Here is a 57671-nt window from a genome sequence, read left to right as displayed (position 1 = left end):
TGCCGAGCGCATGGTCAAGTGCGCCGGCTACAAGCGTTTTGTCGACTTTTGTGCCGCCAAGCCCGCCACCGTGCTGGACCATGCGGGCGCCGTCGCCGGTGCCGCCCTGGTCGCGGACACGACCGAGACCCCGCTTTCGCTCATGCACGATGCCATGACGCTCATCGGCGAGCTGCGCCGCGCCCCCGAGCTCGCTTCGGCGCCGGTCGCCGCTCTCACCCGCGACGGCTTGCTGGCCCGCGCGCTCCACGCCGAGCCCGAGCGCTCGATCGCCGTCATGCCCAATAACGAGGAGGCGGCTCTTGAGGTTTGGCCCTCGCTCGACCACGCCGCCGCGGCATTCGAAGCTGCGACCAGCGCAGATGCCGAGGAGCAGACCGCAGATGCCCAAGGCGAAGCCGCCGACACCCTCATGCCCGAACCTACCGCCACGCTCGACCTGGGCGACGGCAAGCCGCTGCCCGTGCTCATCCCGGAGTCCGAGCAGTTCGCCAACCGCCTGCGCAAGAACGCCCGTCTGCGTCGAAAGTGGGCAAAGCGCGAGGGCGTGAGCTGCTACCGCGTCTACGATGCCGACCTGCCCGACTACTCCGCTGCCATCGACCTGTACGAGGGTTGCCCGCAGACGCCGGGCCGCTGGCTCGTCATCGCCGAATACGCCGCGCCCAAGACCATCGACCCCGCACTGGCCCAGGCCCGTATGCTCGACATCTTGGCCATCGCGCCGCGCATCCTGGATGTTCCGGCCGAGCATGTGCACGCCAAGGCCCGCATGCGTTCGCGCGGCGGCTCGCAGTACGGCAAGCAGGGCGCCGGCAAGGGCGCATCGGGCGAGCGTGCCAATATCACACGCCGTCGTCTGCCGCTCATCGAAGAGGGCGGCCTCACCTTTGCCGTCAACTTTGACGACTATCTGGATGTGGGCATCTTCCTGGATCACCGCGTCACCCGCAACCTAGTGCGCGAGCACGCCAAACAGGCGCGCCGCTTCCTCAACCTGTTCGCCTACACCGGCACTGCCACCTGCTACGCGGCCGATGGCGGCGTCGAGGAGACCGTGACGGTCGACCTCTCCAACACCTATCTGGACTGGGCCGAGCGCAACATGCGCCAGAACGGCTTTGTGGGGCCGCAGCATCATTTTGTGCGCGACGACGTGCTTGCCTGGATTCGCGACCAGCGCCAGACGCGCAACCGCTGGGACCTGATCTTTGTCGACCCGCCCACGTTCTCGAACTCGTCAAAGATGGGCCGCCGTACCTGGGATGTCCAGCGCGACCATGTTGAGCTTTTGGCCGGCGTATCTCGCCTGCTCGCGCAGGGCGGCCATGCCATCTTCAGCTGCAACCTGCGCGGCTTCCGCCCCGAAACGCGCAAGCTCGCGCGCGCGGGCGTCGTGCTGGAGGACATTACGGCGCAGACCATTCCCGAGGACTTCGCACGTAACCAGAAGGTGCACCACTGCTATATCGTGCGCCGCCTGCCCATTGAGGACGCCATGGCCGAGGTCGGCTTTAGCGCCGAGGAGATTGCCGAGCGAACCGAGGAGCTGCGCAACCCCAAGGCCCGTATGCCTCGCGCGGCAGTGCCCGCGCACGCGCAGGCCGGCAACGGCAAGCCCAAAAAGAAGAAGTTCTACGCCAGCAAGCCCAAGGGCAAATAGACAAAGTTGCGGTGGAATACGGACTGTTTTGCCTGGAATTAGGCAAATTTAGACCGTATTTCACCGCAACTCATAGTGGGATGGCGGACGCCGTCCTACCCTTGGGTGACCAGGCGATAGCCGATACCCACGTGCGTCTGGATATAGCGCGGATGCGCGGGGTCGGACTCAATCTTCTTACGCAGCGTGCCCATAAAGACGCGCAGGCTCGCCAGGTCGCTCTTAGTTGCCGTGCCCCAGATCTCATGCAGGATAAACTGGTGCGTCAGCACCTTGTCGGCGTTGTGTGCCAGCAGGCACAGGAGCTTATACTCGATCGGCGTCAGATGCAGTTCCTCGCCATCCATCGTGGCGATGCCGGCATCAAAATCGATATGCAGCTCACCGGTATCGAACGAGCCCTCGGAGGCAACACCGCCCGTTTGCGCATACGAAAGGCGCCTGAGCGTCGTGCGAATACGCGCGAGCAGCTCCTCGACCGAAAACGGCTTGGTCAGATAGTCGTCGGCACCGGCATCGAGCGCGCGGATTTTGTCCGCATCCTCGCTGCGCGCCGAGACCACGATAATCGGCATGCCCGACCATGCGCGCACCGACTCCACCACCTTGACGCCGTCCATATCGGGCAGGCCCAGATCGAGCAGCACAATGCTCGGCGTCTGCGACGAGGCGGCGGCGATGGCGGCATGGGCGGTCTCCACGGCCATATGGCGCAAGCCGTGCGCCTCGAGCGCGGCAACAATAAGATTGCGAACGGCAGGGTCGTCCTCAACGACCAAGATGAGCGGTTTTACGGCAGAGTTCGGCACGGCGCTACTCCTTATCAAACGAAACGTCGGCGGCAGGAAGCTCAATCGTAAAGACCGAGCCGTGCGGGTCCGCCGCGGCAACCTCTATGCTACCGCCATGCGCCAGCGCAATGGAGCGGCAGAGCGAAAGACCCAGGCCCACGCTGCGGTGACTGTCAGCCAGACCGTGGTTGGCGGTGTAGAACGACTCAAAGATCCGCTCGCGGTCCTCGGGTGCGATGCCCGGACCATCATCGACCACCGAGCACGCCACGCGTCCATCGTCGACGCTAATCGAAATCATGATATGCGAGCCCGCGGGCGTATAGGCGATGGCGTTGTTCACCAGATTGACCACCAGCTGCACCATCAGGCGCGCATCGACGTTGACGAGCGCCGGCTCATCGCACGCCACCACCTTAAGATCGTGCTCGCGCACGGCAGGGTTCACGTGGCGCAGCGCCTCCTCGACGATATCGTCCATGAGCTCGAGCGTGGTCGACAGGCGCATGCCGCCGCCCTCGAGCTTGGTGATGGCGAGCAGGTTCTCGACGGTGGCGTTGAGCCATTGCGCATCCGAGCGAATGGAAAGGAGCAGGCCGCGGCGCGTCTGGGCATCGAGCACCGCGGTGCCGGTCGAGCCCTGATCGAGCAGGACATCGGCATTGCCCGAAATACTGGTGAGCGGCGTACGCAGATCGTGCGAGATGGAGCGCAGCAGGTTGGCGCGCAGCTGTTCGTTTTTGGCGAGCACCGCCGCCTCCTCGCGGGCCTCCATGGCGCGGGCGCGGTCGAGCGCCAGCTCACCTTCGCTCACGATGGCATCGGCAAGCGTCCGCTCCTCATGCGTCAGCACGTCGGGCTCGGCAACGATAGCCAGCACGCCCACCACCGAGGCGGGGTCGCCCGAGCGGACGAAGCCGTCGCCCGTGCGAACCGTCAGGTAGATGCCATAAAACGCCGAGCCGCCATAGGTGGCATCGAGCGGCGTTCCCACATAGGCGGACGCCGAGAGCCGCGGCGGCATCTGCGGCGCCAGTTCATGCACCGGCGCGGCATCGCCCACGGCCGTGTATGTCGCACGCGGCAGCAGGTCATCGCCCTCGGCGTCGGCGCTGTACCACACGACCGGACAGCCCGAAAGACGCGCCAGCTGCGTTGCCATGGCATGAACGATCTGCTGCTGATCGGCGCACCGCTGCAGCATGCGGTTGGTCTCGAGCACCATATGCGTGCGGCGGTCGCTGGCGGCAGCCTGTGCCAAGGCGCGGCGCAGGGCTAACGCAATCGAGCTCGACACAAGCGAGACCACGAACATGATGAAGAACATGCCGGGATAGCCGCGGTCGATAAGCGACAGCGAGTAGCATGGGTCGACAAACAAGAAGTTGTAGAGCGCCACGGCGGCAGCCGAGCTCAGCAAGCAATACAGGCGACTCCAGGTAAAGAATGCGCACAGCTGAACGGCGAACACATAGACGATCATGATGCTCGGCGCGAGACCCGGATGGTCGAGCAGCGCGCCCACAATCGTCGCCGCGACCAGCAGCCCCACCGATACGCAAGCGTCATACAGAGGAGTGCGGCGCGTCAGCGTTGTGCGCCGCCACCAAAAGTTATCGGCAATATCGCCGTCCGTACGGACGTCCATCAGCGCCCCGCCCCTCTCTCGAAAACAAAAACCACCACAAAGGGACAGGCACCTTTGTGGTGGTTTCCCTTGTGGTGGTTCCAAGTGTATAGCCTTTGCAACCGGCGGTCGTTAGACAAACAGCACGTGCGCGAGCAGGGCACACACGCACACCGCTCCAAATACCAGTGCCACGATCGAGATCACGCGGTCGGCCATGTCCATGTTGGCACGATTCGTAAAGAACCGATCTTCGGCGGCGTCGACGCGCGCCTCACGCACCATTTCGACCACCGCCTCGCGGCCATCGAGCGCCTTTGTATCCATGTTTACCTCCCCGGCCTCATGCTTATCCATCAAAAACCAACTCCGTGTAGCCGCCGACGTCTACGGCCGCTCGTTGGGGGCCAGGCGCTGCATCTTGTTCACGGCCTTGAACTTGGTGAACAGCGGCACGTACTCAAAGCTCACGTTGGAGTTCTCCAGGCCGTACCAGCGTGCAGGCGTGCCGGCGGCGCGGCGGATGATGTACTTGAGCGTGATGGCCGTACGCTCGCTCGGCTCCACATCGCTTTCGGGCGCCAGAAGCTTACGGATCAGGACGAACTTGAACGTACCGATGTTGCCCGGATCCTTGTAGACCGAGTAGTCATGCGTCTGCGCCGGCAGCTCGCCGGTGGCAGCCAGGTCCTGAACGACCTGACGCAGATAGGCATTGACGCGCTGGTTGATCTTGTAGCCCAGGTACAGATGCACGCGGAACACGTAGTCGGTGCCGAACGTCTCGACCGAATAGGCAAAGGTATGCGGCTCGTCCATGGTCTCGACATTCACGAACCACCAGGCGCGAGCGCGCTTGGGATGCTTGTCCAAAATCGAGTAGACGATGTCGCGGTCGATGTAGTCGGTATGGGTGTCCTTGGTCAGGTACACGACGTTGTCGCTCATGCGCTCGTAACGGTCGTCGTCGCGCAGGCGCTTGAGCTGCGGCAGGTAGCTGCGCAGCGGCAGCAGCGTAAACTGGCGCTGCTCAACAGCCGTACCGTTGTACCAGCACACCATGATGCCCATGATGAGCGCGGCCATGAGGATGGTGAAGTAGCCGCCGTGGAAGAACTTGGTAAGTGAGCTCACGAAGAAGAAGCCTTCGAGCAAAAGGAAGAAGGCCGCGAAGATCCACGGAGCAACCTTGAGCTTGCGCTCCTCGTGCAGGTAGAAGAAGAGCAGCAGCGTGGTGCACATCATAGTCAGCGTAATGGCAAGGCCGTAGGCGGCTTCCATATGCGCCGAGTTCTGGAACAGCAGCACCACGATGACGCAGCCGACAAGCATGACGTTGTTGACCATGGGGATGTAGAGCTGGCCCTTGGTCTCGGCAGGGTAGAAGACCTGCATGTGCGGCATGAGGTCCAGACGGCTGGCCTCGGACACCAGCGAGAATGCGCCGGTGATGAGCGCCTGCGAGGCAATGATGGCCGCGACGGTGGAAAGGCCGACGGCAAACGGGCGCAGGCCCGGGGCGAGCATCTGGTAGAACGGGTTGAGGTCGGCAATGCCCATGAGCTCGGGGTTGGCAGCGTTGTTCATAAGCCAAGCGCCCTGGCCCATATAGGAAAGCAGCAGGCAGCACTTAACGAACGGCCAGGTAGCGTAGATGTTGCCGCGGCCGACGTGGCCCATGTCGGAGTAGAGCGCCTCGGCACCGGTGGTGGCGAGGAAGCAGCTGCCCAGAATCATGATGCCCGCGTGGTTGTTGGGGCTCAGCAAAAAGGCGATGCCGCGCACCGGGTTGAGGCACAGCAGCACGGCGGGGTGCTGGAAGACAAAGAACAGACCCGTGCCGCCCAGGAACAGGAACCACAGCGTCATGATGGGGCCAAAGGCGTGACCGATCTTGGCCGTACCGATGCGCTGAACCAAGAAGAGCACGATGATGATGGCGAGCGTAATGGCGACGACACGGCCCTGGTCATCGCCCAGCACGGCATGGACCGCCGGGATGGTGCGCAGGCCCTCGATGGCCGTGGTAACGGTAACGGCCGGCGTCAGGATGCCGTCGGCGAGCAGCGCGGCGCCACCCAGCATGGCGGGGACGATAAGCCACTTGCCGCAGCGCTTGACCAGGCTGTACAGGGCAAAGATGCCGCCCTCACCATGGTTATCGGCGCGCAGCGAGATGAGCACATACTTGATGGTGGTCAGCAGCGTGACCGTCCACACGACAAGGGAGAGCGCGCCGAGCACGAACTCCTCCGTGACGCTTCCGATGCCGCCGTTGCCGGCAACGAGCGCCTTGGTTACATACATAGGGCTGGTGCCGATATCGCCGTACACCACGCCCAGCGTGACGAGCATCGCCGAGATGCTCACAGGAATCGCAGCGTGCGAAGCTGCCTCCTTGGCCTTTTGTTCCATAAGCCGGTTTCCTCCCAACTTTAATGTTCGAAGGAATTATAGGTAATCGGCCCATGTTTGAATGGCACTGTTTTCCCAGCTAGATAAACATTTATACGGCCTTTAAGCCACCTCGGCGATATGGAATGTGACAAAGGGACTGTCTCTTTGTCGCATCCGTCATTTTCCGAGCCAATTTTTGAACCACCACTCCATGGAGCGGCTCATCTCGGCCATAAAGGGACTCGTGTGCTTGCGGGTATAGATGTCCACGACGCGCTCCCCCACCACGCGGGCATGCGGACGGAACATCGCGTCCATCTCGGCTACCTGCGCGTCCATAGTCGCAGCATCGGCGCGGCAGTAGCGCTCCTCGTGCACCAGGTTCACCACGGGATGCGCAATGGCCGGACGCTCCTTACGGGGCGTGCCGATGATGAGCATCGACAGCGGCATGGTATACGGAGGCAGATCGAGCAGCTCGGCCACTTCCTCGGCATTCTCGACGATATCACCGATGTAGCAGCTCCCCAGGCCCAGGGCCTCGGCGGCGACCACGGCGTTTTGCGCAGCGATCACGGCGTCCTGGGCCGCGATGGCAAAGTCACCCAAACCCGGTGCACGGCGGGGCGCCTTGCCCGTGCGCTCGACAAACTCGGGCTCAAAGCAGCCCACGTGCTCAAACAGATCGATCCACTTGGCATAGTCGACCACAAATATAAGTGCCCAGGGCGCCTTGGCGATCATGGGCTGGTGGTCGCACAGGTCGGCCAGACGATCCAGCGTAGCCTGCTCGCGAATGCTCACGATGGAATACATCATCATGGCGCCCGCCGACGGCGCGCGACTCGCCGCATGCAAAATTGCCGCCCGCTGCTCGTCGGTCACCGCCACGGGACGGTCGTCGTCATCACGCGCGAAGGCACGCGTGGAGGAACGGTGCTCCAACGTGTCCAGCACCGCATTGCCCGTCGTCTCGACCGGATAGCCGCCCGCGTCCATGCCAGCGTCCACGTCACCCGCACTCGTCATACAAGCCCGTTCGTTCATCGCCTCATCCTCGCCAATTCTTTAAGAAGCCTTTACGTTTCCGTGTAATTCCCGTCCATTATCGCGCAGGTCGCCACTACATTGCGCCACACCGTCACACGTGCGCGTTAATATGGCTGGTTGTTGTGCGCAGACACCAATTGCAGCGCATATCTTGGTAACAATCGGGTAAACCCCCGCTTTCGTACGTTTTAGTTTGTGAGGAGTCTCAGCATGTTCGCTGCCGCCATCTCGCTCGTCGGTCTTGCGGCGACCGTCTACCTTGTCTTGCGCGAGGCCAAGGCCATTCGCGCTCAGTCGGGCACCGTTGCCAAGGGCGCCTTCGCCTGGAGCGTCGCCTTTGGCCTGTTCCAGCTCTTTTTGACCGTCTGGGGCGCTATTGGCCTCGTCGCGCAGAACGAGCCGCTCGCCTTCGTGATGCTCATCCTGACCAACGCCATCCTCACCGGCTGCGCTTGGGCCAGCATCGCCCGCGACCGCATCGCCCCGCGCGTCTTTGCGTTCGCCGGGCCCGACGCCCCCGCCCCCACCGGCAAGCTCGCCCGCCTGCGCGGAGCCTTTGTGGGTAAACCGCTCGTCGCCGCCGTCCTGTGCCTGCTGCTCGCCGGCGTCTTTGCGCTGCTGGGCATGGAGGTCTCGTCCAACCACGACTTTACCTGGGTCTACCCCCTGTGCATCCTGCTCGAGTGGGCCATCATCACCACGCTCATGGTCGGCCTGTTCTTCCTGTTCCAGCGCCACGGCGCAGCCCCCGCGGTCTTGGCCTTTGCCCTCTTTGTCCTGGGCATTGCCGAGTTCTTCGTCATCACGTTTAAATCCATGCCCATCCAGCCGGGCGACCTTTCGGCCATCTCCACCGCCGCCGCGGTCGCCGGCACCGGCTACACCTTCTCGATCTCGCTGTTCTGCGTGCTGTCCATGGGCTTTACCGCCATCGCCATGCTGCTGTGCGAGTACGCCGGCCTGGTGGCACCGCACCGTCAGAAGGGCGCCGCCAACGCCAAGCGCATGCTGCTCACCAACCTGCTCGTCGCCGTGCTGTGCCTGGGCGGTGTGACCGCACACGTCACGCTCATCGACTACTACAACACCCTCGGCATCACCGTCTACACCTGGCGCCCGCTCGAGAGCTACTGGCGCGAGGGCTACCTGCCCGCTTTCATTAGCGCAGCGCAGTCCATCAAGCCGCCCAAACCCGCCGACTACTCCGTCGACGATGCCAAGGCCACGCTCAAAAAGTACGCCAAGGCCTATGACAAATCCGACGCGGCTAAGAGCGATGAGCGCGCCGCCGCAAAGGAGCAGTTCGACAGCGAGAAGCCCACGGTCATCGCCATCATGAACGAGACCTTCTCGGATCTGTCGATCTACCAGAACATGCGCGCCGGCTACGAGGGCCCGCAGTACTTTAAGAACCTGTCCAACTGCCTCAGCCGCGGCAAGCTCTACGTGAGCGCCTACGGCGGCGGTACCGCCAATACCGAGTTTGAGTTTATGACCGGCAACTCCATGGCCAACCTGGGCTCGGGCGTGTACCCCTACACCATCTACAACATGGAAACGACCGGGAACCTGGCAGAGCAGTTCAAGTCGCTCGGATATTCCACCACGGCCATGCACCCCAACCACGCCACCAACTGGAACCGCGAGAACGTGTACAAGGACTTTGGCTTTGACCGGTTCCTGTCCATCAACGACTTCCAGGGAGCCGACACTCTGCGCGGTATGGTGACCGACCAGGCGACCTATGACAAGATTCTTGAGCTGCTCGACCAGAACGCCGATCCGCAGTTCATCTTCGACGTGACCATGCAGAACCACTCGGGCTACGACACGGGCCTGCTGCCGGTCGACAAGCAGATGCACCTGAACATCGACACGACCGATCTGGACGCCAAGACCGTCGAGGACGGCACGCTCTCCGATGTCGACGAGTACGTCTCGTGCATCGAGCAGTCCGACCAGGCGCTGCGCTACTTCCTTAACGCCCTGAGCAAGCTCGACCGCAAGGTGGTCGTGGTGTTCTGGGGCGATCACCAGCCGTTCTTCCCGTCCAAGTTCAACGACAAGTGGTTTACCGGTGAGGACGACGCCACGCATCAGGAGCGTCTGTGGCAGACCGACTACATCATCTGGGCCAACTACGACGTTGCCGGCTGCGACCAGACGAGCGAGGTCGACGACCTGTCCACCAACTACCTGTCCACGCAGCTTATGCAGCTGATCGGCGCACCCCTCTCCGACTACCAGAAGGCGCACATGACGCTGCGTGAGTCGCTGCCCGCCATCAACTCGGTGGGCTACGAGGACGCCAGCCTGCGCTGGGCGCTCTCCTCCAACGTCACCGGCGACGACGACGCCGCAGCAGCCGCCACCAAGGCGCGCGAAGATTACGCCAAGATGCAGTACTATGAGATGTTCCGCGACGGCAAGAACGTGTACACCGAGCACTTCCAGACCGAGGCCAACGAAACCGACCCCAACCTGGCGCCGGGCACGACCAAGATCAAGTAGCAGCGCGTCTTAACTGGTTCGTCTGCCCGGCGACGCGGAACGTAAGGTTCCCTGCTCGGACAGTCCTGCGCAAGACGGAGGCCACATTAAGTGGCCTCCTTTGCGTGCGGAACTCGCGATGAACCTTACATACCTCCGCCCGGACAGACGCCCTGTTGTTGGAGCGTGGCTTGTCTTGGGTGTATCGCCGAACATATATAAGTTGAAGGCCACACCATGTGGCCTTTTTGCATCCGGAAACCGTGTCCCAGAATTCACGTCCGGAATGGGATGCAGTTTCCGCTTGTGGCTCCGTTGGGAAACTGCATCCCACTCCAGAGGCAAATTCTGGGACGCACTTTCCGAAACCCCATCCATCCGGAAAGCCCGTCCCACTCTGAATACATCCAGCGAACATATGCGAGCGTGTTGTCCAGAACGGCCTCGTCATCGGGGTGATGGAAAATATCGTCCCAGACGCTTGCCATCGTTGCGCCCACGAGTGTCAAGAAAAAAGCCTCGAGGATTTCGAGGCTTTCACCATTTGTATTGTTTTGCACGAAGGACCGCGAACGGCGAAGCTACTCCCCCAGCACGGCCTTTTTGGCGGCTGCAGCCATGTTGTCCAGATCTTCCTTGGTGGGATGGTCCTTCGCGGCAACCCAGTTGTCGAGCAGCATCTTAAATCGGGCGTTGTCGGGATCTTGCTCGAGCATGGCCTCGTAGCGCTGCTTGACCGCGGGGCCCATCTTGCCCTGGCACATCGCCCAGCCCGCAAGCTCGGCATCCCCAGCCAAATTGGAAGTTACGCGGTCGATAATCTGCTGATAGTAGCTCTGGTCGGCGCCAAAACCGCAGGTGCCAAACAGGAAGACGCGCTTGCCGTGCAAAGCGGAGAGCAACGCCGCGACCGAAGGCGTGCACGCGCCCTTGTCGCACCAAAAACCGACGAGCACCGTGTCGGCCGCGCAGGCGCCCTGCGCCTCGAGCGCAACCTGATCTGCATCCGCATCGTCGCTCAACGCCGCGGCATGGACAAACTCAACGCCCGCAGCCTGCAGTGTGCGCTTGATCGCGCCCGAAACCATCCTGGTATTACCGCTCTTGCTGTTAACCACCAAAGAGCACGTCATAGTCACGTTGCCTCGTTTCCCCCAAAACTAAAGCCACTAATGCAATTTATTAGATGAATATCTTAGTACTAACGTGACAGATGTAAACCACCGTCTGTCGATTGATTAATTTGCCCCACGGGCTTGCTCACTGGGCGAATTGGCTGCGATAGAGTTCGGCGTAGAAGCCGCCTGCCGCTAGCAGCTCGTCGTGCGTGCCGCGCTCGATAATCTGCCCGTCGCGCATCACCAGAATGCAGTCGGCGTTGCGGACGGTGCTCAGGCGGTGCGCCACGACAAAGCTTGTGCGACCGGCCATGAGCTCGTCGAATGCCGCCTGCACCTGCAGCTCGGTGCGGGTATCGATACTCGAGGTCGCCTCGTCCAGCAGCAAGATAGCCGGGTCGGTGAGCATGACGCGCGCGATGCACAGCAGCTGTTTTTGACCCTGGCTAAACGTGCCGCCGTCCTCGCCGATGACCGTATCGTAGCCGCCTGGCAACTGCACGATAAACTTGTGCGCGTGCGCGCGCTTGGCGGCTTCGACAACCTGCTCGCGCGTGGCTCCTGGGCAACCGTAAGCGATGTTGTCCGCCACCGTGCCCTCGAACAGCCAAGTGTCCTGCAGCACCATGCCAAAGGCACGGCGAAGGCTTGCGCGCGTGTAGTCACGCGAAGACCGGCCATCGACCATGATGCGTCCGGCATCGATATCGTAAAAGCGCAGCAGCAGGTTGATGAGCGTCGTCTTGCCGCAGCCCGTGGGGCCGACCAGGGCAAAGCGTATGCCGGGCTTAGCCTCGATGCAGATATCCTGCAGCAGTTTGCGGTCGGGCACGTAGCTAAAGTCCACATGCTCAAAGGTCACCTCGCCCTGCGGGACGGCAAGTTCCACGGCATCCTCCGCATCGGGCTCCTGCTCGCGCGCATCGAGCAGCGCAAACATACGGCGCGCCGAGACGTACGCGGTCTGGATCTGCGTAATGACGTTGGTGACCTCGTTGAACGGCTTGGTGTACTGGTTGGCGTAGGACAGGAAGATCTGCACGCCGCCCACCGTAAGCGCCGCGGGCACGCCCGTGATCACGCCCACGCAGCCGATCACAGCGACCACGGCATAGATGATGTTATTGATAAAACGCGTACCGGGGTTGGAGAGCGAACCCATAAACTGCGCGCACTCGCCCGCGGTGTAGAGCTCGGCATTGAGGGCATCGAAGCGCTGCTGAGCGTTGGGGCCATAGGCAAAGGCGTCGACAAGCTTTTGCTCGCCCACATACTCCTCGATATGACCACCGAGCTGCCCTTGAATGCGCTGCTGAGCCGTAAAGCTCTTGTTGGAGAGCTTGGCAATAGCACCGGCAGCAAAGATGGAAAGCGGCGTGACGAGCACCACCACGAGCGTCATGGTCAGGTTAATGGAGAGCATAAACGCGAGCGTGCCCACGATGGTGATAACGCCGGTGAAAAGCTGGGTAAAACCCTGCAGCAGGCCGTCGCCCACCTGATCCACGTCGTTGACCACGCGGCTCATAAGGTCGCCGTGGGCATGGCTGTCGATAAAGCTGAGCGGCATACGGCTGAGCTTGTCGCTCGCCTCCACGCGCATGTCGCGCACCGTCTCGTAGGACAGGCGGTTGACGCAGTAGCCCTGTAGCCACTGGAAGGCCGCAGCACCTACGACGACAATCGCGAGCTTGGTAACGAGCGGCAGCAGTGCGTCAAAGTCCACCTGCCCGGCGGCAACGATCAGGTCGATGCCCTCGCCGATGAGGATGGGCGTGTAGAGCTGCAGAATCACGGAGATGGCGGCGCTCACAAACGACGCAACAAACGAAATGCGATGCGGACGAACGTAGCCCAGCAAGCGGCGGGTCACCGCACCCACGGGATAGCGCTCGGGATCGCCGGGCTGGCGCGGACCGTCACCCAGGTCGTTGAGGTTATCGTTGCCGGACACGTTGGCCGTCATCGTGGCGACCGAACCGGAGGAAGTGTACGGATTCATTTAGCAGCCCTCCTTTGCGCAGACGGATGCGGGGGCGGTCGGAGCGGACGCGGGCGTCGTGCTCCCCTGCTGGCCCTCGAGCTCCTCGCGGCGAAGCTGCGACTGGCAAATCTCGCGGTAGAGCTGGCAGGTCGTGTAGAGCTCATCGTGCGCGCCCAGGCCCGCGACCGAGCCGTGGTCGAGTACGCAGATCATGTCGGCGTCGCGCACGGTCGAAACGCGCTGGCTTACGATCACCGTAGTCAGCGGCAGCCCGCCCTCAGCAGCGCCACACACGCTGCGCTCGCGGATGGCATGGCGAAGCGCCGCGTCGGTCTTAAAGTCGAGCGCCGAGGCGGAGTCGTCCATGATCAATATCTGAGGCGAGCCCACCAGGGCGCGCGCGATGGTCAGGCGCTGGCGTTGGCCACCGCTGAAGTTCTTGCCGCCCGCCTCGACCGGGGTATCGAGCCCCTGCGGCTTGTTGCGCACGAACTCGCTCGCCTGCGCCATGTCGAGCGCCGCCCAGAGATCCTCGTCGGTCGCAGCCTCGTCGCGCCAGGTCAGGTTGCTGCGGATGGTGCCGCTCACCAGCGACGCGCGCTGCGGGACGGTCGCGACCACACGGCGCAGCTGGTCGAGCGGCCAGGTGCGCACGTCGGCGCCCATCACGCTCACGCTGCCGGTGCTCGCATCGTACAGGCGCGGGACGAGCGAGACGAGCGTGGACTTGCCGCTGCCCGTGCCGCCGATAATGCCGAGCGTCTTGCCCAGCGGCAGCTCCAGGGTCACATCGTTGACGGCATTTGCCGCGCCCGCGCCAAAGGAGAAGCTCGCATGGCTCAAGCTCAGCGCGGGGACCGGAACAGCGCCACCCGCCAGTTCGCTCGGCTTGGGCAGCGCAACCGACTGATTGCCCTCGTCGGTGATGCTCGGCTCGCAGTTGAGCACCTCGTTGATACGTGACGCACTGGCGCTCGCCTTGGTAAAGACCACGACCAGGTTGGCGACGTACACGATGGAGGTCAGGGTCTGCGTCATGTAGTTCACAAACGCCATGACCTGGCCCTGCGTGAGCTCGCCCACGTTGACCTGAATGCCGCCCACCCACAGGATGGCGCACACACCCAGGTTCATCACCAAAAACGTCACGGGGTTGAGAATCGACGAGAGCTTGCCCACCGCGATGGCAGTATTGGCCTGGTCATCGGCAGCTTGGGCAAAGCGCTCGCGCTCGTGATCTTCGCGCACAAAGGCGCGAACCACGCGGGCGCCCGAAAGCCCCTCGCGGCAAATGAGCGCGATGCGGTCGAGCTTTGCCTGCAGCTGCTTGTAGTACGGAATGCAGCGCGCCATGACAAACCAAAACACCAGGCCAATGGCGGGCGTGCAAATCAAAAAGATCATGCCGAGCTTAAGGTCGATGGCAAGGGCCGCGCACATAGAGCCCACCGCCAAGAAGGGCCAGCGGATGAGCATGCGCACGCCCAGCGCCACGGCAAGCTGCACCTGGTTGACGTCGTTGGTGATGCGGGTGATAAGCGACGGCGTGCCAAAGCGGTCGAGTTCGGCATAGCTCAACTTGTTGATGTGTTGGTAGAGCGCACCGCGGATATCGGTGCCCATGCCCTGCGAGGTGAGCGCCGCCATCTTTTGGCAGACGAGCGTAAACGAGATGCCGATCACAGCCATGGCGCCAAGCAGCATACCGTAGTGGACGACGGCGTTGACATCGTGTGCGCCAATACCCTTATCGATCATCTGGGCAATCACCAGCGGCGTCAGCAGGTCAAAGATCACTTCGATCAGCTTACACGCAGGGCCAATCACCATATACCGGCGAAACTTACCACCAAAACGCCTGAGCAGCTCAATCATGTATAGGCGCTCCCTATCATCATCCACATTCAATTCGAACCATGATAGTACCGCCACCCCAAAAGAAGCGTAAACAACTCGTCATTTCTAATGGGATTCGGTTTCCAAAGAAGCGGAAAGGCACGCGCACACCCAGCCAGTGTCGGGTCGACCGCCTGATATACTTACATTAGTGCTACCAAGTTAGTCGCCGACCCTTGAAATGAGGTGCCGAGATGAACGACATTCTCGCAAGAAGAGCAAGACGAGCAACTGTGGGCATCGCCCTTTCCGCGGCACTTGTCGCGGGAATCGCCCCCGTAGCGGCGATCGCGGCAGAAACCAGCTCCCCCACCGGTGCAGTTGCCTTGCAGACGGAAGATGCGGCCGCCGCAAAAGAAAAAGCGTATGCAGCCATGCAGGAAGCGCTCAAAAACCTCGAGGCCGCAAAAGACGCCGCAAGTCCCGAGAAACTTGCGGAAATCGATGATGACATTGCCGCTTTTCAAGAGATCTACGACATGGTGGCGGCGCAAGCCGCCGAAGGGAGGGAACCCCTTCCCGCCATGCAAGCGAACGTCGATGCAGCCCAAGCCAAATACGATGAGGCCCACAACCGGACAAGCGGCCTTCAGGCAGAATTAGATAAGGCACTTGAAGCACTCGGCGACGAGGAGCCCAGCACAGCTATTAAGGAGCATATTAAGCAGTTGCGCATGGAGATCATGACGGCACAAAGGCGAGAAGAATCTTGTGAAGATGATCTTCACCGCTACCAACGCCGGCTCGAAAGCCAGGAAAAACAGGTTCAGTATTTCGAAAGTAAGGCAAAGGAAGCTAAAGCCCACATCGACGAGGACATAGCCAAGCGAAATGCGCTCCTTAGCGATTTGGAAAAGGCGCAAGCGGCCTATGACGACGCCTGCAAGGCATACGAAGAGGCGAAAGCCGCGGCAGACAAGGCCGCCTCACCCGAGATAACGCAACCGACCGAGACGACGCCTCCCTCCAACTCAGCGCAACCGGCCGAGACGGCACAGCCCGCCAGCTCGCCCGCGACCGGCAAAAATACCCCGCCAAGCTCCACCAAGCAGGCGAACTCGAGCAGCGGCAAGCAAGCAGATACGACCGCCGGCAAGCTCGCGAACACGGGCGACACAGCACCGAGCGCAATAGCACTCGCAGGAATCGCCGCCATGGGGCTCGGAATAACCGCCACAGCCACACGCCGCATCAGGAACTCAAAATAGCCGCCAACGGCTATTGGCTCCGCCAATCCACAAGTCCAGAGACAAAATGAGGTCCGTTTCCCCAACCCAGGGAAACGGGCCTCTTTAACTGCAAAAATTCAAGCAACAGCACCGCCGCCTCTTGAACCACGTAGCCATCAATGCCCAGACAACGCCAGCAAGCCGCATTCCGCAAGGGATAGATTAAATTAGATAAACGCGCCTTTACGGGTGATTTTTGGACGACGGGGCCCGGCCGGCGGCGAGGTGTTTGGTAGTCGAGCGATCCCGCAGGCAAAGCCGAGGACCAGCGAGACACCAAACAGCCCGCCGGCACCGGGACCGCATCGCGGCACCAAAAAAGCGCCCGTGCGCTCGATGGATTCGGATGCCCGACAGAGGCTCCTTATGGCTGCTTCCTTCCGGACCTGACCAGATTCGGAACATGTCGTCATCCGAACCCATCGAACGCGCTAGGCGCTCGGTATATCTTACCTGCTCCCGCCCGCCAGAGCAAGGTAGCTAATTTGGGACGGAGCTTTTTTGACTACTTTTGCAGCCCGATTGCCAGAGCAGCCAATGAGTAGTCAAAATAGTCCCATCCCAAAATGACCGGCTTGGTGCCGCACCACAGAAAGGGCCCATCTACTACGTTTAGGCCACAGGGGTCAACCATAGCCGACTTTTTCGAAAATCGGCAAGCTTTCTACCTGCGGTTTTGTTTTTGCAAATTCCGGGATGGTCGAAGGTGGCCGGTTTAACGTAGTAGATGGCCGCATTTCGTGGCAAACGGTCCGACCCAAGACCCAAGGCAGCCAACCTCGAATGACCATTCTCGAAGTTGCGGTGGAATACGGACTGAATTGGCCCCTTAAAGGCAAAAACACTCCGTATTCCACCGCAACTTATAGGGAGACAGGCCTTAGAGGCGAGCGAGGTCGTAGGATTGGGCGGCTGCCTCGCCGGCGCAGATGAGGTTGGTTGTGGCTTCTTGCGAATCGAGTGCCCGTTCCAGGTCCATGGGCTTGCGGCAGATCGGCAGTACCAAGTCGATACCTTGCTCATATACCGCGTTCAGGTTGTCAGCACGGCCGCCCACGACGGCGACCACCGGCTTGCCATATCGCCTGGCGCGGCGAGCCACACCCACAGGCGCCTTACCGGCGGCGGACTGCTCGTCCATATTGCCCTCGCCTGTTATGACCAGGTCGACATCACGCATGCGTTCGTCAAACCCAATCAGATCGAACACCGTCTCCACGCCCGAGCGTAGCTCCGCACCGAGCGCCAGTAACGCCGCGCCCAAGCCACCGGCAGCGCCCGCGCCGGGCACGCCGAGCACCGAGCCAAATGTCCGTGCGCCCTCGGGTGTGCGCAACAACCCCTGGGCTCGCGCCTCGAAAATTGCCGCATCGAGCAGGCGACCGTAGCCGACCATCCAGCCGTCGTATCTGCGCAGCGCCTCGACATCATCCGCCGGCAGGCCCTTCTGCCCGCCAAACACCGCCAGTGCGCCTCGACGCCCCACGAGCGGATTCTCGACATCGGAAAGCACAACGATACGAGCATCATCCAAAGCCTGCAGCGCTGGCGCCAAATCAACGCTCGCCACCTGCTCAAGGCCGGCAAGACCGGGGGCGACATCGCATCCCTGATCATCGACCACACGCGCGCCCAGCGCCTGCAGCATGCCGGCGCCACCGTCGTTGGTGGCACTGCCGCCCAAGCCAATATAGATAGTCTTTACCCCGACACGAGCTGCACGGAGCATCAGCTCGCCCACGCCATAGGTTGTAGCAGCCAGCGCCGCCGATTCCGTGCAAGGTGAGTACCCGATGCCTGCTGCTTCGGCCATCTCAATAACAACCGACTCGTGCTCGCCGTCCACTAACATCCGGGCAGGCACACCATCGCCAAAGGGTCCCGCAACCTCGCAGGTCACAATCTCACCGCCGCACGCGGCAACGGCATCGAGCGTCCCCTCACCGCCATCTGCCAGCGGCAAAGCGTTCAGCTCGGCATCGGGCCACACACGGCGCATGCCCTCGGCAACCGCCGCCTCCGCCTGCGCGCTCGAAACGCTGCCCTTAAAGGAGTCGATCGCCAACAGCACACGGCGGGGTCGGCGACACGCAGGACCAAAGTCAACCGCCATGCCAGCATCCTCACCGGCACCTGCAAGCGCCGCGGCGTGGGCGGCATGCGCCTCAAGGTTCGGACCGCAGCCACAGCCGCTGCCACCCGCTCCGCGCAGACCGCCAAAATAGCTACTCAGCAGCTCGCGGCATTCATCCGCCAGGACCCCAGCCGTCACGTTAAACCGATGATTCAGGCGCGAGTCGGCATTCAAATCGTATAGGGATCCCAACGCGCCCGCCTTGGCATCAGCCGCGCCATACACGCAGCGTCCTACGCGCGCGTTAACCATAAGCCCCGCACACATGCAGCAGGGCTCGAGCGTCACGTAGACCTTGCAATCGGAAAGGCGCCAGCGACCGAGCGACCGAGCGGCAGCACACAGGGCCGCAAACTCGGCATGAGCCGAAGGATCCTGGTCGAGCTCGCGCCGATTGTGCGCCCTCGCGACGATCTCACCGTCACGCACCACTACGGCTCCGATGGGCACCTCGCCCACCGCCGCGGCGACTCGCGCCTCCGCCAACGCCTCGCGCATGAACTTCTCGTCGATTTCGGTGATCGTCATCGTTCGCCTTCCCTGTTGCAAATTCAAAACGATGCTATCATTACGACTCACGGAGAGATGGCAGAGCGGTTGAATGCGGCGGTCTTGAAAACCGTTGAGCGCGAGAGCGTTCCGGGGGTTCGAATCCCCCTCTCTCCGCCACTTTAGTGATTCACCGGTGTCATGGTCCGCTCAAACAACGCATCGACCACGTCGGCTATCTCAGGTCGACGCTCAAGATCGTGGCCCGATTCCCACCATATCGTGAAAAGACGAATAATACCGCCGGCGACAAACTCGGACGTCGTCTCGAGTGACACGGGGGCCAGGGCATCCTCGGCAAGCACGTTCATCACACGCTCGCGGATGGAGCGGGCAATGCGGTCGCAAATAACGTTGGTCAACATGCCCGACATGCTGCTTGCCAAAATGTTATCCATGAGCCGCTCGTGCGTCAGAATCAAATCCATAGCATCGTCCAAAATCGCGTGCCGAAGCGCGCGCACGTCCTCGGCAGACACTGCGCCGGCCTCATCGGGCTGTTTTTGCGGCAAGCCCGACATGAGCTCATCGATATAAAAGGCAAAGTAATCGTTCTTGTCGCGAAAGTGCTTGTAGAACGTCGTGCGGCGAATCATGGCGCGGTCGCACAGCATGGCAACCGTCAGGTCCTCAAAACGATGCTCCTCGAGAAGCTCGGTGAAGGCATCGAAAAGGGCGCGGTAGGTTTTCTTAATGCGAAGGTCCACTGGTATCGCCATCCTCAGGGCAAAGACAACACTCGTCAATCTGTCGCATATCTTACACCTGTACCTCGCGCGCTTTGCCCCGGTGCCGACCCCGCCGAAAACACAACGCTTACCGGAAAGTTCGGCACGGTAAAACGTTGCGGGTATACTAGTAGCGTTATACCAACGGCAGCTGGCGCATGCCGCCGCGGCCATTCGAAACGGAGACATCATGATTACCGTCATCATCGGCATCGTTGTTGTCATTGTGATTGTCTGCGCCATCGCCGGCATCTACAACAACATGGTCACCAAGCGTAACCGCATCGATAACGCCTGGCAGAACATCGATACGCAGCTGCAGCGCCGTAACGACCTGATCCCCAACCTGGTCGAAACCGTCAAGGGCTACGCCAAGCACGAGCAGGAGACGCTCTCCGCCGTGATCAGCGCGCGTAACACCGCCGTCAAGGCCACCACGCCCGAGGCCAAGATGGAAGCCGACAACGTGCTGACCGGCGCACTGCGCCAGCTCTTCGCTGTGGCCGAGGCCTATCCCGATCTTAAGGCAAACACCAACTTTACGCAGCTGCAGGCATCGCTCGAGGACACCGAGAACAAGATTAGCTATGCACGCCAGAGCTACAACGACTGCGTGCTCAGCTACAACAACGCCATTCAGACGTTCCCGGCTGTCATCTTTGCCGGCATCTTCCAGTTTAAGGAGCGCCAGGGCTTCGAGGCCGCTGAAGCAGCCCGCCAGGCCCCGACCGTCAAGTTCTAGTAGTTTGACAGCGCATCCTTAATCGGCCAAATGCATAAACCGCCCCGTCGAATGCATACTTCGACGGGGCGGTTTCCTTTTTCGCGAAGGTCCCCCTCTAAGCGTCGTGCATTTTTAGGAGTATTCAACATAACCAAGGGCTTCGGGCGCCACGACAAATGCCAAAGACCGCGAATATCCCTGCAAATCAAACGCTGTCAGCCCGTAACCCCACCCATCATTCGTAGAAAACATCAAGAAATCCCGATTTTTTGCCCGAAGCCGGTATGCAGGGGCCTTCGATTGCAGAATACTCGCAAAAATGCACGTCGCCACCGCCCCCACATGGCGCGAAGCAAAACAAAAGGGCGACCTTCCTTTCCGGCGCACTCCGCAGGACGAAAGAACCCCCGCCGCACGTAGTGCGCAGCGGGGGTTCTTTCATGTCCGAGGACGCGCCGGAAAGGAAGGTCGCCCTCGGGCCGGACAGCTAAGACAGCTTACGCCACGGTGTAAACCCAGTTGTGCTTGTCCTCGACAGCACCGGACTGGATACCAGTCAGGGTCTCGCGAAGCTTCTTCATCACGGGACCGATCTCGGTGTAGCCAGCCGGGAAGGTCACGGTCTCGTCGGCGCCATAGACCTTGTTGTCGATTTCGCCAACCGGAGAGATGACGGCAGCGGTGCCGCACAGGCCGCACTCGACAAAGGTACCGGCCTTGACCTCGGCCCACTCGACGGGGCGCTGGTCAACGGTCATGCCCAGGTCCTGAGCAACCTGAACAAGCGAACGACGGGTGATGGAGGGCAGGATGGAGTCGGTGTGCGACTGCGGAACGACGAGGGTGCCGTCCTCCTTCACGAACAGGACGTTGGCGCCACCGGTCTCCTCGACATAGGTGCGGGACTCGGAGTCGAGATACAGGTTCTCGGCATAGCCCTCGCGATGGGCCTCCATCGTGGGCTTGAGGGACATGGCGTAGTTGAGGCCGGCCTTGATGTTGCCGGTGCCGTGCGGTGCAGCACGGTCATACTCGGAAACGCGCAGCTTGACGGGCTTAAGGCCACCCTTAAAGTACGGACCGACCGGAGTCACGAGAATGCGGAACGTGTACTCAGGAGCGGGAGCCACGCCAATCACGTCACCGGAGCCGATCATAAACGGACGCACGTACAGGGTCGCACCGGAACCGAAGGGCGGAACCCAGGCGGCGTTAGCAGAAACGACCTGCTTGACGGCCTCAACGAACTTGTCCTTGGGGAACGGGGGCATCTCGAGGCGCTGAGCAGAGTTGTACATACGCTCGGCGTTCATGTCGGGACGGAAACAGACGATGCTGCCGTCCTCGGCGGTGTAGGCCTTCAGGCCCTCAAAGACCTCCTGGCAGTAATGGAAGATGCCGCCGCACTCGGAGACATGCAGGGTGTGGTCGGTGGTCAGGCCACCTTCGTCCCACTCGTCATCCTTCCAATGAGCCTCGTAGCTGTAATCGGTCTTCATGTAGCCAAAGCCGAGGCTACCCCAATCGACATCCTTCTTCTCGACAGTCATATGTCGCTCCTTACATACACAGTTGCAAACTCGCGAACCCGCACGCAAGGACCGAGGCCGACCGCGTCGCAACGTCGCACGCCCGGAGCGTAGGGCCGGACGGGACACGCGAACAGCATCAAAGCCGATAGCACGTCGATTCGCATGCACGAGATTGTACTCCCCGTACGCGTCGGATAAAACGTTTTTCTTTAACTAACTAAAGTATTTTCATTTGACCGAAACTAAAGAGGCCCGCCACCGTAAGCGGTGACGGGCCTCAACGGCACGGTTTGCGCGCTGGCTCGAGCTACGCGTTCTTTTTGCCCAGCTTAGCCTTGACCAGACCGACCACGGTCGGGATGATCGACACGGCAACGATGCCGACAATCAGCAGCTCAAAGTGCTCCTGCACAAAGGGAATGCCGCCAAAGAAGTAGCCCAGCAGCGTAAAGACCGTCGACCAGGTAATGCCGCCCAGCACGTTAAAAACGACAAAGTTGCGCCAGTGCATGCCGCCCATGCCAGCGATAAAGGGCACAAAGGTGCGGATAAACGGGAAGAAGCGACCCAGGAAGATGGCCAGGTGACCCCACTTGTCCAAGAAGTCCTCGGACTTTTTAATGCGCTCGGGCGTCATGGCCTTGACCTTGCCCGAAGCGATGATCTTTTTGCCAAAGAAGTGACCGATCATAAAGTTGCACTGATCGCCCAAAATGGCAGCGGCCCATGCGGTGGCCAGAAGCGCCACAATGTTAAAGCCGCCATTGTGGGCAAAGAAGCCCGAAGCGAACAGCAGCGAATCACCGGGAAGGAACGGGAAGAACACCACGCCTGTCTCAATGAAGATAATCAGGAACACGCAGCCGTAGGCCATAAGCGGGCCGGCGGCGATCCAGCTGGCGATCGCGGTGCGCGGGTCCTTAAGCAGCTCGGCAATAAAATTGATGAAACCCATGAAGTAAAACCTCTCAGTTGTGGGCGCGGATACGTCCAAGTTGACCAGTATACGGTTGCGGTGCCCCCTCGTGCGCAACCCCACAAAAGCATGACTCCATTACCAGCAAGTTTGCATAACTGACACCTGTCGCGCAATGCCGCCAAGATTGTCCCTCCTAATCCCTAGCGAATCGCTATACTTTATTGAATCGCATTGCCATGGCGCTAAGGGAGGGCGGCCGGTGAGCTTTATCAATACCATTCGCGAGGACATCAAGACCGTCCAAGCGCAGGACCCCGCCGCGCAAAACGGTCTGGTCATCTTCCTTTCCTATCCTGGCCTGCACGCCAAGTGGAACCACGTGCCCGAGCACTGGCTCTGGAAGCATGGCCATCGCTCGCTCGCCCGTGTGCTCTCGCAAATCACCCGCCACATCACCGGCGTCGAGATTCACCCTGCCGCGCAGATTGGCAAGCACTTCTTTATCGACCATGCCATGGGCGTCGTCATCGGCGAGACCACCATCGTGGGCGACAACTGCGTGCTCTACCAGGGCGTCACGCTCGGCGGTACCGGCAACGAGACCGGCAAACGCCACCCAACGCTCGGCGATAACGTCACCGTGGGCACGGGCGCCAAGGTGCTCGGCAACATCCACATTGGCAACAACGTCAAGATCGGCGGCAACTCGGTTGTCGTCAAGGACGTGCCCGACAACTGCACCGTCGTGGGCGTGCCGGGACGCATCATCAAGCGCAACGGCTGCCGCGTGTTCGAGGAGAGCTTCGATGCCAAGCAGCATCGCGAGTACATGCCCGACGACGCCGCCGAGCAGTCCGCGCTCAACCGCCAGGGCATCACCGAGAACGCCCGCCGCGTCAAGGAACTCGAGCGAGAGGTGGCCGAGCTCAAAGCCCTCGTCGCCAAGCTCGTGGACGAACGCTAGAGGCGGACGACCACCGACAACATTGACGCCAACGCAAAGGCGCGCCAGAGGATTCACCCCCGGCGCGCCTTATTTGTGATGTGGTAAAGAGACTGTCCCTTTGTCACATTATGCGAACTGGCTCAGATAGAGGTCGGCGTAGGCGCCCTCGGCAGCCAGCAGCTCCTTATGCGTGCCCTGCTCGATAATGTTGCCGTGATCCATGACCAAGATCAGGTCGGCATCAACAATCGTCGACAGGCGGTGCGCGATCACAAAGCTCGTGCGCCCGCGCATGAGCGCGTCCATGGCACGACCGATGGCAAGCTCGGTACGCGTATCCACGCTTGAGGTCGCCTCGTCCAGGATGAGAATCGCCGGGTTATTGAGCAGCACGCGAGCGATGGTCAGCAGCTGACGCTGGCCCTGGCTGATGCTCTCGGCATCGTTGGCCACGCGCGTGTCGTAGCCCTGCGGCATGGTGCGCACAAAGAAGTCGACCTGCGCGGCACGAGCGGCGGCCACAATTTCGTCGCGCGTTGCCTCGGGGCAGCCGTAGGCGATGTTTTCGGCAATCGTGCCATCGAACAGCCAGGCGTCCTGCAGCACCATGCCAAACTGCTGTCGCAGCTCGCCGCGGTTCATGAGGCTCGTATCCACGCCGTCGAGCGTAATACGCCCGCCGTCAATCTCGTAGAAGCGCATGAGCAGGTTGATGAGCGTCGTCTTGCCTGCGCCCGTGGTTCCCACCACGGCAATCTTCTGGCCCGGCTCGGCGGTAAACGACACGTCGCGCATAAGCGGCTTGTCGGGCGAATAACCAAAGCGCACATGCTCAAAGGAGACGCGGCCCTCCACGCGACCCGGCAGCTTGGCGGCCTTGTCCGGCAGCGGATCGGCCTCCATCTCGGGCTCATCGAGCAGGTCGAACACGCGCTCTGCACTCGCCAGCGCGCTCTGCAGCGAGTTGAAGGTAAACGACAACTGCGTCATGGGCTCGGACGCCTCGTAGATAAACTGGAAGAACGCCTGGAACACGCCGACGGTCATGTGACCGGCAACCAGCATGCTGCAGCCCACAAGCGCAATAACGATCTGCGCCAAACGGCCGATAAAGCGCACCGCGGGGCCGACAGCATTGATCATAAAGTCGGCCTTGGTGCTCACACGAGCCAATTCCTTCGAAGCCTCGTGCACCTCAGCGGAGCTCTGACGTTCGCGGTTAAACGCGCGGATCACCAGACGGCCCGAATAGCCTTCCTCGACCGCACTCGTAATCTTGGACACCCACTCCTGGCGCTCGCCCGTCACATCGTGTGTGCGGCGCGAGACGACCTTCGTCACCAGCAGCGACAGTGCCGTAAAGAACAGAAAGACGAGCGTAAGCTGCACGCTGAACACGAACATCACGCTCACAGCACCAACAACCGTGCCGATCGACACGAGCAGTTGCAGCAATCCGCGCTGCATGCTCTCGGACATCTTGTCCAGGTCGTTGGTCGCGCGGCTGACGACCTCGCCGGGACGATGCGCGTCAAAATAGGCGAGCGGCAGACGGTTGAGCTTTTGCGCGATGCGGTTGCGCAGGCGCAGATTGAGGCGTTCGGCCACGCTCGACATCAAAAAGCTCTGGAGCGCGTAGAACGAAGCGGCGGCCGTCCAAATCAAAAAGTAGATGAAGATAGTCCTGCCGCAGTTCTCCCAGGTGATGCTGAAGGTGGCGTTGTTGACAAACGCTACCTGAATGTGGCCCCACAGCTCATCGATCACGCGGGCGCTATATGCCGGCGCGGCAGTGTTAAAGATGACATAGAACACAATGCTCGCGAACACGATATAGAAGCGCCAATGGTCGCCGGCGGCCTCACTCCACAGGCGGCGCACCGTCGCCCAGGTATCCCGAGGCGTCTCGTCCTCGTCTTCGTCGTCCACGTCGCGCATACGCTCTGCCTCGGCGCGGGCGCGCTCGTCCTCGGCACGTTCGTTTTCCTCGTAGAGCGCTTGGCGGCGAGCCTCGCGCTCGGCTGCAGCCTTGGCGGCGTCATCCAGCTCGGTCGACGCGGCAGCCGTTTCCTCGACCAGTCCCGCGGCAGCGGCGTCATCAACGCCGCCCTGCTTCTTGAGCTCCTCGGTCATGCTACTCACCTCCCTTCATCTGCGATTCCGCGATGGCGCGGTACACCTCGCAGGTTTCCATAAGCTCGCCATGCGTGCCCAGACCCACAACCTCGCCATCCTTGAGCACGACGATCTGGTCGGCGTGCAAGATCGTCGAGATGCGCTGCGCGATGATGAGCACCGCAGCGTCACGCGTCTCGTCTTGCAATGCATGGCGCAGGGCCGCATCGGTCTTAAAGTCCAGGGCCGAAAAACTGTCATCGAAGATATATAGATCGGCATGCTTCATGAGCGCACGGGCGATTGCCAAACGCTGGCGCTGACCACCCGAGAAGTTCGTACCGCCCTGGGCAACCGGGGTATCGAGCCCCTGCGGTTGGTCGAGTACAAAGGTGCTCTGGGCAACCTCAAGCGCGTGAAGCATGTCGACCTCGGTCGCGCCTTCGTTACCAAAGCGAAGGTTGCTCGCCACCGTGCCCGAGAACAGCCACGCCTTCTGCGGCACATAGGCAATGCGCCCGCGGATTTCGTCTTGCGTAAGCTCGCGCAGGTCCACACCATTCAGGCGAATGGAGCCCTTGGTGGCATCGTGGAAGCGCAGCAGAAGCTTTGCCACCGTCGATTTGCCCGAGCCTGTCGAGCCAACGATCGCAGTCGTCTGACCGCGACGGCAGGCAAAGCTCAGGTCGCACAGGGTGTCCTCGTCGGCATCGTCAAAGCGAAACGACATGTGGTCGAACACGGCCACCGCATCGGCTTCGTCTTGGGGCTCGCGCGCCCCGTCATCCAGCGTGCGCTCGCCATCGACGATGCTCGGCTCAATCTCCAACACCTGCTGCGCACGGTTCAGGCACGCGGCAGCACGCGGAAGCGTCAGCACCACCATCTGGGCCATCATCACAAAGAACAGGATCAGAATTGCATACTCCAGCACCGCCGAGATACTCGCAATCTGCATGGCGTGGGCGCCTACGCGGTTGCCGCCCACCCACAGCACCGCCACCTCGGCGATGTTCATCAAAAAGAAGCTGGAGCTGTCGAGGCCCACAAACAGGTGGTTGACCTTGATGGCGTTGGCGGCGTAGTCGCTAAACACCTCGTCCAGGCGCCGCTCCTCGTGACGCTCCTTGTTAAACGCACGGATGACGCGCACGCCCACGATGTTTTCGCGCAGCACCACGTTCATGCGGTCGATAAAGCTCTGCAAGCGCATAAAGATCGGAGCCGCGTTGGCAACCGTAAAGACCGCCGCCACCAGCACAATCGCAACGACTACGCCCAGAAGCGTGCCCATGGCAGGATCGATAAACCAGGCGAAGATGATGCCCGCCACAGCCAAAAAAGGCACGGGCAGCACCAGCTGAATCGTCTGCAGAATCGCCTGCTGAATCACGTTGATATCGTTGAGCGAGCGCGTGATCATCGATCCGGTGCCAAAGCGCTCAAAATCGCTGGCCGCGAGCTCGAGCGATTTGTCGTACACGGCATTGCGGATATCGCAAGCCACGTTGGCGGCCAGGCGCGCCGAAAGATAGCAGCCCAGCACCGTGCCGCCGCTAGCCATGCTGGTCGCGATAAGCATGTACAGGCCGTTGCGCAGGATGTAGTCGACATCACCCGTCGTGATGCCGGTATTGACCATATTCGCCAGCATCGTAGGCACCAGCAGCGTGCCGACGTTATCTATCAGCAGCACAAACAGTGTCACTGCAATCAGCCCGCGATACGGCCTCATAAACCTCATTAAGAGTCGCACGTCTCCCCCTCTTCTTGGTTTTCCACTTGGCTCTCGGCGGCCATCTGCTGTTTAAACGCTTCGCACTCCTCGTTGAGCACATGGGAAAACTTGCCGACCAGACGCATAATCTCACGCTGTTCCCAGGGCTCGAGCGCGCCAAAGGCACGCTGCTCGGCTTTAACCGTCGGCAACGCATAGTGCTCGGCGAACCGCCGGCCCTCATCGGTCAAACAAACGACCTTATTCTTACGACTGCCTTCGGCAAATTCCAGCGTTGCAAGCCCTCGCGCCTTCAGGGTTTTATTTGCCGAGTTAATGGTCTGCTTGCTATAGAACCATTTGCTTGTCAGACGGCTTACGGCAATACTGCCGCCCGCCGTGCTGGTATCGACGAGCATCCAGTAAGCGCAGTCCGAAAGGCCGCAGGCACGCGAGAACTCCGAATAGATATGGTCGAGTCCATTGAGCAACCGGTCGAAGTCGACCAGTTTAACCGCACCATTCATCTATCCCACCATTCGATTGTCCGATTTTTGACCAATTTTATGTCTCTAGATTAGTCCGAGTTTTGACTATCGTCAACAGCCTCTCCGCAAATGCGTGCACTTTTATGGCCTATCGGCAGAAAAAGACCGCCGGCGCGGGGGCGGCGCCAGCGGTCACGTGAAAATCGGGTTTTATTGCCTGTTAAGCGGCGACGGCCTCATAGACCGTAGCGCCCGAGAAGCTGTCATGCAGGCTCTTGCCGGCAATCCACGGCAGCTCGACGACCTCGCAGACCGTGTTGACCAACTCAGAACAGTCAGTAAAGTGGCCCTTGTCGTTGAGGGCCTCGCAATCCTGAACACGCCAATAGCCATCGGTGTGCGTGATGTAGTACTCGTGATCGTTGATCGACACGAAAGCGCGCGTCTTGGAACGCAGCAGCTTCAGAAATCCTTCGAAATCGGTCTCGACGACATCTCCAGCCTGGAACATGATGTTACCTCCTGGCCCGGCGCCACCACGGCGCATTGATAAACGTTGGTACTCCTTTAGTAAAACCTTTATCAGAGGTTATGCGTTCGTCATTTAGGCAAGTGGTAAAAAACCGCAGGGTAGACGGGATAAAACGTTTAACCATCCCATTTGTTTGTCACATTCTGAAGGTACTTTTATGCAAACCTACTTTCCCAATTGGAATCTATCCTTTTGGCCGGGCAATTGACCGTCTATCGTTTAAGCCCGGCGGGTATGAACGAGGCATCTGCAACGCCACCGCAAGGAGACACCATGGAGACTATCGAAGCACTCATTCACCGTCGCAGCTGCCGCAACTACAGCGATCGTCCCGTCGAGGCCGAAAAGCTTGCACGTATTATCGAAGCCGGCCAATATGCACCGAGCGGCATGGGACGCCAGCCGGTGACGTTTGTCGCCGTCACCGACCCCGCGACCGTCGAGCGTCTCTCACAGCTCAACGCCCAGGTCATGGGCAGCAACAGCGACCCCTTCTATGGCGCCAAGACCGTTGTGGTGGTGCTGGTTGACCGCAGCGTGCCCACACATCTGGAAGACGGCTCGCTCGCCATGGGCAACTTGCTCAACGCCGCCTATGCACTGGGTGTCGATTCGTGCTGGATTCACCGCGCGCATGAGGTCTTTGACTCGCCCGAGGGCCTGGAGCTGCTGGCCAGCTGGGGCCTGCCCGCCGACGGCAGCCTGCGCGGTGTCGGTAACTGCATTCTGGGCTATGCCGAGGACACGCTACCCGAGCCCAAACCCCGCCGCAACAACGTGGTGTACGTCAAGTAGCGCAGGAGTGTCCCAAACTGCCGACAGAAAAGGAACGTCCCCTTCTGCCGGCAAGCTATGTTGATATTTGAGTTGTCGTCGCTTCGCTTGTCTGGGTCGTTTCGGCGTCGTCGCCTTGCTTGTCTTCGTCCTTTTGAGCATCGGCGATGGTGGTGGCCGCCGCGACGATGCCGCGCTGGGGCGCGACGCCTGTCTGGGTCTGAGCGCCCTCGATAACTTCTGTGCCTGCATGCGCGAGCTCGGGCGATTTAAACACTGCGTCCAAGTTGGCGCCACCGCCGGCGTAGCCAAGCGCAGCGAGTGCGATGACGATCACTGCAACGACGGCCACGATCGGAACATAACGATGCCAACCAGCCGGATTGAGTCCACTGCGGCGAGCCGCCCCGCGGCTGATGTAACCGAGCGTTCCGTCGTGCTTGAGCTTTGAGCCCACCACGCGTTTGCGGCCCCACAGCGAGGACTCTGCCTGCATTGCCAAGCGGGCGCTTGCCGAAGGATAGCCGTATTTAGTGCGCTTGAACGAGCCATCAAACCCCGAGGCGTGTTTACCCCACGTCACCGATGTCGTGCGTCGGTTGACCGGCGCGGCACTCCGCCTTCTGCGGCTCGGTTTTGAAGTCTCAGCCATATGCCCTCGCACGCCATAACCAAATCGAAACAATAACGCTTTGGACTGTAGCACACGCGTCGCGCGCGGTCACGGGCGCCTCGCTCAACGGTCATCGTCCTTCAGCAAGCGCCACAGCGTTGTACGGCTTATGCCCAGTACCTCCGCCGCACGGGTTCGGTTGCCGTGGAGATGATCTACAACCAGATGCGCGATATCTCGCTCGGTATCGGCCAGCGGTCGCAGGATATACAGGTCGCTTTCGAGCGTCGGGGCGCCAAAGGCTGCGGTCTTAATCACGTCCTCTTGGGCGAGCACTTCCTCCGCCACAGCGCGGTCCACCGCGCCCGCCCCCACCAATATATACAGTCGTTCCGAGACCTCGCGGAGCTGCAGATAATTGCGCGGCCAGCGGTAAGCATCGAGCGTCTTCGTCGCCGCGGAAGACAGCGTGGGCGCTGCCGTCCCAAATGCGTCAGCGAGATATTCCAAATAGCGCGCAACCTTCGTCGACGCGGCTCCCTGCTCGGCGATTGCCGGCGCCACGCTCACCGCACAGGCGAAGCGCTCGGTCACAAAGGCGGCTTGATCACTTTCGCTGCCGCCCGGCATGTCATTCGCCGTCAGCACCACATGGCAGCGCGTCGCCAACGCGGTGTCGGCCATCGTGGAGACCAGCTCGCGGAGGCGCTGGGGGCCAACCGCGTTCCAGCCCTCAATGCAAAGGGTCAGCCCCGTTTGGAACAACGGCGATTCGGCGCTTTTGAGCACATGGCGCCAACCGCGCTCGGTGAGCTCATCGAGCGCAACGGAAACAAAGGGCTGACCGGCAAAAGGACCGTCCAGATAGAGGCGCCTGGCGATCTCGACCTGACCCGCTCCCAGCTCGCCCTCGAGCATAAGGGGCACACCGCGCGCGTAACTCTCTGCAACCGGCGCAGCCACCGAGGCCGCCCCCTCAACGATGCCGTACGCGCTCGATTCGTAGCGGGCCTCAACTTCGTCGGCGTTGAGCCACTCGATACCCGCATGCGTCGCGGCACCGCGCACCTCGCGGACCACGACGACCCAAAGGCCCCCGCCCTCTTTGTCGGTGGGGCGAACGGTCAGGCTCAGGCGCGTACCCTCACGCCCCATAACCAGACGCGCGCCGTCTCCTATACGGTCGAGGCGCTCAGCGACAAAAGTCGCCACACCCCGCTCAAGCGCCGCGTCATTCATGGTCGAGATCGCGACGTCCCCACGCGCATCGATCGCCAATACCGATGCCCCGGCAGCAGCCAGGGCATCGGTCAAGATGTTCAGCTTGGCATCGCTATCCATGATTTGCCCCTGTCTGCAGCGACGTGCAACCGCCGGCGGTCGCACGACCGAGTGTTTCAAAATTGAACGATATTGCTCACCAAACACTATAGGGCAGAAAGCGCCGTCCTGCGAGTATAGGTGTTGCCCCGCATCGCCATCCTGGCGGGGCGATAAGAGCTCTTCGGGACTTATAAACCTGCGGACAAGCCATACCCGCAAGAGCTCCTATCGCTCCACCGTGAGAATGCGCTCGCCAGCACGCAGCACGCAGCACGCAAATAAGCTACTTCTCTACCAGATTCCCAGCACGTGTTGCATTCCCAAACTCATGCACGCAATGCCAATCCAGCAGCAAAAGCCCAATGCGATGGGCTTGCCGCCCTTTTTGACCAGCTCGACGATATCGGTATTAAAACCAATAGCCGCCATGGCCATCACGATAAAGAACTTTGACAGCTCCTTGATGGGCGCCGTGATGGACACAGGAAGCTGAAACACCGTGGTGATCACGCTCGCCAGCACAAAGAACAGCACGAACATGGGAAACGCGCGTTTAAGCGAGAACGTGCTTTTGGCGTCGCCGCCGGCCTTGCGCGCCAGATGCATCTGCCAGCATGCGAGAACCAACGTGATGGGAATAATGGCCAGCGTCCTGGTGAGCTTGACCACCGTGGCGCTCTCGAGCACATTGGCGCCGGGATGCATGCTGTCCCAAGCGCTCGCCGCAGCCGTTACGGACGAGGTGTCGTTGATGGCGGTACCGGCAAACAGGCCAAAGCCCTCGTTGGTCAGCCCGAGCATGCCGCCGAGCGTCGGAAACACGAGCGCCGCGATAACGTTGAACAGGAAGATGACCGAAATGGCCTGGGCAATCTCGCGATCGTCGGCATCGATGACGGGTGCGGTCGCGGCGATGGCAGAACCGCCGCAAATCGACGAACCCACACCCACAAGCGTCGCGATCTTGCCCGGTACGTTCATGACGCGGCAGAGCACAAAGGCGATGACAAGCGAGGTCGAGATTGTCGCCACGATAATGGGCAGCGACTGGGCGCCCTTGGACAGAATCTGGGAGAGGTTCATGCCAAAGCCAAGCAGGATAACCGCGTACTGCAAGACTTTTTTGGACGTATAGGTAACGCCGGCGGCGAGCGGTTCGCGACGATTCTTGGGAAAGACGAGCGCCAGGACCATGCCAAAAAGGATGGCAAATACCGGCCCGCCGACCACCTCAATCTGTTTGCCGAGCAACGTCGCGGGGATAGCGATGATCAGGCAGAACAAGACGCCTTTCCAGCGCTCGCGTACGATATTTGCCAGTTGCATATGGGACTCCTTCTTTCTATTTCACGTTTGCGACGGCTTATGATACGGCAACATTGAGCGCAGCCTTGCGCAAACACAGACTAAGATGCCGCAATAGTTCTCAGGCAACAGCCGAATTACCCACCGCGGAGAGCTGACTCGCGGCATAATTAACAACTGACATATGAGTTTGATAGAACAGTTGCGAGGCGCTATGGAAGAATCGATGCACGTCGGCGAGCAGGAAACGAGCCTACAGGACCAGTCCTACCACACCATTCGACGCAAAATCGTCTACCTGGATTACAAGCCGGGCGAAAAGCTGGGCGTCAAGCAACTTTGCGACGACCTAGATATGGGGCGCACCCCTGTGCGCGAGGCTTTGGTTCGTTTGGCGCAGGAAGGCCTGGTGCGCACCGTGCCCCAGAGCGGTACCTACGTCTCGCCCATCAACCTCACCCTTGCCGAGAGTGCCTGTTACATCCGCGAGCATCTGGAAAAGCAGGTGATCGTGGAGTGCTGTGCGCGCGCCACGTCGGCCGGCATCGAGCAGCTCGACCGCGCCATCGTGCTGCAGGAAAAGGCCATGGCCGAAGAGGATCGCATCGGCTTCTTTTTGAGCGACAACCTCATGCATCACATGATTTTTAGCATCGCATGTCGCAGCACCGTGTGGTCGTGGCTCGAAGAGACCAATGCCGACCTGGAGCGCTTCCGCTGGCTGCGCGCCGCCACACAGGTTCTCGACAATCAGGACATCGTGAACGAGCACAAGCAGATTCGCCGCGCTATCGCCGGTCGCGACCCCATCGAAGCGAGCTTTTTGGTCAGCAAGCACCTGCACATGATGTTCCGCAACCAAACCGAAGTTCTGGACCAGTTCCCCGAGTACTTCGAGACCAGCAAGCTCCGCTAACCTACAAAATGGGACAGGTTCATTTTGGCAGGTTTTATCTGGTCAAATGCAACAAGGCCCGGCTCCGTCTTTGATGCGGAGCCGGGCCTTAGTCGCTAGAACGGCGGAACCAACTACTCTACCGTGACGCTCTTGGCCAGGTTACGGGGCTGGTCGACGTCGCAGCCGCGCAGGATGGCGACCTCGCGGGCGAGCAGCTGCAGCGGGACACTCGCCGTGATGGGGCTGAACACGTCGCGGACTGCCGGCACGCGGATGATGCAGTCGGCAATCTTGTTGATCTCCTCGTCGCCCTCGGTGGCAACGACGATGACCTTGGCGCCGCGCGCTTTGCACTCCATAAGGTTCGACACGGTCTTGTCGTAGGTGGCACTCTTGGTGGCCACAGCGATGACAGGGAAGCCCGGGTCGATCAGGGCAATGGGGCCGTGCTTCATCTCACCGGCGGCATATGCCTCGGCGTGCAGGTAGCTGACTTCCTTGAGCTTGAGCGCACCCTCGTAGGAAATAGCGGCACCCATGCCACGGCCCACGAACAGCGCCGACTGCGCGTCCTTGCACAGCAGGGCGGCCTCATGCACGGCCTCGGTTTGGGTATCCAAAATCCACTGGATCTGCTCGGCCGTATCGGAAAGCTCGCGGAACAGCATGCGCGCCTGCTTGGTGGTCAGGCGGTACTTGACCTGTGCCAACAGCAGAGCCAAAAGCGTGAGGCTCACAACCTGGCCGATAAAGCTCTTGGTCGAGGCGACCGCAATCTCATTGTTGGCCTTGGTGTAGATGACGCCGTCGCTCTCACGCGCCACGGGGCTGCCCACCACGTTGGTGATGCCGAAGACCTTGGCACCCTTGATGCGCGCATCGCGAATGGCGGCAAGAGTATCGGCCGTCTCGCCCGACTGGGACACGGCAACGACAAGCGTCGTCGGCGTAATGATGGGGTTGCGATAACGGAACTCGCTGGCCGCCTCCACCTCGGTGGGGATGCGAGCCCAGCCCTCAATGAGATTCTTGGCAATGAGGCCAGCGTGATAGCTGGTGCCGCAAGCGATCACGTAGACGCGGTCGATGTCGTTGAGCTCCTCGAGCGAAAGGCCCAGCTCGTCGATGTCGAGCTCGCCGGCCGGCGTCATACGACCAACCAGCGTGTCGCGCACGACGCGCGGCTGCTCGTGGATTTCCTTGAGCATAAAGTCGGGATAACCGCCCTTTTCTGCCATGTCCAGGTCCCAGTCGATGTGGGTGACCTTGGGCTCGATAACGTTGCCGGCCTCGTCGGTGTACTCGACGCCTGCGGGCGTGAGCTTGGCAAACTGACCGTCCTCGAGCACCACGACATCGCGGGTGGCGTCGATGAGCGCGATGACATCGGAGGCGACATAGGCGCCGGTCTCGCCCGCGCCGACCACGATCGGGGAATCCTTGCGGGCCACGGCGATCACGCCGGGCTCGTCAGCGCACACGGCGGCCAGACCATAGGCACCGACCACGTGGGCGCAAGCCTCGCGCACGGAGGCCATCAGGTCGTGCGTCTCGGCATAAGCCTCTTCGATCAGATGCGCGAAGACCTCGGTATCGGTCTCGCTCTTAAAGTGGTGGCCGCGACCCTCCAGCTCTTCGCGCAGCTCGGCGAAGTTCTCGATGATGCCGTTGTGGACGATGGCGATACGACCGTCGCAGCTGGTGTGGGGGTGAGCGTTAACGACGGAGGGCTTGCCGTGGGTGGCCCAACGGGTGTGGCCGATACCGCAGGTAGCGTCGCTGTCGATGTTGGAAAGCTCGCTCTCCAAGCCCGCGACCTTGCCCACGCGGCGGATGACGTCGAGGTGCGCCGCGGCGCCCTCGCCCACCTCGAGCGCGACGCCCGAGGAGTCATAGCCGCGATACTCCATACGCTTGAGGCCCGTGACCAGGATGTTCTTTGCAATATCAGAGCCGGTGTAGCCGACGATTCCGCACATAAGATAAATCCCTTCGTTCGCGTGACTGCAAGACGTCCACGCACAAAGGGCGCTGAGACGTACAACGTTCGAGTATTGTACTCACGCAAACGCAAGCTGATATACCAGAAGTGGTATCTCAACTTAGATACCACTCGATGCACACACGTCCAGCCGGTCCAAACCACCACAAAGGTACCTGCCCCCTTCGTGGTGGTCGCGCTGGCAACAGCGTTTCCCCAGATAAAACCTGCCAAAATAAACCTGTCCCTTTTTGGAAGGTTTGGGATGCTACAATCTGGCTTGTACTTGAAACGCATCAAAGGGGCCGCTATGGCAAAGGTAAAAATCAGCGACGTCGCGCGCGAGGCCGGGGTTTCGTTGGGCACGGTTTCCAACGCGCTCAACCACCCCGAAAAGCTGCGTCCCGAGACCCTCAAGCTCATTAACGAAACCATCAATCGACTGGGCTACCTGCCCAACCAAAGCGCTCGTCAGCTCGCGGGCGGCGCCACCAAGTCCTTTGGCCTGGTGCTCCCCCGTCTCGACCACGGCTTTTCACTCCAAATCGCCAGCGGCGCCCACAACGAGGCCCGCAAGCACGGCTACGACCTGCTCATCGCCAACGCCGATAACGACGATATTCTCCAGGACCATTACCTGCGCTACTTTATGGGCACCCAGATGTCCGGCGTCATGGTTCAGCCCATGGCATCCCCCGACTGGCACCCCGCCCTGACCAAGATGCCCGTGCCGATCGTCCATCTGGACATCCATTGCTCCGAGCCCGGCTACTACGTGGCCGCCGACAACGAGGCACAAGGCCGCATCATCGCCGAGCTCGCCATCGCCCGCGGCGCGCACCATATTGTCGTCGTCGGCCGAGCAGCATTTATGCAACTCACCCTGCGCGTCCTTGGCATTCATAAGGCGCTCGCCCTACATCCCGATATCAAGATCGAAGTCATCGACGCCGGCGAATGGAATACCGCCGCCGACGGCTACGGCATCGGCACCCAAATCGCCGCGCGCCCCGCCGACGAACGCCCCGATTTTGTCGTCGGCCTGACCGACGTGCTGGCCTCGGGCGTCATCTCGGCGCTGGTCGACAAAGGCATCGCCGTCCCCGGGCAAGTACGCGTAGCGGGTTGCGATGGCAACCCGCTCGCTTGGAGCGGATCGGTCCCGCTCACTACGGTAGCGCCCCCGGGCTACGAGATTGGCCGCAAGGGCGTTCAATTGCTCATGGAGCAAATCGAGAACAAGGCCCCAGCAAAGACCAAGCATATCCGCGTCGGCTCTACAGCGCGCACCGTCACCGCAGTCACCGCCGCCGAGGACATCAACCGCCAAGAACTGGTACGTCCGTTCCTGCTGGAACGCGCCAGCACCCAGGCAAGCAGCCAGACCGACGCCACGGCCATCAACCTCGGTGCGTATCTATAGCACGCCCGCAAGTATGCTAAGTCGCCGCTCAAGCAAAAGAGGCCCGACCATTGCCGGACCCCTTTTGTTTAAGCGCAAACGTAAGCAATTGCTCGTTTCAACGCCGCAATTGTCTAGCGCACGGCCTTGACCGCCGCCGCCAGATCGAACAACGTATCGAGCACGGCCTCGCAGCCATCCACCACGTCCTGCGGCAGCGGCACGATATCGGGGACGGCAAAGACGTGGCAGCCAGCCGTAATGCCCGAGACGCAGCCGTTGCGCGAATCCTCGACCACGGCACATTCCTCGGGAGTAAAGCCCGCGCGCTCGCAGGCGAGCAGATACATCTCGGGGTCGGGCTTGCCATGCACGACGTCCTCGCCACACGTTACCGTTTCAAACTTGTCAAAAAGACCGAATGCTTTAAGGTTGCGCTCGGCCGTAACATGGCGCGATGACGTTGCAAGGCCTACGTGATAGCCCGCAGCCAACAGCTCGTCTATGCACTCGGCAGCGCCGGCCTTAAGCTCCAGATCGGTCTTGACCATCTCGTCGCGAATCTCCTTGTGGCGGACATAGATCGCCTCGGCGGTCTCGTGGCTGCCGTAATGCTTATCGAGGATGTTCATGACATCGGGTAGCGTGCGACCGATAAACTGATGGATCAGCGCTTCATCAATCGCGAGCCCCAGCTCAGCGGCGCCTGCCTTCCAGGCCCTAATCCCCAAACGCTCGGTATCGACCAGCGTTCCATCCATGTCAAAAATAACAGCCTTGATCATATCGATCCCCCATCGACTCTCGCTGTCGCATTGCCGCAACTCTACCGCATTTGACAACTTGTATATAACGTATATACCATATTGCACTTTCGTTACACAGATAGAAGTCTTATGGCAAGTAACGCATTAGGATTATAGTTTTCAATCGAGTACTCAACGATAAGGATCGTTTCATGATTTTAGACACCACGGTACCCGCAGAGGAGCTTCAAGACAAGCTATCGGCGCTCGAACAGCTGCTTTTGGCATACGGGCGCGTGGCTATCGGGTTTTCCGGTGGCGTCGACAGCAGCTTTTTGGCCGCGGTCTGCGCCCGCATCATGCCTACCAATACCCTCCTCGTCCATCTCGCCACGCCGCTCATCGGCACGCCCGAACAGACTTCGTTTGAGCAGTCCGTTGATGGACAGGCCAATGAGGGGCCGCATTTTAAGCTCCCCGTGCTCAATCTTTCGGTGGATCAGCTGCAGCTCCCCCAAGTAGCCTGCAACGATGCTAATCGCTGCTACCACTGCAAGCACGCCGGCTTTACCGCCATCGTCAACCACGCCAAGTCGCTCGGCTTTCCCACCGTCATCGATGGCAGCAATGCAAGCGATCGCGGTGACTACCGCCCTGGCATGCGCGCGGCAGAAGAGCTCGGCGTACGCTCCCCTCTCATGGAGGTCGGCTTTACCAAGGACGAAGAGCGCGAGCTGCTGCGCGCATGGGGCTATCCCGTTTGGAACCTGCCGGCGGGAGCATGTCTTGCCACCCGCGTCCCCACGGGCGAGGAGCTTACGCGCGAGAAGGTCGATTTAATCCGCGCCTGCGAGGATTACCTGCACGATCTTGATCTGGCACAGGTACGCGCGCGCTTGATCGGCGGCTGCATGCATATCGAGGCCGCACCCGCAGATGTCGCCAAGATTGCTGCCCTCGGCGGCAACGCCGTCGATGCCGAGGGCAAAACCCCGCTGCCCGCCGTTATCGAGTCCGCGCTGCGCGAACTGGGCTGCGACCATATCTCCCCTGAGGTCACCCCCTACATTCACGGTGCCATGAATCAGTAACCTGCCAATAAGGGAAAGGTATATTTTGGCAGGTTTTATCTGGGGAAATATCGCGAGGCAGTCGCTCCTCTAGCACCCATCTAACTTCGAGAGGCACTAGAGAGGCGACCCGGCTGCATCTACTTCTTCCGATATCGGCGGTTACGACTCGTCGATGAACCCATTACTTCGATGAGCCCTTTATCCGCCATTTTTGGCAGATGGTAACGGACAGACGAAATTCTGACCCCCGATGCAACCGCTATTTCTCGCGCCGTCATATCCACTTCGGCGCTGAGAGCCTCCAGGATCCTATCCGCCGTCGAAGCTGACGGTTCTCTGTTCCTATCGATAATTTCGAACGTGTCTTTGCCGCATTTTGACAGGGCATGTTTATCTACAAGGTCCCCGCAGATCAGACGAATGTCATCCGAATCCCACTTCAGGGCCTCTCGTATTTTTTGAACATCGCATACGCACCCATGCTCCCGCATAAACATGAGCAATGTTTCTTCGCGATCCGTCAGCTCGGCGCCCACATGGCTCTGAATCCACGTGCGGTTTTCAGCAAGCTCCGCCCCGTGCCGGGAAAGCAGCACCGTAAACGAATCGGCCTTAACGATAAATTTCGGCCTGCCAAGCGAACGAGACTCCATCTCGCGAATCATAGCCGGGATACCAGATCCCTGGCTTTCCGCAACGGCCCCCTCGGCATGCTCTAACGGCGTCGCCCCCATTAGGCTCATGAGCTTTGGGTTTCGGCAGCGCGATTCCCCGTCTGCAAGATTGTCCACCGTCTTTCCGCCCCAAAGCCCGCCAGGGTTTTTGATCTCTATTCTGTCTGGATAGATATCAACACTCACGGCCTGCCCCACAAACATGGGCGAATATTCTCGATGGATGCAGGCATTTGCCAAGGCCTCGCGCAAAACCTCCTGGGGAACTTCCCAATCCTCCCTTCTGCCAGCGCCTTGCACTATCGTCGCTTTGCGCAAGTTTCGTCCAATCGCGGCAAGGGCATCTTCGATGCAAGCCGGAATCGGGCCATCGCACAACTGGCGGTCAATAAACCGGGGTTGCCCGGGTGCAGATTTTTCCACATCGGAATGAACGGCGACATCGATCATCAGTTTGGGATAGAACTGCTGGGGGTAAATTCCCGCCGACAGAAGCCCCGCGAGCTTCACGGCACCATCCTTTGTAGTGATATTGAGTCTGACCAGCTGCTTTTCCAGCGAATCGGCCCCGCGCAAAACGCGCGGGGTCTGCAGCCGGCGATTTGCGATAATAGACCGCACGACATCTGGATCCAAATCCTCGACCGTTGCCTCCGAAACCACCGTGCCGTCTGCATCGCTCGGAAGCAACGCACTCTGCAACTCATATAGCTCAGCGGGTGACATCTTGATATCTTTATCATCCACGCGCTTGTAGCTACCGTTCTGCACGCCGCGCGCGCCGATATAGCAAGGCTTCGCTTTAAGCTCAAGTTCAAAGATGCGCACCAGAAGCACCTGGAGCCCGTCGACCTCGCCTCGATCAAGCTCGTACCGCGGCGCATGGGTCACCACTGCCGCTGAGCCTCCGTCTCCGATACCCGAAACAAACTGATCGCGCACCCTATCGATAGCAAAGTTAGCCGAAGGAACAAATCCTTCGGCCTCGTCCAGGCCCAAAATAATGAGCCCACCCGCAGTGTTCGCAAAAGCGCTCACTGTCTCCCATACGTCTGCGCTCAATTTATTCGTGCAGGCTTTAACTTCTACCGATGCGTCATCAGTCCCCCGCCTGCGAAGGCGCTCAACGATAAGGCCAAGAGGTTCATCCAGCAGCATTGGCATTCCGTCTCTCTAAAACGATAGATTTATCTCTCTAAAGTATAGTATATCTCTCTAACTTTAGAGAGATAGGCATCTTATTTTAGAGAGAAATTTAGAGAGATGCATCAAATTCACTGCTAGATTTCCTAATGTTATCTCTTTAACTGACCTTCTCTTTAAAGAGATATTTAGAGAGACGAGCGTAATCTCTCTAATCAAGGGCTCCACTCTTTAAGGTGCACACTTCCTAACCGTACCCTAAGTTGCGGTGAAATAACTCACGATTAGCCTGCCAAAAAAGGACAGGTTTATTTTGGTAGGTTTTATCTGGGGAAACTCCGAATAGCCCCACATGCATAACCGCTGCAGCTCCATATGAGGCAAATGAACCAGCAGCGTTTGCCCCAAAATCTTGAGTATTTGTTCGACAGAACGGCCCCTGCCGGCTCCTGCTAGACTGGTAGATTCCCAACCGCCCATCCAGGAGCCTCAATGTCGCGCAAGTCCGCCTACAAGAAAGTACTTTCCATCGGCACCGCCGTGGTGCTCGGGTTTGCGCTGTTTACGGGATCGCTCGACGGAGCGCCCAAGTTGCTGTCGCCGCAAAGCGATGAGCAGGCGGTAGCTCTGGCCGAGAAACAAAACGAAAGTCCCAGCCGCACCGACGACGAGGCGGACCTGGTCGCCCGGCTCGAATCGGGAACGGCGAGCTCCTCGGACCCTCAAAACGACCAGGACCCTGGCGATGGCTCCGGTTCCGCCGCAACCGACACCGGCGACGGCGCTTCCGCGGACAGCGCCGCCACCCCCATCGACGAGGTCGAAAACCCCGACCTCAACCGCGCCCGCGGTGTTTATCTCAGCAGCATTCCCGACTACGCCGGCAACCCCTACGTTGCCCTTCGCGCCGACAGCACGCACCCGCTCGGCACGCCGTCATTCACACTCGATGAATACGATCGCGCCACCGAAGAGGGCTGCTTTAAGAAATTCTCCAAGCTCGATAGCCTAGGCCGCACCCGCAAGGCGCTCGCCTGCGTAGGCCCCGAGTCGCTCGGACAGGGAAAGCGCGGCGATATCTCGCGCATCCATCCTGCCGGTTGGCACCAGCAGCGCTACGACTTTATTCCGGGCCAGAGCCTCTACAACCGCTGCCACCTCATCGCCTGGTCGCTCTGCGGCGAAAACGCCAACCGCAAAAATCTCCTCACCGGCACGCGCTATCTCAACGAAACGGGCATGCTGCCGTTTGAGGAGCAGATTCTCGGCTACATCCGCGACACGGGCAACCATGTGCTCTACCGCGTCACGCCCATGTATGGCGAAGAGGAACTTGTCTGCCGCGGTGTGCGCCTTGAGGCGCAATCGATCGAGGACCACGGCAAGACCCTCTGCTTCCACGTATATTGCTACAACCTGCAGCCGCACGTGCAAATCGACTACGCCACCGGCCGCAACCAGGCATCTGGCGACTAGTACCGACAGCGCCGCCCGTAACCCAAAAAAATGATCCGTTTTCCTCCGTCCCCAAGGGATCAAAAAAAGGCCGCCCTGGATTACCCAGGGTGGCCTTTTCGTCAGCGCCCACATTGCAGGCAAAGCCACACGCTACTTGGCACGGCCCTCCTCATAGCGCTCGACCAGCTTGGCCTGAACGTCATAAGGCACCTGCTCATAGCCAGCGGGCTTCATGGTAAAGTCGCCCGTACCGCGCGTGATAGAGCGCAGGCGCGTCGAATAATCCGTCAGCTCTGCCAGCGGCGCCTGGGCAATGACCACGGTGTCGCCGCGCTCATCGGTCTCCATGCCCGTCACGCGACCGCGCGATGCCGAGATGTCGCCCATCACAGCGCCGGCGTAGCTTTCGGGAATAGTCACCGTGATTTCCTCGATGGGCTCCAGCACCACCGGGTCGGCATCGGCGCACGCCTTGCGCAGGCCGATGCGAGCCGCCGCGCGGAACGCCATCTCGTTGGAGTCGACGCTGTGATACGAGCCGTCGTACACAGCCACGCGAATGCCCGTGAGCGGATAGCCGGCAATGATGCCGTCCTTCATGGTCTCCTGGACGCCCTTGTCCACGGCAGGGATGAGCGAGCGCGGAATGCGGCCGCCCACGACCTCATCCACAAACTCGTAGCCGTCGCTCGTGCCGTCGGGCCCAATGAGCGGCTCAACGCGCAGCCAGCAGTCGCCATACTGACCGGCACCACCGGTCTGCTTCTTGTGGCGGCCCTGGGCGCTTGCCGTGCGGCGGATGGTCTCGCGATACGGGATGCGGATCGGCACGCTCTTGGCAGCGACCTTGGTGCGGTCCTCCAGACGGTTGAGCAGCACCGAAACCTGCGCCTCACCCACGGCGGAGATGATAGTCTGGCCCGTCTCCTCGTCGCGGTCGATGCTCATAGTCGGATCGGCCTTGCAGGCCTTCTCGATAAACGTGTAGAGCTTCTCTTCGTCCCCGCGATTCTCGGCCTCGATGGCGATGCGGTACTGAGAGTTGGGGAACTTAAACGCCGCAGCCTCGACCTTACCGGTAATGGAGAGCGTATCGCCCGTCTCGGCAGCCAGCTTGGGCGCCACGATGATGTCACCGGCATAGGCGTGACCGACCTCGGTCATGTCGCGGCCGCACATCACATACAGGTGAGCCAGACGGTCGCTCTTGCGCGTACGGGCGTTGACCAGCTCAAGACCCGGCTCAAGCGTGCCCGTCAGCACCTTGATAAAGCTGATGCGACCCTGCTGCGGGTCGGCCAGCGTCTTAAACACAAACGCCACCGGGCGGTCATCGTCACTCGAGATCTTGAGCGAATCGCCGTCGATGAGCGGCATCTCGCCGTAGTCGGTCGGCGCCGGGAAGTACGTGGCGATGTCGTCCATCAGCGAGTTGACGCCCTGCTCCTTAATGCAATCGCCCGCAAAGACCGGCACAAAGATGCGCTCGGCAATCGCCTTCGACAGCAGGCCCTCAAGCTCCTCCTGCGTCAGCGTCTCCTCGCCTTCCAGGTACTTCATCATCAGCTCATCGTCAGCCTCGGCCACCAGCTCGCACAGATGGTCATGGGCTTCCTCGGCCTGGGCACGATACTCCTCGGGAATCTCCGACTCAACGGCTTCGGTGCCGTTGCAGTGGCGCGCCTTCATGCGCACCAGGTCGATGATGCCGTCAAAGTCCTCGCCCTCGCCCCAGGGAAGGGTCACGGCGCCCAAGCGCGTGCCAAAGCGCTCTTGCAGCAGGTCCATCGTGGTCGCAAAGCTGGCCTCGGAGCGCGACAGGCGGTTTACGAACACCGCACGCGCCAGGCGCAGGTCCTCGGCGGCATACCAGAGCTTAACCGTCGTAGGCTGTGGGCCGGCCTCGACGTCGACCACAAACAGAGCCGTCTCGCAGACGCTCATCGCGGCAAAGGCGTCGCCGATAAAATCGGGGTAGCACGGGGCATCGAGCACATTGATGCGCGCGCCCTTCCAGTCGATTGGCGCAATGGTCGTCGAGATGGAGAATGAACGCTTGACCTCTTCAGGGTCATAGTCGAGCGTAGGCTTGGTGCCGTCGTGGCCGCCCAGGCGGGCGGTCTTGCCGGAAAGGTGGAGCATGGCTTCGGCGAGTGAAGTCTTGCCCACCCCGCCTTGGCCTACGAGCACCACGTTCCTTACGTTACCGGTCTTGGGAGCACCCATGATGACCTCCTTGCAGGGCCGCGCGCATTGCGCGACGCCAACGGGGAGAGTTCGCGGTCGATGCCATCCCGGGAGCAGCATGGTCGGCAGCCGAGCCGACTCACCCTCCAAATGTCCTATGCCACCACCCTACCCTCACGGGCGACCGTCCATGCACACCTTTCGGCACACGTATGAATACAGGCGGCGAGAGGAAGAGACAAGCTTGTGAGGCGATTATTGAACCCCGTCGATGCAAACAAAAAGCCGCCACAGACCGTAAGACCTGCGGCGGCTTCGCCTCAATTAATAGTTGAGTAAATACCTGAGCCTATCCCTCGATACGGCTCAAGAACTCACGGGTGCGCTGCTCGCGTGGATGGTCGATGACCTGCTCGGCAGGACCCTCCTCGACAATACGACCGCCGTCCATAAAGACCACGCGGTCGGCAACATCGCGCGCAAACTGCATCGCATGGGTCACGATCACCATCGTCATATTCTGCGCCGCAAGGTCTTTAATGACACGCAGTACCTCGGCCGTCAGCTCGGGATCGAGTGCCGAGGTCGGCTCGTCAAAGAACAGGATCTCCGGATCGAGCGCCAAGGCGCGGGCGATACTCACACGCTGTTGCTGGCCGCCCGAAAGCTCACATGGCACCTTGTTCTCGTTGCCCGTAAGCCCCATCTGCGCGATCAACTCGCGCGCACGAGCTTCCGCCTGCTCGCGCGGGCGCTTAAGCACGCGGATCGGCGCGTCGATGATGTTTTTCATCACGGTATAGTGCGGGAACAGGTTGTAATTTTGGAACACCAGGCCGAATCGCGAGCGTGCCCGCTTGGGCACATCGCCCTTCGCATAGACCGCGCCCGAGCCCGCATCCGTCGCAACGGCAAGGCCACCAAACGAGAGCGAGCCTCCGTCGAGTGTCTCGAGCAGCGTGGCACACCGCAGCAGCGTGGACTTGCCGCCACCCGAAGGCCCGATAATCGCCACGACCTCGCCACGCTTGACCTCGAGCGAGATATCCTTGAGCACCTCATTGCCGCCAAACGCCTTGCGCGCGCTTTCGATTTTCATCACTGAGTTAGTCATGATAATAGTCCAGCTTCTTTTCGGCGTCGCCCAGCAGCATCTCGACGACGAAGTTAAAGACCCAGTAGATTAGCGCCGCGATCGCAAACGGCACCATGCTCACCTGCGAGGCGACCAGCGCCTTGGCCGTCGAGAACATCTCACCCACGCCAATGGCAAACGCCAGCGACGTGTCCTTGACCAGCGTGATGATCTCGTTGCCCATCGCAGGCAGAATACGCTTGGCGACCTGCGGCATCACGATATACAGAAACGTCTGCATGCGCGAGTAGCCCAGCACCTCGGCAGCCTCGTATTGACCGCGAGGAATGGACTGCAGGCCCGAGCGATAGATCTCGGCAAAGTAACCGGCGTAGTTGATGATGAACGCTACGACGCACGCCGTCCACTTGGAATCGGGCGTGAGCGAAATGCCAAACACGTAGTACGGGGCAAAGTAGATGGCAAACATCTGCAGCATGAGCGGCGTGCCGCGCATGACCGAGATATAGATGCGCGCAATCCAGCGAAGCGGCGCGATTTTGCTCATGCGCATAAACGCCACGGGGATTCCCAGCGGAATCGACCCGAGCAGCGTCAGCACAAACAACTGCAAACTGACCAAGAATCCCTGGCCAAGCATCTGCATCATGACCTGAATAGACATTACTTGAGCACCCAATTATCGAAAGATAGACCATAGCTTGAATACTTGTCGCACAGGTCCTTGACCGTGCCGTCCTCGTAGAGTGCCTTGAGCGACTCGGTCACGGCGTCGGCCGACTTGGTGTCGCCCTTCTTAAAGCCGACGGCGTAGTGCTCGCTGGACAGCGGCTCATCAAGCTGCGTATAAGCATCGGGCTTGGCGGCAAGCTGATACTGGGCAATCGAAAGGTCGCAAGCCACGGCATCGACCGCGCCGCTCTCGAGCTGCATAAAGGCCGTGTTGTACTCGCCGATCGTGTCGAGCGTGGCAAACGTCGCCGCCAGATCCTTCTGGTCACCCTCAAGCACGTCCTGCGCAGCGGAATCAGTCTGGGTAATCACAGTCTTGCCGGCAAGATCGTCCCAGCCCTTGATGCCCGCGTCCTTCTTGACCACCAGCACCTGCTCGTTGAGCATGTACGGCTCGGAGAACGTGTAGTCGTCCTCGCGGCCCTCCATGGTAAAGCCGTTCCAGATGCAGTTGATGGCACCCGAGTTGAGCAGCGTATCCTTGGCATCCCAGTCGATGGCCTCGTATTTGACCTCCCAGCCCTGCTTATCGGCAACAGCCTTGGCCAGATCGAGATCAAAGCCGGTGTACTCGCCATCGTCGCCCACAAAGCCGTACGGAGGATAGGACTTATCAAAGCCCACCACGAGCTTCTTGGACTCCGCAGCGCCCTTCACGTCCTTGGCCGCGGCAGAACCAGCAGCGGAGCCCTTGCCGGCACCACCGCCGCAACCGACAAGACCAAGGCCAAGCACCGTGGCGAGCGAGCCGGCTAGACCAACAAACTGACGACGAGACATATCGGTGTTCATGGTATCCCCCCTTGATGGCACTTTAGTTAAGTAAAGTGATTCGTGTAACGTCCAGAATCATACACTTTAGCGTGATAGAGCACAAGGCGAGTTTGCCTGCCGCGTGAGGGGTGTGGGGGTTAAGTTTCCTGCTCTACAGTCCTGCTCACGACGGAGGCCACATTAAGTGGCCTCCTGTTCGTGCGGAACTCGCGATAAACTTAACCCCCACACCCCTCACGCGGCGGGCAACCGTCGTTGGGCTTATCACTGACACGAATAAACCGCTTGCATATCGTCTGCTGGCTTGGCACGGTACAATACTTGCAGCTTTAATTCATGAATTAGTGGAGTTATTGATGGCAGAATCTCGTGCGGAGCGTAAGGCTCGTCGTGCTTTGATCGAGGCGGCTGAGGGGTCAGAGGAGAAAAAATCTTCTAAGAAATCCAAGTCGTCTCAGGACGCGAAGGGTAAGTCGGCCAAGGGCAAGGCTAAGGCCAAGCGTCCCGGCTCTCGTCGGAACGACGATAAGGCATCTCAGACTCGCTCCAAGCGCCCGTATAAGAATCCGGTTCCGTCTGCGCGCAAGGCCGTTGATCCCAAGTCTCCTTGTTCCATCATGAAAGCTTGCGGTGGGTGTACGGCGCTCAATCGTCCTTATAAGAAGCAGTTGGCAGCCAAGCAGGCCGCCATGGAGGAGCTTTTTGCTACCCTTTGCGAGCGCGAGGGCATTAGCGTCGACCCCATTCGCGGTATGGGCGTCACCCTGGGCGACCCGGGCAAATATCCTGCGCCGCGCGGTTTTCGCCATAAGGCCGCCACACCCTTTGCCCCCGGCAAAGAAGGCACTGTCCGGTGCGGTTTCTTTGAGCGCGGCACGCACAAGATCGTTGCCGTACCCGAATGCCCCGTCGAGGCACCGGGCGCCCGTCAGATTCTCAACGGCATCGCACGCGAAGCTGAGCGGCTGCATATTCCCGCCTTTAATGAGGACAAGCATCTTGGTTTGCTTCGCTATGCCGTCGTCCGCTGCGGTTGGCGTACCGACCAGGTCATGGTCACGCTCGTGACCGCTCAGCGCGACTTGCCGCATGCGCAGGAGTTCTTTGAGGCTGTCGCCGCACTCAATCCGCACATCGTCACCGTCGCCCAAAACATCAACGGACGTCCCGGCAACGCCATCCTCGGCGAGGAAACCCGCATTGTATATGGCGCCGAGTGCATGCGCGACCAGCTGCTCGGCTGCGAGTTCGATATCTCCCCCACCGCGTTCTACCAGACCAACCCGCAGCAGACCGAGCTGCTCTATCAGCTCGCGATTGACGGCATGGACCTGCAGCAGGGCGACGTACTCATGGATGCCTATTGCGGTAGCGGAACTATCGGTCTGTGCGCCGCGAAGGATGCCCAGGACAGAGGCGTCGGCATTATGCTGCTCGGCGTGGAGCGCAACCCGGCGGGCGTTGCCGACGCACGCCGCAATGCCGAGCTCAACGGCCTCACCCGCAGCGCCTGGTTTATGGCCGACGATGCGACCGACTATATCCTCGATGCCGCCGACAACAACGAACGCGTCGACATTCTTTCCATCGACCCGCCGCGCGCCGGCTCCACGCCCGAGTTCCTCGAAGCTGCCTGCGCACTTAAACCGCGCCGCATCACCTATATCAGCTGCAACCCCGTGACTCAAGAGCGCGACCTGCATCAGCTCCTCGACGGAGGCTACCGACTGCTCAAGATCACGCCCTTCGACATGTTCCCTCACACCGACCACACCGAAACCGTAGCGGTCCTCGAACGCCGCTAACCAACCTCAGTAGATTTTTGGGACAAGAAAGGGGGCGACCCGCCTGGGCCGCCCCCTTCGCTTGGTTTATAAACTCCGCTACATCCCATTGCGCAGATCGCACACGCCGGCTGCCGCCATCTCGCGCAGCAGCGTCTCGCGGTCGCGCGTCACGATCAGATCCAACGGGAAGTGAATCTCGTCGAGCATCTTGCGAGCGTAATCGAGCTTACCAATTGCCATGCCAATGTGCGCATCGGTCGAAACGCCAATGCCCACGCCCAGCTCGGCGCAGCGCTCGGCGATCTTGCGGCATACGGCCCAATGCTCAGTGTCGACACCGTGTTCAAGACTATGGTTGTTGATCTCGATAATCTTGTGCTTGGCCTTAGCCGCCAACAGCACCTCGTCGATATCGAACGGCACGCCCGAACGCCCCGTGTGACCCAGCATGAACACCTTGGGGTGCTCCAGGGCATTGATATACATCTCGGTCGTCTGGGCCAGCGTCGCGCCTTCAGCAATCTGCGGATTATGCACGCTCGCAACCAAATAATCCAAATTACGCGTAACCAAATCGAACAGCGAATGCTGACGGCTGTACGAATCGCCGGCAATATCGAGCGTGACAGGGGTGTCCTCGCCAAACAGGCTTCCGTCCAGCGAAACGATATCGGCCTCGGCACCACGCAGCACCAGCACGCCGCTCCAAATGCGCGGCCAGATATCCTGGTTGATAAAGAACTGGTAACTGCGCAGGTCATTGGGGCAAGCCGTAACCATAGAGCTCAAATGGTCGGCAGATCCGAGCACCTGCAGACCACGCTCTGCCGCCCAGTACACATTCTCCTCAATGGTCGAATATGCATGCGCAGAGAACATCGTATGGGTATGAATGTCACAAGAAAGCAGGTAGGGCATCAGGTCTCCTTATCTGGCACGGCCGTCGCTTATATTCATTGTACGCATAGCCTTCGATAGTCGTAAAACCACTCCATCCCAAAGACACAACGTCCATGACAACGGGGTCCGGCTTAACACCAAACCCCGTTTCACGTAAAACATTGTAGGCAGATCGCTTTGCTTTTAACGATACTCGTCCGCCAACTGTTTCCAAGCGGGTAGCGAATTGACAATCGTTTCGTAACTCACGCAATAGCCCAGGCGGAACCAACCCGGCATACCAAAGCTGTCCGAGGGAACCGCAAGCAACTCATACTTCTTTGCGCGCTCGCAAAACGCATTCGCATCGGGCTCCAACGCTTTCACCCATAGGTAGAACGCGCCATCCGGCTCAACATAGGTGTAGCCATACTCCGCTAGTGCGTCGGTAAGCGCGGTGCGGTTGCGTGCATAGGCCTCAACGTCACTCGGCTCATCGATGCAGTCGATAATTACGCGCTGGAAGAGTGCCGGTGCGCATACAAAACCCAGCGTACGGGCAGCACCCGCAACAGCCGGCATCAGACGGGCGGCCTGCGGATTGGTGTTGGGAACAAGGATCCATCCCACGCGCTCGCCCGGCAGCGAAAGCGACTTAGAATACGAGTAGCACACCACGGTGTTCTCGTAGATCGAGGGCACCCAAGGCACCTCGGCACCGTACACGATCTCGCGGTACGGCTCATCCGAGATGAGCATAATCGGATTCTCGGGATCGCGCTGAGCGTTGGCCTCGCGCAGAACATTGGCCAGTCGCGTCAGCGTGTCGCGTGTATATACGGCACCAGTCGGATTGTTGGGCGAGTCGATGATAACGGCAGTCGTCTTATCGGTAATCGCCTTGAGCACGTTGTCAACGCTCAGCTGGAACGTATCTTCATCGGCGAGCGCCTCAACACACGTACAGCCGGCCTTCTCAATCCAAACGCGATACTCCGGAAAGTACGGGGCGATAACAATAACCTCGTCGCCCGGGTTCGTAACGGCGTTGAGCGTGCAGGTAAGCGAAGCCGCGGCACCCACCGTCATAAAGACGTCTTTGCCCTCATAGCTCGTGCCAAAGCGGCGGTTGAGCGATTCGGCGACGGCTGCTCGACATTGCGGCAGGCCCGGAGCGGGGGTGTAGCCGTGTAACTGGTCACTCGGCAGCTCCAGGGCCTTCTTAATCGACTCAGCCACAGCAGCGGGCGCCGGAACGCTCGGATTGCCCAGCGAAAAATCGAATACGTTTTCCGCACCGATCTGCGCCTTGCGCTCAAGACCATAGCTAAAAATCTCGCGGATGATGGAGCTTTCCGCGCCGCGAGCATACATAGTTTCGTTGATCATCTGTTCCCCTTTCGCATAGGCGCTATTGTACGCTTTAGCCGAGCAAAGTGCCGCAGCAATGTTGATTGGGGACAGACTTAAATGCGTGAAAACACTCATTTAAGTCTGTCCCCAATCAACAGACGGCCCCATATCGCTCAAAAGAAAAAGCCTCCGCAGGTTTCCCCGCGGAGGCTTTTGTTACAAGGACTATTTGTCGGCGTCGGTGTCGGCACCGGCATTGACGGCATGGTCATCGTCAGCACCATCGGATGCGGCTTCGGCATCCTCCTGCATGGCCGCCTGCGCAAAGGCCGCGGCATCAGCCGCCAGCTCCTCCTCGCTCATACGAGGCGCGCGCTTCTTGGTCGGCATGCCGGCCGCCTTGGCATTGCGCTCCTCCTTGGCCGCCAGGATATCGTCCTCGCGCTCAAGGTAGGCCTCCCACTCGTTGTCGAGCAGGGCGTTCACGGCGTCGCCTTCGACGGTCTCGCGCTCAAGCAGCACCTTCGCCATCAGATCGAGCTGATCGCGACGGGCGTCCAGGATCTCGACCGCACGACGATGGGCCTCACGCATAATGCGCTGAACCTCGATATCGATGCGGCGCGCCGTCTCCTCGGAGTAATCCTGGTGATCGGCGTAATCGCGACCAAGGAACACCTGATGTTGCGCCTCGCCAAACACTTGCGTGCCCAGCTCCTCGCTCATGCCCAAGCGCGTGACCATCTCGCGCGCCATCTTGGTTGCGCGCTCCAGATCGTTGCTCGCGCCCGACGTAATGTCATCGCACATGAGCTCCTCGGCAACGCGACCGCCCAAGAACACGGCGAGCTCGTCGAGCATCTCGTTCTTGGTCTTGAGGAAGTGGTCCTCCTGCGGAAGCTGCAGCGTGTAGCCCAGAGCCTGACCGCGGCTGACGATCGAAATCTTGTGGACCGGATCGGAGTGCTCCAGGATGTGGCCCACCAGGGCGTGACCGCTCTCGTGGTAGGCAATCGTGGTGCGCTCGGCCTCGGTCATCACGCGACCCTTGCGCTGCGGTCCGGCAATCACGCGCTCCATCGATTCCTCGACCTCGTCCATCGAGATCACGGAACGATGACGGCGGGCGGCCAGCAGCGCAGACTCGTTGAGCAGGTTCGCCAAATCGGCACCAGTAAAGCCAACGGTCATCTGGGCGAGCTTCTCAAACTTAACGTCCTCGTCCATCGGCTTGTTCTCGGCATGCACGCGCAAGATCTGCTCGCGGCCCTTCACATCCGGACGGTCGACCGTAACCTGACGGTCAAAACGGCCGGGACGCAGCAATGCCGGATCCAGGATGTCAGGACGGTTGGTCGCAGCGATCAGGATGACCGACTCGCTTTCCTCAAAGCCGTCCATCTCGACCAGCAGCTGGTTGAGCGTCTGCTCGCGCTCGTCGTGACCGCCGCCCAAGCCAGCTCCGCGCTGACGTCCCACGGCATCGATCTCATCGATGAAGATGATCGACGGGGCCTGGGACTTGGCCTCCTTAAAGAGGTCACGCACACGGCTGGCGCCGACACCTACGAACATCTCGACAAAGTCGGAACCCGAGATGCTAAAGAACGGCACGCCCGCCTCGCCGGCAACGGCCTTGGCCAGCAGCGTTTTACCGGTGCCCGGAGGGCCAACCAGCAACACGCCACGTGGGATCTTGGCGCCCAGCTTGCGATAGCGATCCGGATCGCTCAAAAAGTCACGGATCTCCTCGAGCTCCTCGACTGCCTCGTCCACTCCGGCAACGTCTTCAAACTTGACCTTGGGGCGTGTGGCCTCGTTGGTCTTGGCGTTGGTCTTGCCAAACTGCATGTTCCTGTTGTTAGCGCCCATCATCTGGCGCATAAAGTAGAACATGATGGCGATAAGGGCGATCGTCGGAAGCACACTCATCGCCAAGTCGCCCCAAAAATCGGGATCGTTGGTGTTGACGATGTACTTGGTATCGGGGTGCTCCGCCATGAGCTCGGCAAGCGAATCGGAGCCGACATAGGTCGAGGAAAAGCTCTTGAGCTCACTCGTGTCGCCCTTGTCCTTTTTTGTCTTCCAGTAATGACCCGCCACGCTTCCGTCCTGAACCGTATAGGTCAGATCTTCGACGCGATCCTGCTTAATGGCGTTGACCATCTCGCTCGTCGCGAGCTTAACGGTATTGCTGGAGCTGGCAAAGCCGGAGCCCATATTAAAGAAGGCATAGCCCAGAAGCGCGCAAGCCAAAAGAAAATACAGCCAGCCCGTACGCGTGGGCTTCTTGCCTCCGGGCATCCCCGGGATCTTTGGGTCCCGGGGAGTCTGGGAATTGTTGTCGTTACGGTCGTCGGGCATCTTACGAATAAACCTCCGGTTTCAAAATGCCCAGATACGGAAGGTTGCGATAGCGCTCGGCATAGTCGAGGCCGTAGCCCACCACAAAGGCATCGGGGCAATGGGTTCCAACATACTTGGGCGTGATGGCCGAGACGCGGTCCTCAACGTCCTTCCACAGGAAGGCGGCGACCTCCAGAGAAGCGGGCTTGCGGCTCTCGAGGTTCTTCATCAGATACTTGAGCGTCAGGCCCGAGTCCAGAATGTCCTCGACGATCAGCACGTCGCGACCGCGGATGTCGATATCCAGGTCCTTAATGATACGCACGATACCCGAGGACTTCACACCGTCGCCGTAGCTCGAAACAGCCATGAAATCGATGTTGGTCGGCAGCTCGATCTTACGCATCAGGTCGCCCATAAAGACCACGGCGCCGCGCAGGACCGCAATCAGCACCAGATCCTTACCCGCGTAGTCGCGCGTAATCTGCTCGCCTAGGCGAGAGACGATACCGTCGATATCCTCCTGCGTAAACAGAACCTTCTCGATATCCGGATGTTGAGAAGCCATGACAACCCTTTCTTGTGCTTATCGCCCACACACCGCCGTATGGACGCGAACTTCACATTCTAGCAGCGCACGGGGTATATTTTCCAGCCCGTACGCCATCAGCGCGGGAATACCGTCAACGTCGCACAGAATAGCTGGCGTGGGACGCTATTCCGCATCGACCACACGAAGCAGATACGCCACGCGCGTTGCGGCCGTGCATTTAAAACGCTCGTCCGCGCGAACTCCGGCGACCCACACCACGGCACCCCCCGGCGCCGTCCTCACCATGGGCACGCCGGCGCGCTCGGAAACGGGAATGCGAGCCTCACCTAGCAAGTCGGATACTTTCTTGCTTCGGCCACTCATCCCTAACGGGCACATCACGTCTCCCGGTGCGGGACCGTCCACCCACAGGCGCGCCAATCGCGCCTCGGCAGGGATCTCGCCACGCGAGCCCGCCAGGATCCGCTCACTATCGCTGTCGGCAAAACCCAGGGCAGCCGCGTCTACCAAAGCTGTCACTTCCCCGGCAGCTGCAAGCTCACGGGCGCGGCGCACGATATCGCATCCCGGCTCAACGGCCATCGGTTCTGTGACCAGCATACGTCCCCCGCCCAACGGCAAACGACCGGGTACGGTAACCCAGTCCGCGACCAGGCCCTCGCGAGCCACCGGGGCCTTAAACGCCAGCATGCCAAACTCAACGCGCGCGTCAATTCCCGCCGGAAGCGTGACCGAGCCGGCACCCTCGGCAACGCAGGAAAGGACTCGCTCAACATGCCGCATCTCGGGACGAGCGTCCGGATCGATGCGTTTGATCGCCAGTCGCACGATGCGCCGCGCGATTACCACCTCGGCCGCAGCAAGGCGCCTGGCATCGAGCACCAGTGCGCCCGCTGCCTCTTTGCGCAAACAGCTTCGAAACGCCTGTGCCGACAGCTGGGATAGAAACGCATCTTCATCACCCAAGATCTCACAGGCGGCGCCAATCGTCTTGCAGACGCTCGCGTTGCGCTGCGCCACCACCGGCATCACTCGATGGCGCACGTAGTTTCGCAGATACGAGATATCCTCATTGCTCTCGTCTTCACGCCACGGCTGACCATGTACCTGTAGATAGCCCACGAGCTCGCCGTGAGTTAGGTCGAGCAAGGGACGCACCACGATATTCCTCCGGCGAGGAATGCTCGATAGGCCAGCGGGCCCCGAACCCTTAATCGCGTTCATCAAAAACGTTTCCGCGCGATCCGAAGACGTGTGCGCGGTGCAGATACGAGCCGCCGTTCGCGGTGCCCCCGTCTGGGCGCAGAGCTCGCGAACATACCTCCGCGCCGCGGCATAGCGCACCTCGCGGGCCGCGGCCTCAATATTGCCCGACTCCCCATCAAAATAAGCGTGCTCCACACACAGCGGTAAACCATATTGCGCGCAGAGCTCACGCACAAAGGCCTCGTCGCCATCGGACGCCTTGCCGCGCAGATGATGGTTTACATGCAGCACATGCAGGCGCTCGCGAGCAATGGGGGCGACACCGCGTCCGTCTTGGATATCCAGCTTTGATGTGCACGCCATAAGAAGCAGTGCCGTCGAGTCCGCGCCGCCTGATACCATGAGCACGACAGGAGCAGCCTGCTGCCTCGTCCGGGTCTCATCGACTGCCCCAGGCACGGCATGGTGTCCATAATGCTGAGATACCGTAGGCATTTGCTTCCTCCTCTATTCGTCCGCACCCATTGTATCCTTTGGAATCTTATGTCTCGTCTGCACCTTCATATCCTCGGCAGTGGCTCTAAAGGCAACTGCGCACTCATCGAGGGCCCGCAGGGGCTCATTATGGTCGATGACGGACTGTCTCGCCGCGAGACATTAAAGCGCATGGCAGAACTGAGGCTCTCGGCAGACAACGTCTCGGCTCTTCTCATTACTCATGAGCATAGCGATCACATCAAGGGCCTCGATGTCTGGTGCAAGCACTGGCACGGCCCCCTCTTTGCCAGCAGGGGCACTCTTTCGAGCAAAGAAAATCTTTCGCATCTGCCTGTCGAGGAATTCGATCCCGGTGACACCCTATCCATTGCCGGCATCCACGTGCAAACCTACTCAACGTCACACGATGTCATCAATCCAGTCGGCTATCGATTCGACACCCTCGATGATTCCATCGGCTTTGCCACCGACACCGGAGAGCTATCGAGCCAAGCCATGAACACCCTCAAAGATTGTCGAGTCCTCGCGCTCGAAAGCAACCACGATGTGACCATGCTGCGCGAGGGAGAATATCCCCGCTTTCTTCAGGAGCGCATCCTGTCTGCAAGGGGACACCTCTCCAATGGCCAAGCCGCCGAAGCCGCGCGCGAACTTGTTACCGATCGCACCGAACAGCTCATTGCCATGCATATCAGCCAAGATAACAATCGTCCGAGCCTTACCGTCAAAAGCTATGCCAAAACTCTGGCCGCAACTCTGGATGACGAGGTCGGCAGCTCCGCAACCCTTCTCCAAGGATCGCGAAAACTCTCGATACGCCCTGCGAGTCAGTATCAACCGGCAACCATTCAATAGACTGTCCTAGACAGCAAAAGGGGCCGAGAATCGCTTCCCAGCCCCTTTTGCTGTCTTTTAATAGCGCAGAACACCAACGAAGTTAGTCGATGGAGATCTTCGTAACGTTCTTCTTCTCGACGATCTTGGGAACCGTAACGGTCAGGATGCCGTCAGCGTACTTAGCCGAGAGGCCCTCGCTCGAAGCGTCCTTTAGATACACGCCACGCGTCGCGCTGTACGAGTTGAACTCCTTCTGCAGGAAGTTCTTGCCCTCGTTCTCCTCGTCTTCCTCGACATTCACGCTAATGGACAGACGGCCCTCGTTAAGCTCGACATCGATATCGTCCTTGGCGACGCCGGTCAGATAAGCCTTGACCTCATAGCCGTCGCCCTTATCCTCAACGTCAACGGGGAACGCCTTGGAAGCAATCGAGTTGTTTGCAAGGTCGGTCATATCATCAAACAGATCGAACAACGAGCTAGCAGAAGGACGAACGCCAAAAACCGAACGATAAGGAACCATGCTTGCCATGTTTACCACTCCTTTTAAGGACTGCCGAGTCATCTTCTAGGTGACTGGGACTTCTTTTGACGCTCTTATATATGCCCACCCAGTGCTCATATATACATCGACTATAAAGTTTTTTGAGTCCAGTAGTATAAGCATATCTAAGTGTGTTTGACTCAGGTTTTAATAAGGTTAAGGTTCTTTGAACCAGAGCTTAAATAACAAGTATGTTCACAGCTACAAATAGCAAGGGGCTTACAATGAGCGCGTACACGTTGTTGGTAACGAGCTAAAGGGCATCATGGACGACCAAAACCAGAACAAAATGTTTATGCCGACACGGGGGGAAGATACTTCCACGCAGCCGCCGCGGTTCCATCGCCCCCACATCTCGCAAGAGCCCATTAATGATCCGGAGCCCGAGTATGTGACGAGAAATCGATATCAAACACTCGAGGATGCCCAAACGGGACGTAAACATATGGGCGTCGCCTCGGGAGACCCTGTATATCTAAAAGACGCACCATTATCTAAAAACAGCGCAGCTAGTGATGAGCCACTGAAAGCATCAGCCGCTCATCAACAAAGAGGTTCTCGACCCAAGCAAACCTTGACGCATTCGGCTCGCTATCTCGAAACGCCAAAACAGGGAAAATCAATCTTCGTTTCGTCAAGTAAAAGACGCAAGCAGCATCGACTGACAATCCTGCTTTTGATCATTGTGGCCATAGCAGTTGCCCTTATTATTCGATTTATCTTCTTTAAATAAAGGCTCAATACCAAAAACGATAAGATCGTCTGGTGTAATAGAGTCATTTACGCCCCATAAACGCAAAAAAGGGGGAGGCCGCGAGGCCTCCCCCTTCTCAGTTCAAGCGTACGGCTCGGTGCCGTCC

Annotated in this window: 45 protein-coding genes, 1 tRNA gene and 1 other RNA gene (1 of these 47 running past the window's edge); 14 read left to right on the top strand and 33 right to left on the bottom strand. The window is 60.0% G+C overall.

What is annotated here, in order from left to right; translation table 11 throughout:
* Window positions 1-1663 carry the 3' portion of a bifunctional 23S rRNA (guanine(2069)-N(7))-methyltransferase RlmK/23S rRNA (guanine(2445)-N(2))-methyltransferase RlmL gene (gene rlmKL, locus ARB25_RS04940; protein ID WP_055286280.1) on the top strand. 860 nt of this gene lie to the left of the window's left edge, so only the last 1663 of its 2523 coding nucleotides appear in the window; its start codon lies beyond the left edge, outside the window; its stop codon occupies window positions 1661-1663.
* Between the two features lie 95 nt (window positions 1664-1758).
* On the opposite strand, the gene ARB25_RS04935 is transcribed toward rlmKL, so the two are convergent.
* From ARB25_RS04935 to ARB25_RS04915, 5 genes are all read right to left on the bottom strand, one after another.
* A complete protein-coding gene (locus ARB25_RS04935) occupies window positions 1759-2472 on the bottom strand; it encodes a response regulator (RefSeq protein ID WP_055286278.1) in 714 nt (237 codons plus the stop codon).
* Between the two features lie 4 nt (window positions 2473-2476).
* A complete protein-coding gene (locus tag ARB25_RS04930; protein WP_055286276.1) occupies window positions 2477-4102 on the bottom strand; it encodes an ATP-binding protein in 1626 nt (541 codons plus the stop codon).
* 111 nt (window positions 4103-4213) lie between these two features.
* Window positions 4214-4408 (bottom strand): hypothetical protein, encoded by a 195-nt coding sequence (locus ARB25_RS04925; RefSeq protein ID WP_035138755.1) that lies wholly within the window; start codon window positions 4406-4408, stop codon window positions 4214-4216.
* Between the two features lie 60 nt (window positions 4409-4468).
* Entirely contained in the window at window positions 4469-6496 is a 2028-nt protein-coding gene (locus ARB25_RS04920; protein ID WP_055286272.1) for a KUP/HAK/KT family potassium transporter, read from the bottom strand.
* Between the two features lie 159 nt (window positions 6497-6655).
* Window positions 6656-7525 (bottom strand): nitroreductase family protein, encoded by an 870-nt coding sequence (locus tag ARB25_RS04915; RefSeq protein ID WP_082421875.1) that lies wholly within the window; start codon window positions 7523-7525, stop codon window positions 6656-6658.
* Window positions 7526-7738: 213 nt separating this feature from the next.
* On the opposite strand from ARB25_RS04915, the gene ARB25_RS04910 reads away from it, so the two are divergent.
* A complete protein-coding gene (locus tag ARB25_RS04910; protein ID WP_055286270.1) occupies window positions 7739-10039 on the top strand; it encodes an LTA synthase family protein in 2301 nt (766 codons plus the stop codon).
* A 560-nt stretch (window positions 10040-10599) separates the two neighbouring features.
* Here the strand turns inward: ARB25_RS04910 and bilS are convergent.
* From bilS to ARB25_RS04895, 3 genes are all read right to left on the bottom strand, one after another.
* The gene (gene bilS / locus ARB25_RS04905) at window positions 10600-11151 is read right to left on the bottom strand and encodes a flavodoxin family protein BilS (RefSeq protein ID WP_055286269.1); all 552 of its coding nucleotides are present in this window, start codon (window positions 11149-11151) and stop codon (window positions 10600-10602) included.
* Between the two features lie 127 nt (window positions 11152-11278).
* The gene (locus tag ARB25_RS04900) at window positions 11279-13138 is read right to left on the bottom strand and encodes an ABC transporter ATP-binding protein (protein WP_055286267.1); all 1860 of its coding nucleotides are present in this window, start codon (window positions 13136-13138) and stop codon (window positions 11279-11281) included.
* On the bottom strand, window positions 13139-14995 hold the full coding sequence (locus ARB25_RS04895) for an ABC transporter ATP-binding protein (RefSeq protein WP_055286265.1): 1857 nt from the start codon (window positions 14993-14995) through the stop codon (window positions 13139-13141). It lies immediately after the preceding gene.
* Window positions 14996-15210: 215 nt separating this feature from the next.
* Between ARB25_RS04895 and ARB25_RS04890 the strand changes: the two genes are divergently transcribed.
* Window positions 15211-16224, top strand: a complete 1014-nt coding sequence (locus ARB25_RS04890; protein ID WP_055286263.1) for an LPXTG cell wall anchor domain-containing protein — start codon at window positions 15211-15213, stop codon at window positions 16222-16224.
* 351 nt (window positions 16225-16575) lie between these two features.
* On the opposite strand, the gene ffs is transcribed toward ARB25_RS04890, so the two are convergent.
* Window positions 16576-16671: signal recognition particle sRNA small type (ffs, locus tag ARB25_RS09680), an RNA gene on the bottom strand.
* Window positions 16672-17125: 454 nt separating this feature from the next.
* Window positions 17126-18907, bottom strand: a complete 1782-nt coding sequence (gene tadA / locus ARB25_RS04885) for a tRNA adenosine(34) deaminase TadA (RefSeq protein ID WP_055286261.1) — start codon at window positions 18905-18907, stop codon at window positions 17126-17128.
* A 51-nt stretch (window positions 18908-18958) separates the two neighbouring features.
* Between tadA and ARB25_RS04880 the strand changes: the two genes are divergently transcribed.
* Window positions 18959-19048 (top strand) — tRNA-Ser (locus tag ARB25_RS04880).
* Window positions 19049-19050: 2 nt separating this feature from the next.
* Here ARB25_RS04880 and ARB25_RS04875 read toward each other — a convergent pair.
* A complete protein-coding gene (locus ARB25_RS04875; protein ID WP_055286259.1) occupies window positions 19051-19635 on the bottom strand; it encodes a TetR/AcrR family transcriptional regulator in 585 nt (194 codons plus the stop codon).
* A 211-nt stretch (window positions 19636-19846) separates the two neighbouring features.
* On the opposite strand from ARB25_RS04875, the gene ARB25_RS04870 reads away from it, so the two are divergent.
* Window positions 19847-20398, top strand: a complete 552-nt coding sequence (locus ARB25_RS04870; protein WP_082421874.1) for a LemA family protein — start codon at window positions 19847-19849, stop codon at window positions 20396-20398.
* Between the two features lie 479 nt (window positions 20399-20877).
* Here ARB25_RS04870 and ARB25_RS04865 read toward each other — a convergent pair whose 3' ends face one another.
* Together ARB25_RS04865 and ARB25_RS04860 are read right to left on the bottom strand one after the other, a co-directional pair.
* Complete coding sequence (locus ARB25_RS04865; protein WP_055286257.1) at window positions 20878-21930, bottom strand: branched-chain amino acid aminotransferase; 1053 nt, start codon at window positions 21928-21930, stop codon at window positions 20878-20880.
* Window positions 21931-22219: 289 nt separating this feature from the next.
* Window positions 22220-22867, bottom strand: a complete 648-nt coding sequence (locus ARB25_RS04860) for a DedA family protein (RefSeq protein WP_055286255.1) — start codon at window positions 22865-22867, stop codon at window positions 22220-22222.
* Window positions 22868-23090: 223 nt separating this feature from the next.
* Here ARB25_RS04860 and cysE point away from each other — a divergent pair, with 223 nt between their 5' ends.
* Window positions 23091-23795, top strand: coding sequence for a serine O-acetyltransferase (cysE, locus tag ARB25_RS04855; RefSeq protein WP_055286253.1), 705 nt, complete (start codon window positions 23091-23093; stop codon window positions 23793-23795).
* 108 nt (window positions 23796-23903) lie between these two features.
* Here cysE and ARB25_RS04850 read toward each other — a convergent pair whose 3' ends face one another.
* From ARB25_RS04850 to ARB25_RS04835, 4 genes are all read right to left on the bottom strand, one after another.
* Complete coding sequence (locus tag ARB25_RS04850; RefSeq protein WP_082421873.1) at window positions 23904-25910, bottom strand: ABC transporter ATP-binding protein; 2007 nt, start codon at window positions 25908-25910, stop codon at window positions 23904-23906.
* A gap of 1 nt (window position 25911) precedes the next feature.
* Window positions 25912-27636: an ABC transporter ATP-binding protein gene (locus ARB25_RS04845; protein ID WP_156327682.1), complete on the bottom strand. Its 1725-nt coding sequence runs from the start codon at window positions 27634-27636 to the stop codon at window positions 25912-25914.
* Window positions 27636-28136, bottom strand: coding sequence for a MarR family winged helix-turn-helix transcriptional regulator (locus ARB25_RS04840; RefSeq protein ID WP_055286249.1), 501 nt, complete (start codon window positions 28134-28136; stop codon window positions 27636-27638). Before ARB25_RS04840 ends, ARB25_RS04845 begins: the two co-directional genes overlap by 1 nt.
* A 181-nt stretch (window positions 28137-28317) precedes the next feature.
* On the bottom strand, window positions 28318-28608 hold the full coding sequence (locus ARB25_RS04835; protein WP_006235631.1) for a hypothetical protein: 291 nt from the start codon (window positions 28606-28608) through the stop codon (window positions 28318-28320).
* Window positions 28609-28902: 294 nt separating this feature from the next.
* On the opposite strand from ARB25_RS04835, the gene ARB25_RS04830 reads away from it, so the two are divergent.
* On the top strand, window positions 28903-29424 hold the full coding sequence (locus ARB25_RS04830) for a nitroreductase family protein (protein WP_055286247.1): 522 nt from the start codon (window positions 28903-28905) through the stop codon (window positions 29422-29424).
* 55 nt (window positions 29425-29479) lie between these two features.
* On the opposite strand, the gene ARB25_RS04825 is transcribed toward ARB25_RS04830, so the two are convergent.
* The 3 genes from ARB25_RS04825 to ARB25_RS04815 all read right to left on the bottom strand — a co-directional run bounded on the left by ARB25_RS04825 (window position 29480) and on the right by ARB25_RS04815 (window position 32665).
* Window positions 29480-30055 (bottom strand): hypothetical protein, encoded by a 576-nt coding sequence (locus ARB25_RS04825; protein ID WP_156327681.1) that lies wholly within the window; start codon window positions 30053-30055, stop codon window positions 29480-29482.
* An 84-nt stretch (window positions 30056-30139) separates the two neighbouring features.
* Window positions 30140-31357 carry a helix-turn-helix domain-containing protein gene (locus ARB25_RS04820; RefSeq protein WP_055286243.1) on the bottom strand — a complete coding sequence of 406 codons (1218 nt, stop codon included), beginning with the start codon at window positions 31355-31357 and terminating at the stop codon, window positions 30140-30142.
* A 273-nt stretch (window positions 31358-31630) separates the two neighbouring features.
* A complete protein-coding gene (locus ARB25_RS04815) occupies window positions 31631-32665 on the bottom strand; it encodes a YeiH family protein (RefSeq protein ID WP_055286241.1) in 1035 nt (344 codons plus the stop codon).
* Between the two features lie 193 nt (window positions 32666-32858).
* Here ARB25_RS04815 and ARB25_RS04810 point away from each other — a divergent pair, with 193 nt between their 5' ends.
* A complete protein-coding gene (locus tag ARB25_RS04810; protein WP_050766156.1) occupies window positions 32859-33560 on the top strand; it encodes a GntR family transcriptional regulator in 702 nt (233 codons plus the stop codon).
* A gap of 113 nt (window positions 33561-33673) precedes the next feature.
* Here the strand turns inward: ARB25_RS04810 and glmS are convergent, their stop codons facing one another.
* Window positions 33674-35521, bottom strand: coding sequence for a glutamine--fructose-6-phosphate transaminase (isomerizing) (gene glmS, locus ARB25_RS04805; protein WP_055286239.1), 1848 nt, complete (start codon window positions 35519-35521; stop codon window positions 33674-33676).
* 312 nt (window positions 35522-35833) lie between these two features.
* Between glmS and ARB25_RS04800 the strand changes: the two genes are divergently transcribed.
* On the top strand, window positions 35834-36946 hold the full coding sequence (locus ARB25_RS04800) for a LacI family DNA-binding transcriptional regulator (protein ID WP_253276049.1): 1113 nt from the start codon (window positions 35834-35836) through the stop codon (window positions 36944-36946).
* A 113-nt stretch (window positions 36947-37059) separates the two neighbouring features.
* Here the strand turns inward: ARB25_RS04800 and ARB25_RS04795 are convergent, their stop codons facing one another.
* Window positions 37060-37710 (bottom strand): HAD family hydrolase, encoded by a 651-nt coding sequence (locus tag ARB25_RS04795; protein WP_055286235.1) that lies wholly within the window; start codon window positions 37708-37710, stop codon window positions 37060-37062.
* A gap of 173 nt (window positions 37711-37883) precedes the next feature.
* Between ARB25_RS04795 and larE the strand changes: the two genes are divergently transcribed.
* Window positions 37884-38762 (top strand): ATP-dependent sacrificial sulfur transferase LarE, encoded by an 879-nt coding sequence (larE, locus tag ARB25_RS04790; RefSeq protein WP_055286233.1) that lies wholly within the window; start codon window positions 37884-37886, stop codon window positions 38760-38762.
* Between the two features lie 119 nt (window positions 38763-38881).
* Here the strand turns inward: larE and ARB25_RS04785 are convergent, their stop codons facing one another.
* The gene (locus tag ARB25_RS04785) at window positions 38882-40576 is read right to left on the bottom strand and encodes an ATP-binding protein (protein ID WP_055286231.1); all 1695 of its coding nucleotides are present in this window, start codon (window positions 40574-40576) and stop codon (window positions 38882-38884) included.
* 477 nt (window positions 40577-41053) lie between these two features.
* Here ARB25_RS04785 and ARB25_RS04780 point away from each other — a divergent pair, with 477 nt between their 5' ends.
* Window positions 41054-42037 carry a DNA/RNA non-specific endonuclease gene (locus ARB25_RS04780; protein WP_055286230.1) on the top strand — a complete coding sequence of 328 codons (984 nt, stop codon included), beginning with the start codon at window positions 41054-41056 and terminating at the stop codon, window positions 42035-42037.
* Window positions 42038-42169: 132 nt separating this feature from the next.
* On the opposite strand, the gene ARB25_RS04775 is transcribed toward ARB25_RS04780, so the two are convergent.
* The 4 genes from ARB25_RS04775 to ARB25_RS04760 all read right to left on the bottom strand — a co-directional run bounded on the left by ARB25_RS04775 (window position 42170) and on the right by ARB25_RS04760 (window position 46826).
* A complete protein-coding gene (locus ARB25_RS04775) occupies window positions 42170-44245 on the bottom strand; it encodes an elongation factor G (RefSeq protein ID WP_055286228.1) in 2076 nt (691 codons plus the stop codon).
* A 310-nt stretch (window positions 44246-44555) separates the two neighbouring features.
* On the bottom strand, window positions 44556-45320 hold the full coding sequence (locus tag ARB25_RS04770; RefSeq protein ID WP_055286226.1) for an amino acid ABC transporter ATP-binding protein: 765 nt from the start codon (window positions 45318-45320) through the stop codon (window positions 44556-44558).
* Entirely contained in the window at window positions 45313-45966 is a 654-nt protein-coding gene (locus ARB25_RS04765; RefSeq protein WP_055286224.1) for an amino acid ABC transporter permease, read from the bottom strand. The genes ARB25_RS04770 and ARB25_RS04765 overlap by 8 nt, the downstream gene beginning before the upstream one ends.
* A complete protein-coding gene (locus tag ARB25_RS04760) occupies window positions 45966-46826 on the bottom strand; it encodes a transporter substrate-binding domain-containing protein (RefSeq protein ID WP_082421872.1) in 861 nt (286 codons plus the stop codon). Before ARB25_RS04760 ends, ARB25_RS04765 begins: the two co-directional genes overlap by 1 nt.
* A gap of 338 nt (window positions 46827-47164) precedes the next feature.
* Between ARB25_RS04760 and rlmD the strand changes: the two genes are divergently transcribed.
* Window positions 47165-48613: a 23S rRNA (uracil(1939)-C(5))-methyltransferase RlmD gene (gene rlmD, locus ARB25_RS04755; protein WP_082421871.1), complete on the top strand. Its 1449-nt coding sequence runs from the start codon at window positions 47165-47167 to the stop codon at window positions 48611-48613.
* A gap of 78 nt (window positions 48614-48691) precedes the next feature.
* Here the strand turns inward: rlmD and ARB25_RS04750 are convergent, their stop codons facing one another.
* The 5 genes from ARB25_RS04750 to tilS form a co-directional block, all read right to left on the bottom strand.
* Entirely contained in the window at window positions 48692-49513 is an 822-nt protein-coding gene (locus ARB25_RS04750) for a phosphatase (protein ID WP_055286222.1), read from the bottom strand.
* A 165-nt stretch (window positions 49514-49678) separates the two neighbouring features.
* Complete coding sequence (locus tag ARB25_RS04745) at window positions 49679-50863, bottom strand: pyridoxal phosphate-dependent aminotransferase (protein WP_055286220.1); 1185 nt, start codon at window positions 50861-50863, stop codon at window positions 49679-49681.
* Between the two features lie 189 nt (window positions 50864-51052).
* Complete coding sequence (gene ftsH, locus ARB25_RS04740; protein ID WP_253276048.1) at window positions 51053-53131, bottom strand: ATP-dependent zinc metalloprotease FtsH; 2079 nt, start codon at window positions 53129-53131, stop codon at window positions 51053-51055.
* Window positions 53132-53192: 61 nt separating this feature from the next.
* Window positions 53193-53741 carry a hypoxanthine phosphoribosyltransferase gene (hpt, locus tag ARB25_RS04735; protein ID WP_035138721.1) on the bottom strand — a complete coding sequence of 183 codons (549 nt, stop codon included), beginning with the start codon at window positions 53739-53741 and terminating at the stop codon, window positions 53193-53195.
* A gap of 147 nt (window positions 53742-53888) precedes the next feature.
* On the bottom strand, window positions 53889-55427 hold the full coding sequence (gene tilS, locus ARB25_RS04730) for a tRNA lysidine(34) synthetase TilS (RefSeq protein WP_172676323.1): 1539 nt from the start codon (window positions 55425-55427) through the stop codon (window positions 53889-53891).
* 48 nt (window positions 55428-55475) lie between these two features.
* Here tilS and ARB25_RS04725 point away from each other — a divergent pair, with 48 nt between their 5' ends.
* On the top strand, window positions 55476-56285 hold the full coding sequence (locus ARB25_RS04725) for an MBL fold metallo-hydrolase (RefSeq protein WP_055286216.1): 810 nt from the start codon (window positions 55476-55478) through the stop codon (window positions 56283-56285).
* A gap of 82 nt (window positions 56286-56367) precedes the next feature.
* Here the strand turns inward: ARB25_RS04725 and ARB25_RS04720 are convergent, their stop codons facing one another.
* Window positions 56368-56799 carry an Hsp20/alpha crystallin family protein gene (locus ARB25_RS04720; RefSeq protein ID WP_055286214.1) on the bottom strand — a complete coding sequence of 144 codons (432 nt, stop codon included), beginning with the start codon at window positions 56797-56799 and terminating at the stop codon, window positions 56368-56370.
* A 277-nt stretch (window positions 56800-57076) separates the two neighbouring features.
* Here ARB25_RS04720 and ARB25_RS09990 point away from each other — a divergent pair, with 277 nt between their 5' ends.
* The gene (locus tag ARB25_RS09990) at window positions 57077-57544 is read left to right on the top strand and encodes a hypothetical protein (RefSeq protein WP_156327680.1); all 468 of its coding nucleotides are present in this window, start codon (window positions 57077-57079) and stop codon (window positions 57542-57544) included.
* Window positions 57545-57671 lie beyond the last annotated feature (127 nt).

Source organism: Collinsella aerofaciens (genome assembly GCF_001405375.1).
GTDB classification, from domain to species: domain Bacteria; phylum Actinomycetota; class Coriobacteriia; order Coriobacteriales; family Coriobacteriaceae; genus Collinsella; species Collinsella aerofaciens_F.
The sequence above is the reverse complement of the archived record's forward strand: the minus strand, read 5'-3'. Positions and strand labels throughout refer to the sequence as shown.

Coding starts and splice junctions, on each gene's coding strand:
- ARB25_RS04810 (WP_050766156.1), top strand. CDS start 32,859: ATGGAAGAATCGATGCACGTCGGCGAGCAGGAAACGAGCCTACAGGAC.
- ARB25_RS04850 (WP_082421873.1), bottom strand. CDS start 25,910: ATGACCGAGGAGCTCAAGAAGCAGGGCGGCGTTGATGACGCCGCTGCC.
- ARB25_RS04860 (WP_055286255.1), bottom strand. CDS start 22,867: ATGGGTTTCATCAATTTTATTGCCGAGCTGCTTAAGGACCCGCGCACC.
- ARB25_RS04895 (WP_055286265.1), bottom strand. CDS start 14,995: ATGATTGAGCTGCTCAGGCGTTTTGGTGGTAAGTTTCGCCGGTATATG.
- ARB25_RS04865 (WP_055286257.1), bottom strand. CDS start 21,930: ATGACTGTCGAGAAGAAGGATGTCGATTGGGGTAGCCTCGGCTTTGGC.
- ARB25_RS04760 (WP_082421872.1), bottom strand. CDS start 46,826: ATGAACACCGATATGTCTCGTCGTCAGTTTGTTGGTCTAGCCGGCTCG.
- ARB25_RS04780 (WP_055286230.1), top strand. CDS start 41,054: ATGTCGCGCAAGTCCGCCTACAAGAAAGTACTTTCCATCGGCACCGCC.
- ARB25_RS04920 (WP_055286272.1), bottom strand. CDS start 6,496: ATGGAACAAAAGGCCAAGGAGGCAGCTTCGCACGCTGCGATTCCTGTG.
- ARB25_RS04830 (WP_055286247.1), top strand. CDS start 28,903: ATGGAGACTATCGAAGCACTCATTCACCGTCGCAGCTGCCGCAACTAC.
- ARB25_RS04750 (WP_055286222.1), bottom strand. CDS start 49,513: ATGCCCTACCTGCTTTCTTGTGACATTCATACCCATACGATGTTCTCT.
- ARB25_RS04745 (WP_055286220.1), bottom strand. CDS start 50,863: ATGATCAACGAAACTATGTATGCTCGCGGCGCGGAAAGCTCCATCATC.
- ARB25_RS04840 (WP_055286249.1), bottom strand. CDS start 28,136: ATGAATGGTGCGGTTAAACTGGTCGACTTCGACCGGTTGCTCAATGGA.
- ARB25_RS04900 (WP_055286267.1), bottom strand. CDS start 13,138: ATGAATCCGTACACTTCCTCCGGTTCGGTCGCCACGATGACGGCCAAC.
- ARB25_RS04915 (WP_082421875.1), bottom strand. CDS start 7,525: ATGAACGAACGGGCTTGTATGACGAGTGCGGGTGACGTGGACGCTGGC.
- ARB25_RS04835 (WP_006235631.1), bottom strand. CDS start 28,608: ATGTTCCAGGCTGGAGATGTCGTCGAGACCGATTTCGAAGGATTTCTG.
- hpt (WP_035138721.1), bottom strand. CDS start 53,741: ATGGCTTCTCAACATCCGGATATCGAGAAGGTTCTGTTTACGCAGGAG.
- ARB25_RS04825 (WP_156327681.1), bottom strand. CDS start 30,055: ATGGCTGAGACTTCAAAACCGAGCCGCAGAAGGCGGAGTGCCGCGCCG.
- larE (WP_055286233.1), top strand. CDS start 37,884: ATGATTTTAGACACCACGGTACCCGCAGAGGAGCTTCAAGACAAGCTA.
- glmS (WP_055286239.1), bottom strand. CDS start 35,521: ATGTGCGGAATCGTCGGCTACACCGGCTCTGATATTGCAAAGAACATC.
- ARB25_RS04775 (WP_055286228.1), bottom strand. CDS start 44,245: ATGGGTGCTCCCAAGACCGGTAACGTAAGGAACGTGGTGCTCGTAGGC.
- ARB25_RS04785 (WP_055286231.1), bottom strand. CDS start 40,576: ATGCTGCTGGATGAACCTCTTGGCCTTATCGTTGAGCGCCTTCGCAGG.
- ARB25_RS04910 (WP_055286270.1), top strand. CDS start 7,739: ATGTTCGCTGCCGCCATCTCGCTCGTCGGTCTTGCGGCGACCGTCTAC.
- rlmD (WP_082421871.1), top strand. CDS start 47,165: ATGGCAGAATCTCGTGCGGAGCGTAAGGCTCGTCGTGCTTTGATCGAG.
- tilS (WP_172676323.1), bottom strand. CDS start 55,427: ATGCCTACGGTATCTCAGCATTATGGACACCATGCCGTGCCTGGGGCA.
- ARB25_RS04800 (WP_253276049.1), top strand. CDS start 35,834: ATGGCAAAGGTAAAAATCAGCGACGTCGCGCGCGAGGCCGGGGTTTCG.
- tadA (WP_055286261.1), bottom strand. CDS start 18,907: ATGACGATCACCGAAATCGACGAGAAGTTCATGCGCGAGGCGTTGGCG.
- ARB25_RS04845 (WP_156327682.1), bottom strand. CDS start 27,636: ATGAGGTTTATGAGGCCGTATCGCGGGCTGATTGCAGTGACACTGTTT.
- ARB25_RS04890 (WP_055286263.1), top strand. CDS start 15,211: ATGAACGACATTCTCGCAAGAAGAGCAAGACGAGCAACTGTGGGCATC.
- ARB25_RS09990 (WP_156327680.1), top strand. CDS start 57,077: ATGGACGACCAAAACCAGAACAAAATGTTTATGCCGACACGGGGGGAA.
- ARB25_RS04925 (WP_035138755.1), bottom strand. CDS start 4,408: ATGGATACAAAGGCGCTCGATGGCCGCGAGGCGGTGGTCGAAATGGTG.
- ARB25_RS04795 (WP_055286235.1), bottom strand. CDS start 37,710: ATGATCAAGGCTGTTATTTTTGACATGGATGGAACGCTGGTCGATACC.
- ARB25_RS04870 (WP_082421874.1), top strand. CDS start 19,847: ATGATTACCGTCATCATCGGCATCGTTGTTGTCATTGTGATTGTCTGC.
- ftsH (WP_253276048.1), bottom strand. CDS start 53,131: ATGCCCGGAGGCAAGAAGCCCACGCGTACGGGCTGGCTGTATTTTCTT.
- ARB25_RS04930 (WP_055286276.1), bottom strand. CDS start 4,102: ATGGACGTCCGTACGGACGGCGATATTGCCGATAACTTTTGGTGGCGG.
- ARB25_RS04725 (WP_055286216.1), top strand. CDS start 55,476: ATGTCTCGTCTGCACCTTCATATCCTCGGCAGTGGCTCTAAAGGCAAC.
- bilS (WP_055286269.1), bottom strand. CDS start 11,151: ATGACGTGCTCTTTGGTGGTTAACAGCAAGAGCGGTAATACCAGGATG.
- ARB25_RS04815 (WP_055286241.1), bottom strand. CDS start 32,665: ATGCAACTGGCAAATATCGTACGCGAGCGCTGGAAAGGCGTCTTGTTC.
- ARB25_RS04770 (WP_055286226.1), bottom strand. CDS start 45,320: ATGACTAACTCAGTGATGAAAATCGAAAGCGCGCGCAAGGCGTTTGGC.
- ARB25_RS04820 (WP_055286243.1), bottom strand. CDS start 31,357: ATGGATAGCGATGCCAAGCTGAACATCTTGACCGATGCCCTGGCTGCT.
- ARB25_RS04765 (WP_055286224.1), bottom strand. CDS start 45,966: ATGTCTATTCAGGTCATGATGCAGATGCTTGGCCAGGGATTCTTGGTC.
- ARB25_RS04720 (WP_055286214.1), bottom strand. CDS start 56,799: ATGGCAAGCATGGTTCCTTATCGTTCGGTTTTTGGCGTTCGTCCTTCT.